Annotated in this window: 55 protein-coding genes and 1 riboswitch (1 of these 56 running past the window's edge); of the genes, 18 read left to right on the top strand and 37 right to left on the bottom strand. The window is 66.4% G+C overall.

Going from position 1 to position 57,094, the window contains the following annotated elements; all coding sequences use genetic code 11:
* Positions 1-736 carry the 3' portion of a CPBP family intramembrane glutamic endopeptidase gene (locus OK015_RS15485; RefSeq protein WP_442791114.1) on the top strand. 32 nt of this gene lie to the left of the window's left edge, so the window shows 736 of its 768 coding nt (coding positions 33-768); its start codon lies off the left edge, out of view; its stop codon occupies positions 734-736.
* Positions 737-742: 6 nt separating this feature from the next.
* Here the strand turns inward: OK015_RS15485 and OK015_RS15480 are convergent, their stop codons facing one another.
* From OK015_RS15480 to OK015_RS15455, 6 genes are all read right to left on the bottom strand, one after another.
* Entirely contained in the window at positions 743-1,771 is a 1,029-nt protein-coding gene (locus OK015_RS15480) for a zinc-binding alcohol dehydrogenase family protein (protein WP_268124142.1), read from the bottom strand.
* Positions 1,772-1,821: 50 nt separating this feature from the next.
* Entirely contained in the window at positions 1,822-2,100 is a 279-nt protein-coding gene (locus tag OK015_RS15475; protein WP_268124140.1) for a GlsB/YeaQ/YmgE family stress response membrane protein, read from the bottom strand.
* Between the two features lie 108 nt (positions 2,101-2,208).
* Complete coding sequence (locus OK015_RS15470) at positions 2,209-2,511, bottom strand: GlsB/YeaQ/YmgE family stress response membrane protein (protein ID WP_268124138.1); 303 nt, start codon at positions 2,509-2,511, stop codon at positions 2,209-2,211.
* Positions 2,512-2,529: 18 nt separating this feature from the next.
* Positions 2,530-3,543: an alanine and proline-rich secreted protein Apa gene (locus tag OK015_RS15465; RefSeq protein ID WP_268124136.1), complete on the bottom strand. Its 1,014-nt coding sequence runs from the start codon at positions 3,541-3,543 to the stop codon at positions 2,530-2,532.
* Positions 3,544-3,651: 108 nt separating this feature from the next.
* Positions 3,652-4,776 carry a sulfate/molybdate ABC transporter ATP-binding protein gene (locus OK015_RS15460; protein WP_268124134.1) on the bottom strand — a complete coding sequence of 375 codons (1,125 nt, stop codon included), beginning with the start codon at positions 4,774-4,776 and terminating at the stop codon, positions 3,652-3,654.
* A 7-nt stretch (positions 4,777-4,783) separates the two neighbouring features.
* A complete protein-coding gene (locus OK015_RS15455; protein WP_268132770.1) occupies positions 4,784-5,581 on the bottom strand; it encodes an ABC transporter permease in 798 nt (265 codons plus the stop codon).
* Between the two features lie 307 nt (positions 5,582-5,888).
* Between OK015_RS15455 and OK015_RS15450 the strand changes: the two genes are divergently transcribed.
* Positions 5,889-6,680 carry a class I SAM-dependent methyltransferase gene (locus OK015_RS15450; RefSeq protein ID WP_268124132.1) on the top strand — a complete coding sequence of 264 codons (792 nt, stop codon included), beginning with the start codon at positions 5,889-5,891 and terminating at the stop codon, positions 6,678-6,680.
* A gap of 24 nt (positions 6,681-6,704) precedes the next feature.
* On the opposite strand, the gene modA is transcribed toward OK015_RS15450, so the two are convergent.
* Positions 6,705-7,490, bottom strand: a complete 786-nt coding sequence (gene modA, locus OK015_RS15445) for a molybdate ABC transporter substrate-binding protein (protein ID WP_268124130.1) — start codon at positions 7,488-7,490, stop codon at positions 6,705-6,707.
* 183 nt (positions 7,491-7,673) lie between these two features.
* Here modA and OK015_RS15440 point away from each other — a divergent pair, with 183 nt between their 5' ends.
* Together OK015_RS15440 and OK015_RS15435 are read left to right on the top strand one after the other, a co-directional pair.
* Positions 7,674-8,351 (top strand): SDR family oxidoreductase, encoded by a 678-nt coding sequence (locus tag OK015_RS15440; RefSeq protein ID WP_268124128.1) that lies wholly within the window; start codon positions 7,674-7,676, stop codon positions 8,349-8,351.
* 348 nt (positions 8,352-8,699) lie between these two features.
* Entirely contained in the window at positions 8,700-10,088 is a 1,389-nt protein-coding gene (locus OK015_RS15435) for an NAD(P)/FAD-dependent oxidoreductase (RefSeq protein WP_268124126.1), read from the top strand.
* Here the strand turns inward: OK015_RS15435 and OK015_RS15430 are convergent.
* Genes OK015_RS15430 through OK015_RS15400 form a run of 7 tightly spaced genes read right to left on the bottom strand, consistent with a single transcriptional unit; the run spans position 10,085 to position 14,850 of the window.
* On the bottom strand, positions 10,085-10,732 hold the full coding sequence (locus OK015_RS15430; protein ID WP_268124124.1) for an urease accessory protein UreD: 648 nt from the start codon (positions 10,730-10,732) through the stop codon (positions 10,085-10,087). The two genes, OK015_RS15435 and OK015_RS15430, sit on opposite strands and share 4 nt — an antisense overlap.
* Positions 10,722-11,396: an urease accessory protein UreG gene (gene ureG / locus OK015_RS15425; protein ID WP_268124123.1), complete on the bottom strand. Its 675-nt coding sequence runs from the start codon at positions 11,394-11,396 to the stop codon at positions 10,722-10,724. The genes OK015_RS15430 and ureG overlap by 11 nt, the downstream gene beginning before the upstream one ends.
* A gap of 10 nt (positions 11,397-11,406) precedes the next feature.
* Complete coding sequence (locus tag OK015_RS15420; RefSeq protein ID WP_268124121.1) at positions 11,407-12,042, bottom strand: urease accessory protein UreF; 636 nt, start codon at positions 12,040-12,042, stop codon at positions 11,407-11,409.
* Positions 12,043-12,047: 5 nt separating this feature from the next.
* Positions 12,048-13,772, bottom strand: coding sequence for an urease subunit alpha (locus tag OK015_RS15415; protein WP_268124119.1), 1,725 nt, complete (start codon positions 13,770-13,772; stop codon positions 12,048-12,050).
* Complete coding sequence (locus tag OK015_RS15410) at positions 13,772-14,083, bottom strand: urease subunit beta (RefSeq protein ID WP_268124116.1); 312 nt, start codon at positions 14,081-14,083, stop codon at positions 13,772-13,774. Before OK015_RS15410 ends, OK015_RS15415 begins: the two co-directional genes overlap by 1 nt.
* A complete protein-coding gene (locus OK015_RS15405; protein WP_268124114.1) occupies positions 14,080-14,382 on the bottom strand; it encodes an urease subunit gamma in 303 nt (100 codons plus the stop codon). Before OK015_RS15405 ends, OK015_RS15410 begins: the two co-directional genes overlap by 4 nt.
* A gap of 48 nt (positions 14,383-14,430) precedes the next feature.
* Positions 14,431-14,850, bottom strand: coding sequence for a PaaI family thioesterase (locus tag OK015_RS15400; protein WP_268132768.1), 420 nt, complete (start codon positions 14,848-14,850; stop codon positions 14,431-14,433).
* Between the two features lie 342 nt (positions 14,851-15,192).
* On the opposite strand from OK015_RS15400, the gene OK015_RS15395 reads away from it, so the two are divergent.
* The 12 genes from OK015_RS15395 to OK015_RS15340 all read left to right on the top strand — a co-directional run bounded on the left by OK015_RS15395 (position 15,193) and on the right by OK015_RS15340 (position 29,481).
* The gene (locus OK015_RS15395) at positions 15,193-15,609 is read left to right on the top strand and encodes a BlaI/MecI/CopY family transcriptional regulator (RefSeq protein WP_268124112.1); all 417 of its coding nucleotides are present in this window, start codon (positions 15,193-15,195) and stop codon (positions 15,607-15,609) included.
* Positions 15,610-15,623: 14 nt separating this feature from the next.
* Positions 15,624-16,574, top strand: a complete 951-nt coding sequence (locus tag OK015_RS15390) for a M56 family metallopeptidase (RefSeq protein WP_268124110.1) — start codon at positions 15,624-15,626, stop codon at positions 16,572-16,574.
* Positions 16,575-16,673: 99 nt separating this feature from the next.
* Complete coding sequence (gene gndA, locus OK015_RS15385) at positions 16,674-18,140, top strand: NADP-dependent phosphogluconate dehydrogenase (RefSeq protein WP_268124108.1); 1,467 nt, start codon at positions 16,674-16,676, stop codon at positions 18,138-18,140.
* 53 nt (positions 18,141-18,193) lie between these two features.
* The gene (locus OK015_RS15380; protein WP_268124106.1) at positions 18,194-19,630 is read left to right on the top strand and encodes a GuaB1 family IMP dehydrogenase-related protein; all 1,437 of its coding nucleotides are present in this window, start codon (positions 18,194-18,196) and stop codon (positions 19,628-19,630) included.
* A gap of 228 nt (positions 19,631-19,858) precedes the next feature.
* Positions 19,859-21,229 (top strand): hemolysin family protein, encoded by a 1,371-nt coding sequence (locus OK015_RS15375; RefSeq protein WP_268124104.1) that lies wholly within the window; start codon positions 19,859-19,861, stop codon positions 21,227-21,229.
* Positions 21,226-22,266 carry a hemolysin family protein gene (locus OK015_RS15370; RefSeq protein WP_268124102.1) on the top strand — a complete coding sequence of 347 codons (1,041 nt, stop codon included), beginning with the start codon at positions 21,226-21,228 and terminating at the stop codon, positions 22,264-22,266. The genes OK015_RS15375 and OK015_RS15370 overlap by 4 nt, the downstream gene beginning before the upstream one ends.
* Before the next feature lie 294 nt (positions 22,267-22,560).
* Positions 22,561-24,747: a malate synthase G gene (locus OK015_RS15365; RefSeq protein WP_268124099.1), complete on the top strand. Its 2,187-nt coding sequence runs from the start codon at positions 22,561-22,563 to the stop codon at positions 24,745-24,747.
* Between the two features lie 99 nt (positions 24,748-24,846).
* Positions 24,847-26,994 (top strand): substrate-binding domain-containing protein, encoded by a 2,148-nt coding sequence (locus tag OK015_RS15360; RefSeq protein ID WP_268124097.1) that lies wholly within the window; start codon positions 24,847-24,849, stop codon positions 26,992-26,994.
* 96 nt (positions 26,995-27,090) lie between these two features.
* Positions 27,091-27,558 (top strand): MarR family winged helix-turn-helix transcriptional regulator, encoded by a 468-nt coding sequence (locus OK015_RS15355; protein WP_268124096.1) that lies wholly within the window; start codon positions 27,091-27,093, stop codon positions 27,556-27,558.
* Positions 27,559-27,645: 87 nt separating this feature from the next.
* Positions 27,646-27,783: a hypothetical protein gene (locus OK015_RS15350; RefSeq protein WP_268124094.1), complete on the top strand. Its 138-nt coding sequence runs from the start codon at positions 27,646-27,648 to the stop codon at positions 27,781-27,783.
* A gap of 122 nt (positions 27,784-27,905) precedes the next feature.
* On the top strand, positions 27,906-28,703 hold the full coding sequence (locus OK015_RS15345; RefSeq protein ID WP_268124092.1) for a helix-turn-helix transcriptional regulator: 798 nt from the start codon (positions 27,906-27,908) through the stop codon (positions 28,701-28,703).
* A gap of 64 nt (positions 28,704-28,767) precedes the next feature.
* Positions 28,768-29,481: an SDR family oxidoreductase gene (locus OK015_RS15340; RefSeq protein ID WP_268124090.1), complete on the top strand. Its 714-nt coding sequence runs from the start codon at positions 28,768-28,770 to the stop codon at positions 29,479-29,481.
* A gap of 58 nt (positions 29,482-29,539) precedes the next feature.
* On the opposite strand, the gene OK015_RS15335 is transcribed toward OK015_RS15340, so the two are convergent.
* The 13 genes from OK015_RS15335 to OK015_RS15275 all read right to left on the bottom strand — a co-directional run bounded on the left by OK015_RS15335 (position 29,540) and on the right by OK015_RS15275 (position 44,462).
* Positions 29,540-30,814, bottom strand: a complete 1,275-nt coding sequence (locus OK015_RS15335; RefSeq protein WP_268124088.1) for an HNH endonuclease — start codon at positions 30,812-30,814, stop codon at positions 29,540-29,542.
* A gap of 51 nt (positions 30,815-30,865) precedes the next feature.
* Complete coding sequence (gcvP, locus tag OK015_RS15330) at positions 30,866-33,691, bottom strand: aminomethyl-transferring glycine dehydrogenase (protein ID WP_268124086.1); 2,826 nt, start codon at positions 33,689-33,691, stop codon at positions 30,866-30,868.
* 154 nt (positions 33,692-33,845) lie between these two features.
* Positions 33,846-33,943: riboswitch (glycine riboswitch) on the bottom strand.
* 62 nt (positions 33,944-34,005) lie between these two features.
* On the bottom strand, positions 34,006-34,638 hold the full coding sequence (locus tag OK015_RS15325; RefSeq protein ID WP_268124084.1) for a MerR family transcriptional regulator: 633 nt from the start codon (positions 34,636-34,638) through the stop codon (positions 34,006-34,008).
* Between the two features lie 290 nt (positions 34,639-34,928).
* Positions 34,929-35,423: a bifunctional nuclease family protein gene (locus tag OK015_RS15320; protein ID WP_036469133.1), complete on the bottom strand. Its 495-nt coding sequence runs from the start codon at positions 35,421-35,423 to the stop codon at positions 34,929-34,931.
* 117 nt (positions 35,424-35,540) lie between these two features.
* The gene (ftsR, locus tag OK015_RS15315) at positions 35,541-36,287 is read right to left on the bottom strand and encodes a transcriptional regulator FtsR (protein ID WP_268124077.1); all 747 of its coding nucleotides are present in this window, start codon (positions 36,285-36,287) and stop codon (positions 35,541-35,543) included.
* Positions 36,287-36,760 carry a glycogen accumulation regulator GarA gene (gene garA / locus OK015_RS15310; RefSeq protein WP_442791304.1) on the bottom strand — a complete coding sequence of 158 codons (474 nt, stop codon included), beginning with the start codon at positions 36,758-36,760 and terminating at the stop codon, positions 36,287-36,289. Before garA ends, ftsR begins: the two co-directional genes overlap by 1 nt.
* 279 nt (positions 36,761-37,039) lie before the next feature.
* Positions 37,040-37,438 carry a glycine cleavage system protein GcvH gene (gcvH, locus tag OK015_RS15305; protein ID WP_268124073.1) on the bottom strand — a complete coding sequence of 133 codons (399 nt, stop codon included), beginning with the start codon at positions 37,436-37,438 and terminating at the stop codon, positions 37,040-37,042.
* A 35-nt stretch (positions 37,439-37,473) separates the two neighbouring features.
* Positions 37,474-38,349, bottom strand: a complete 876-nt coding sequence (locus tag OK015_RS15300) for a DUF881 domain-containing protein (RefSeq protein ID WP_268124071.1) — start codon at positions 38,347-38,349, stop codon at positions 37,474-37,476.
* Between the two features lie 94 nt (positions 38,350-38,443).
* A complete protein-coding gene (locus OK015_RS15295; RefSeq protein WP_036469126.1) occupies positions 38,444-38,776 on the bottom strand; it encodes a small basic family protein in 333 nt (110 codons plus the stop codon).
* A gap of 58 nt (positions 38,777-38,834) precedes the next feature.
* Entirely contained in the window at positions 38,835-39,758 is a 924-nt protein-coding gene (locus OK015_RS15290) for a DUF881 domain-containing protein (protein WP_268124064.1), read from the bottom strand.
* Positions 39,751-40,365, bottom strand: coding sequence for a CDP-alcohol phosphatidyltransferase family protein (locus OK015_RS15285; RefSeq protein ID WP_268124062.1), 615 nt, complete (start codon positions 40,363-40,365; stop codon positions 39,751-39,753). The genes OK015_RS15290 and OK015_RS15285 overlap by 8 nt, the downstream gene beginning before the upstream one ends.
* A gap of 64 nt (positions 40,366-40,429) precedes the next feature.
* A complete protein-coding gene (secA2, locus tag OK015_RS15280) occupies positions 40,430-42,784 on the bottom strand; it encodes an accessory Sec system translocase SecA2 (RefSeq protein WP_268124060.1) in 2,355 nt (784 codons plus the stop codon).
* Positions 42,785-42,818: 34 nt separating this feature from the next.
* Complete coding sequence (locus OK015_RS15275) at positions 42,819-44,462, bottom strand: acetolactate synthase (RefSeq protein WP_268124058.1); 1,644 nt, start codon at positions 44,460-44,462, stop codon at positions 42,819-42,821.
* A 93-nt stretch (positions 44,463-44,555) separates the two neighbouring features.
* Between OK015_RS15275 and OK015_RS15270 the strand changes: the two genes are divergently transcribed.
* Entirely contained in the window at positions 44,556-46,475 is a 1,920-nt protein-coding gene (locus tag OK015_RS15270; RefSeq protein ID WP_268124056.1) for an ABC transporter ATP-binding protein/permease, read from the top strand.
* A gap of 43 nt (positions 46,476-46,518) precedes the next feature.
* On the opposite strand, the gene OK015_RS15265 is transcribed toward OK015_RS15270, so the two are convergent.
* From OK015_RS15265 to OK015_RS15255, 3 genes are all read right to left on the bottom strand, one after another.
* A complete protein-coding gene (locus OK015_RS15265) occupies positions 46,519-47,991 on the bottom strand; it encodes an FAD-binding protein (RefSeq protein WP_268124054.1) in 1,473 nt (490 codons plus the stop codon).
* Between the two features lie 82 nt (positions 47,992-48,073).
* Complete coding sequence (locus OK015_RS15260; protein WP_268124052.1) at positions 48,074-48,580, bottom strand: VOC family protein; 507 nt, start codon at positions 48,578-48,580, stop codon at positions 48,074-48,076.
* 127 nt (positions 48,581-48,707) lie between these two features.
* Positions 48,708-49,391 carry a TetR/AcrR family transcriptional regulator gene (locus tag OK015_RS15255; protein WP_268124050.1) on the bottom strand — a complete coding sequence of 228 codons (684 nt, stop codon included), beginning with the start codon at positions 49,389-49,391 and terminating at the stop codon, positions 48,708-48,710.
* Between the two features lie 120 nt (positions 49,392-49,511).
* Here OK015_RS15255 and OK015_RS15250 point away from each other — a divergent pair, with 120 nt between their 5' ends.
* The gene (locus OK015_RS15250; RefSeq protein WP_268124048.1) at positions 49,512-49,967 is read left to right on the top strand and encodes a nitroreductase/quinone reductase family protein; all 456 of its coding nucleotides are present in this window, start codon (positions 49,512-49,514) and stop codon (positions 49,965-49,967) included.
* A 7-nt stretch (positions 49,968-49,974) separates the two neighbouring features.
* On the opposite strand, the gene OK015_RS15245 is transcribed toward OK015_RS15250, so the two are convergent.
* The 7 genes from OK015_RS15245 to OK015_RS15215 form a co-directional block, all read right to left on the bottom strand.
* A complete protein-coding gene (locus OK015_RS15245; RefSeq protein ID WP_268124046.1) occupies positions 49,975-50,652 on the bottom strand; it encodes an Rv1815 family serine proteinase in 678 nt (225 codons plus the stop codon).
* A 104-nt stretch (positions 50,653-50,756) separates the two neighbouring features.
* Complete coding sequence (locus tag OK015_RS15240) at positions 50,757-51,698, bottom strand: sterol desaturase family protein (RefSeq protein ID WP_268124044.1); 942 nt, start codon at positions 51,696-51,698, stop codon at positions 50,757-50,759.
* A gap of 94 nt (positions 51,699-51,792) precedes the next feature.
* Positions 51,793-52,503, bottom strand: coding sequence for an MgtC/SapB family protein (locus OK015_RS15235; protein ID WP_268124042.1), 711 nt, complete (start codon positions 52,501-52,503; stop codon positions 51,793-51,795).
* Positions 52,504-52,681: 178 nt separating this feature from the next.
* Positions 52,682-53,014: a DUF732 domain-containing protein gene (locus OK015_RS15230; protein ID WP_268124040.1), complete on the bottom strand. Its 333-nt coding sequence runs from the start codon at positions 53,012-53,014 to the stop codon at positions 52,682-52,684.
* A gap of 16 nt (positions 53,015-53,030) precedes the next feature.
* Positions 53,031-53,357: a DUF732 domain-containing protein gene (locus OK015_RS15225; RefSeq protein WP_268124038.1), complete on the bottom strand. Its 327-nt coding sequence runs from the start codon at positions 53,355-53,357 to the stop codon at positions 53,031-53,033.
* Positions 53,358-53,419: 62 nt separating this feature from the next.
* The gene (locus OK015_RS15220) at positions 53,420-54,811 is read right to left on the bottom strand and encodes a PPE family protein (RefSeq protein ID WP_268124036.1); all 1,392 of its coding nucleotides are present in this window, start codon (positions 54,809-54,811) and stop codon (positions 53,420-53,422) included.
* Between the two features lie 74 nt (positions 54,812-54,885).
* Positions 54,886-56,130 (bottom strand): PPE family protein, encoded by a 1,245-nt coding sequence (locus OK015_RS15215; protein ID WP_326498485.1) that lies wholly within the window; start codon positions 56,128-56,130, stop codon positions 54,886-54,888.
* Positions 56,131-57,094 lie beyond the last annotated feature (964 nt).

The following is a 57,094-nucleotide window of genomic DNA, read 5'->3' as shown; positions in this document are numbered from 1 at the left end:
CCTCCACCCGGTGGTCTCGCAGCTGTCGGCGCTGCACCGGCTGCGGCTGTACATGGATATCGCCCTGGTCGTCGCGGTGCTGGTGCTGACGAACCTGATCGCGCACTTCACCACGCCGTGGGCGAGCGTGGCGGCCGTCCCGGCCGCCGCCGTCGGGCTGGTGCTGTTGATGCGCTACACCGGGCTGGACTGGGGCGACCTGGGCCTGGGGCGCGAGCACTGGCGCTCCGGTGTGGGCTACGCCCTGGCTGCGGTGGCCGTCGTGGCGTCGGTGATCACGGTCGGCGTGCTATTGCCGATGACGCGGCCGATGTTCCTGAACAACCACTACGCGACGGTCTCCGGTGCGCTGATCGCCTCGATGGTCATCATCCCGCTGCAAACGGTGATCCCCGAGGAGCTGGCCTTCCGGGGTGTCCTGCACGGCACGCTGCATCGCGCGTGGGGATTTCGCGGCGTCGCACTCGTCGGCTCGTTGTTGTTCGGCCTGTGGCACGTCGCCACGTCGCTCGGTTTGACCAGCAACAACGTCGGTTTCACCCGGTTGTTCGGCGGCGGGTTCGTCGGGATGGCGGCCGGGGTGACATTGGCCGTGCTGGCGACGGGGAGCGCGGGGTTCGTCTTCAGCTGGCTGCGCCGGCGCAGCGGCAGCCTGATCGCGCCGATCGCGCTGCACTGGTCGTTGAACGGGCTGGGTGCGCTGGCCGCGGCCCTGGTCTGGCATCTGTCGGCCTGAGCCCGGCTACACCAACAGCACCGCGGCCCCGGAGATACGGCCGGCACTGAGATCGGCCAGCGCCTGATCAGCTCGCCCGAGCGGATATTCCGGCGTGGTCACCTCGATGCGGTGGCGTCCGGCGAAGTCGAGAAACTCGCGTGCATCGGCCCGGGTGTTCGACGTGACCGAGCGAATCTGGCGCTCCTGGAACAGGTGACGCTGATAGTTCAGGGCCGGGATATCCGACAGATGAATCCCGGCGATCGCCAAGGTGCCGCCGCGGTCGAGCGCCTCACACGCGGGCAGCACCAGGTCGCCGACCGGGGCGAACAGGATCGCGGCGTCCAGCGGCACCGGCGGCGGATCGGCGGCACCCTGAGCCGACGCGGCGCCGAGCGCCAACGCGAGCTCGCGCGCCTGTTCGCCGCGGGTCATCACGTGCACCTCGGCGCCTTGAGCCAACGCAACCTGCGCGGTGATGTGTGCGCTGCCGCCGAAGCCGTAGAGACCCAGCCGGCCACCCGGCGGTAGCTCGGCACGCAGCAGCGAGCGGTATCCGATGATGCCGGCGCACAACAGCGGCGCCAGCTCGCTGTCGCTGTAGCCGTCCGGCAGATGGTGCGCGAAAGCCGCTGGGACCGTCGCGAATTCAGCGTATCCACCGTCGGCATCCCAGCCGGTGTAGCGGGATTCCGGGCAGACGTTCTCGTCACCGCGACGGCAGTACTTGCACGCGCCGCAGGTGTGGCGCAGCCAGGCGATACCCACCCGGTCTCCTACGCCGAACCCGTCGCCGGCGTCGGCGCCCACTTCGACGACTTCGCCCACGACCTCGTGGCCCGGGGTGACCTGCGTGCGGTGCACCGGAAGGTCGCCCTCGGTCACGTGCAGGTCGGTGCGGCATACGCCGCAGGCGCGCACGGCCACCAGCAGCTCCGCGGGCGCGGGTCGCGGCACTTCGGTGGTGACCCGCTCGAGCGGGTCGGTGTCCACCGGACCGGGCTGACGCACCCGCCACGCGGTCATCGTCGTAGTGGTCGCCGTCGGGGCCATCACCCCATCATGCCGCTAGGCACTACCCTCCGGCATGAGCACAAAGGCCTCTACAAGGTCTTCGTGCGCGAGGTGGCGAATTTGTAGATCAGCAACAGCAGCACGGCGCCGACCAGCGCGCCCAGGAACGAGTGCTGAATCGGCGGATGAATGTCGAATTGGTGCGGCGGGAACACGATGCTGCCCAGGGTGCCGCCGACATACGCGCCGATGATGCCGAGCAGCGCGGTGGCGACCCAACCCATCGGCTGCTTGCCCGGCACCACAAGACGCGCAACCAGGCCGACGATGAGACCCAAGACGACTAGCCAGATGACGTGCAAAATCACGACCGGCTCCTTCGAGTATTAGCTGACAGAGGGGACGTGGGACGTATACCCGGCCCGGGGCAGCTCAACCTCATCAGCGATTCGCGACTTTCCTTGGTGTGGCGAGGCTTAGCGAGTCCTGCGCACCATGCCGACGATCCACAGCAGAATCGCCGAACCCAGCAGCGCGGCGAAGAAGGTGAACCATTTGCGGCCATGCTCCACGTCAAAGTGCAGCCACGCGAGAAGCATCCCTCCGATGAACCCACCGATCACGCCGACGACGATGTTCAGCAATATGCCGACACCGCCGCCTTTCACGATCTTGCCCGCTACCCAACCGGCAATTCCGCCAATGACGATGTAGGCGAGCCAGCTCACTGCCGTGGGCGGAGCGAAGGCCAGGTACTCGGTAGCTGCCACGACGTCCATGCGGGCACGCGTTACGAGTCAGGCGGGAAGCGTCGGCTGCGGCGTGGGGCTCGGAGTCGGAGTGACCTCACTCGCCGGTGCCTGACCCGGTGCCGGGGCGGGTGCGGGAGCCCCCGGAGCCGGCGGAGTCACCGGAGCCGGCGCACCCGGACCCGGCGCGCCAGGAGCGGACGGCGCGGTGAACGGCAGGATCGACTCGGCCAGCGCCTTGGCCCCGACCTTGTCTACCGGGTTGTTGCCGGTCCCCAGCCACACCACAAACCAGCGCTCGGGCGGGCCGGCGGTCGCTGCGTTGGGCGCGCTGACGACGCCGGTCCAGATCTGGCCGTTCGGCTTGCTCGGATCGCTGAACTTGACCTCGTAGAACGACGCGCTTCCGGTAATCCCGTTGGCGCCGGTGAGCGGGGTGGATTCCTGATTGATCCGGGTGCCCGGATACGGCATGAAGAACTCACCCATATCCGAGCCCAGCCGTACGGCGGCCTTGCCGTCGTTGGCTTCGGCACTGGCGTAGAGCTTTTGGTCCAGTCGTCCCATCACGATGCGGGTGTCGTTCGCAACCGGCGCCGGCTGATTGGGCGCCGGCGGCGGCCCGGTCATCTTGCTGAGCAGCGCCGAGCCGTAGTCGAGGTGCGAAGCGTCCGACTCCGCCCAGCCGGCGGGCAGCAGGTAGCTGAACCCACCGACGGGGTTGGTGATCCGAGCGATGTTCGGGTCGACCGGCGGCGGCGGTGGCGGTGCGTTCGGATCGACCGGAGCGGGCGGCGGGGGCGGGCCCGCGTTCGGGTCGCCCGGTGCCGGCTGCCCCGCGGGTGCCGGCGCACCAGGCGCGGGAGCCGCGGTCGTCGGCGCGGGTGCACCGGCCGGGGCCGGCGCGGTGGTCGTTGCCGGAACCGGAGTCGGGACCTCGGGATCGGCATTCGCGGGGGCCGGCAATGCGAAGGTGACGGCGCTGGCACTGGTCACCGTGGCGATCGCCAGCATCGCCCACAAACCTTTGCGACGTTGCGAGTTTGTGTCCACCTGATCCATGGCGACGAACCTACCGTGTTACCGCTGTGACGCAAGGGTGCCGTGCTGGCGACGCGAGGCGGTTTTCCCGATGTTGCCGGAGCGCAACCTGCGGCAAGTCTGCGCAGTTCACCGCTGGTTGGTGTGGTGCGGTGCGGCCGGATACAGCGCCACTTCGAGAGCTTTGACGGAAAACCACACCCGGTCTCCGGGGGTCAGCTGCAGCTCGGCGGCGGCGTCGACGGTGATCTCGGCGGCCAGGCCCGGGGCTCCGTCGGGCTGCTCCTGGCCGCGCACCACAACCGAGGGTCCGCGGATGTCCAGCTCCGAAACGTCGAGCTCGACGCAGTTGCGTGGACTGCCGTGCGGTGGCCCGCGGTAGACGGCCACTGCCGTTGGCGGGAACACCGCGATCGCGTTCTGCCCGGTGGTCAGCTCGGCGCCCAGCTGCTGGGCGGGGGTCCCGTACCAGTGGACGCCGGAGCGGGCGTGCAGTGCGCCGTCCGGTCCGATGGTTCCGCTGACCAGGTTGACCCCCGCGAGCCGGGCGCCGAAATGGCTGCGCGGCGCGGTGAGCACCTGGGGCACCGGCCCGACTTCGGAGATCTTCCCGGATTCCAGCACCAGCGCCCGGTCGGCCAGGGTGAACACATCCAGCAGGTCGTGGGTGATCAGGATGACCGCGCAGCCGCTGCGGGCGACCACGGTGCGCAACACCGCGCGGATGGCCGCGGCCGCCCCGACATCCAGGCCGGTCAGCGGCTCGTCGAGCAGCAACACATCGGGTTCGGCGGCCAACGCTCGCGCGATCGCGACCCGCTGAGCCTGACCGCCGGACAGCTGGCGGGGTTTGCGGTCGGCGAACTGCTCGGCATCCACCTCGCGCAGCCAGCGCAGCGCCGCCTGCTTCTCCGTGGCGCGGCCCGAACGGAACATGCCGCGACGGCTACGCGGTCCGAACGCCACGTTGGCGGCGACGCTCAGGTGCGGGAACAGCAACGGGTCCTGCAGCAGGAGCCCGACCCGACGATCGTGCGTCGCCACGTCCACCCCGGCCGCCGTGTCGGTCAACACCCGGTCGCCCAACCGCACTACCCCCTCGTCGGGGCGAACCAGCCCGGCGATGACGTGCAGGGCGGTCGACTTTCCCGCGCCGTTGGGTCCCAGCACCGCGAGCACCTCGCCGGGCGACACCGAGAACTCCACGTCGAGCTGGCGGTCGGCCACGACCGCACGAAGCTGCAACTCGCTCACTTCTCGCCTACCTCGCGTCTGTTCCGGTCAGCCGGCGAGCGCCCAGGCCGAGCACCACCAGTGCGGCCACCGCCACAAGCAGGATCGACAGTGCCACAGCGGCATTCGTGTCGTTCACCCGTTGCAGGTAGATCTCCAGGGGCAGGGTGCGGGTGACTCCCTGTCGCGAACCCGCGAACGTCAGCGTCGCGCCGAACTCCCCCAGCGAGCGGGCGAACGCCAGCACTCCCCCGGACATCAGGCCCGGCAGCAGCAGCGGCAGGGTGACCCGCCACCACACCGTGCTGGGGCGCGCCCCGAGCGTGGCCGCGACCACCTCGTAGTCGGATCCCGCGGTGCGGGCCGCGCCCTCGAGGGAGATCACCAGGAACGGCAACGAGACGAAGGTCTGTGCCAGCACGACGGCGGTCGTGCTGAAGGCGATGCTGATTCCGGCGGCTTCCAGGTACTGACCGATCAATCCGAGCCGGCCGAACGCGTAGAGCAAGGCAATGCCACCCACCACGGGCGGCAGCACGAGGGGCAGCAGGATCAGCGGCCGCAGCAGCCGGACCAGCCGCGCGGTGCTGCGCGCCAGGACCAGCGCCATCGGCACGCCCAGCAGCACGCACAGCACGGTGCTCGCGGCGGCGGTCTTCAGGCTCAGCAGTAGGGCGGTCTTGGACGACGAGCTGGTGACCAGCGACCAGAAATTCGGCCAATCAACCTTGATCGCGATCGCCAGCAACGGCAGCACGACAAAGAAGGCCCCCAGGGCGGCCGGGACAAACACCCAGCGGGGCAGGTTGCTACAACGTCTGGTAATACCTACACCTCTCACTGAGCGACGGCATCGACCCTGAATCCGCCGGGTGCGCGGGGCGCGGACCCGAACCCCTGAAGACGTTAGCCCGGAAAGGGAGAGCCGATGAAGCTTGCAGCTATCGCGGCGGACGCGGCTGTGACGATCTGGTGTGCACCGGCGGCGGTGGCGGTTTCCGGAGACGATCTAGTGGACCTATGCCGTTGCCGCCGACGGTGGACTATTCGCTTTGCGGCAGCAACGGGAGCCGACGCGGATCTACCTGAGTAAAACCAGCACATCAGCAAACATATGTTGGTAGAAGTGAGGCATGACGACGCCGGACTTCGCGCAGGCCGGGTTGTTCTTTGGGCACAACCTGCAGTCGCGGAGCGACGCGCCGACCACGCCAAACGCGCCGGGTGAGCTGGAGCGCTGGTTCGACGAACACACCGATGGCGACGGTGTCTGGAAGTGGCGGCACTACTTCGACATCTATGAGCGGCACTTCCGCAAGTTCGTCGGCCGTGAGGTCCACCTGCTGGAGATCGGGATCTACAGCGGCGGCAGCCTCGAGATGTGGCGCAAGTACTTCGGCGACGGCCTGCACCTCTATGGTGTCGATATCGCTCCTGAGGTCGTCACCTACGAATCCGACACGGTGAAGATTCTGGTCGGCGATCAGGGCGACCCGAACTTCTGGGTGCGAGCGCTGGCCGAGATCCCGAGGCTCGACATCGTGATCGATGACGGCGGCCACGAGCCGCACCAGCAGCGCGTCACCCTCGAGTCGCTGCTGCCGGTGCTCTCACCTGGCGGAGTGTTCCTCTGCGAGGACATCCATCACCCCCGCAACGAATTCTGGAACTACGTGAACGGACTGGAGCGCAACCTCCACCATTGGGAGGTCCAGGCGGTCGGACCGGGCCGCGAGGCGACGATCGGGCCGAGCAACTTCCAGCGGCTGATCTCCTCGGTCCACCAGTATCCGTACGTGGTCGTGCTGGAGCGCCGCGACGAGCCCCTCGCGACTCTGCAGTCGGAGCGCCGCGGGACCAACTGGCAGCCTTTCAACAGCGGTGCGCACGGTGTCGGCACCAACCGACCGCAGCGCGCCGAGTAGCCGCGGCCACTAAAAGCCCGGTGGTCAGGGTTTTGCGAAGCCCGACTGGGCCAGGATTTTCTGGCCCGCGTCGGACGTCACCAGGGTCACGAACTTCTGCGCCGTCGCCGCCTGCGGCGCCTTCTTCAAGACCCCGATCGGATAGACATTGACCGCACCGGCGGCCTCGGGAAAGTTGACCGTCGCGACTTTGTCTTTGGCACTCTTCGCGTCAGTGACGTAGACCAGCGCGGCGTCGGCCTGGCCGGTGGTGACCTTGTTGAGCACGTCGGTCACGCTGGGTTCCTCACTGACCGGGTTGAGGTGCACCCCGGTGCTGTTTTCGATGCGTTGGGTCGCCGCTCCGCATGGCACCGGCTGCTGGCAGATGACCACGCTAATGCCCGGTTTGGCCAGGTCGGCGAAGGAGCCGAGCTGCTTCGGATTACCCGGGGCGGTGACGATGACCAGCGTGTTGGCAGCGAAGTTCGTCGGGTCCCCCGCCAGCAACCCAGCTTTGACGACGGTGTCCATCTGTGCGGTGTCCGCCGACGCGAAGACGTCGGCGGACGCGCCCTGCGTCAGCTGCGTGGCGAGTTCGGAGGAACCCGCGAATTCGAATTCGACACCGCTCCCGGGATTGTCGGTTTTGAATTGCTGACTGAGCTGGGTGAAGGCGGGCTTGAGCGAGGCCGCGGCGAACACCACAATCGAGCCCGACGCCGGCGATGACTGCCCGGGCGACGACGACGGCGGCTTCGAACCACACGCCACCAAGCTCGCGACGAGCATCGTGGACACCAACCCGGCCAGAACCCCGATCCGACGCATGGTCAGACCCTAACTCGCGGGGGGTTAAGGGGTGACGACCAAAAAGTTATCGAAAATTGTCTGCGCGTCGCGGCGTCCTTAGTTTCCCCTTAGAGCTACTGTCCAGTAACATCGACGGAGATCGACGCCTTAACGCGCTGACATTTCAGGCGTCGGCAGTTCGACGTTGAACACGAGGAGGTCATGGCAGTGGAGGTGCTGGTCACTGGCGGCGACACGGATCTGGGACGGACAGTAGCCGAGGGCTTTCGCGATGACGGTCACAAGGTGACCCTCGTGGGTGCACGGCGCAGCGACCTGGAGGTCGCCGCCAAAGAGCTGGACGTCGACGCGATCGTCTGCGACACCACCGACCCCGCCAGCCTCGAAGAGGCCCGAGGGTTGTTCCCCCATCACCTGGACACGATCGTCAACGTGCCCGCCCCCGGCTGGGACGTCGGCGACCCCCGTACCTATTCGATGTCCGACGCCGCCAACGCGTGGCGCAACACCCTCGACGCGACCGTGCTCTCGGCGGTGCTGACGGTGCAAGCCGTCGGTGACCACCTGCGCTCGGGTGGTTCGATCATCAGCGTCGTGCCGGAGAACCCGCCGGCGGCCAGCGTCGACGCCGCGATCAAGGCGACGCTGTCGAGCTGGGTCTCCGGGCAGGCCGGCATTTTCGGCACGCGCGGGATCACGGTCAACGCCGTGGCGAGTGGGCGCAGCGCCCAGGCCGGCTACGAGGGGCTTTCGCGCACATCGCCTTCCGTCGCCGACGAGATCGCCCGGTTGGCGTTGTTCCTGACCACTCCGGCGGCCCGCCATATCACCGGCCAGACGCTGCACGTCAGCCACGGCGCGCTAGCGCGTTTCGCCTAGAGCTCCGTTTTGTGAGCCGCTCGCTTCGATAGAACGGGCGGCTGACACGCCCTCGAAGGCGCCCGACGCCGGCATCGACGGGGTGATCAATCAGCCCCGCCGCGCCTGGGTACACACCAGGTGTCGTCAGCACGACTCGCCGAGGCTTTGCGGCCCCTGCTCGGTATGTAACCGGGGTCGCATTCAAGCGTCGGACATGACGCGAATCACGTTGGCGTGACCAGGGGTAATGGGCTGGTGTGGTTGATTGCACAGGCTTACTACCTGGGTCTCGGGGCAGCGGGGTGACTACCGTTATAGCTAACTGAAACCGCGCGAATGAAGCCCCCATCAGGAGCATCCACAGTAATGAGCCCCCAGCAGGAAGTCACAGCTGAACCGAAGCGACGGCACCGAGTTGTCATCATCGGTTCGGGATTCGGCGGACTCAATGCGGCAAAGAAGCTCAAACGGGCCGACGTCGATATCAAGTTGATCGCCCGCACCACGCATCACTTGTTCCAGCCGTTGCTGTACCAAGTCGCCACCGGAATCATCTCCGAGGGCGAGATCGCCCCGCCGACCCGCGTTGTCCTGCGCAATCAGCGCAACGTCCAGGTGCTGCTCGGTAACGTCACCCACGTCGACCTGGCCAACCAGTATGTCGTGTCGGAGTTGCTCGGCCATAGCTACGAAACTCCCTACGACAGCTTGATCGTGGCCGCCGGTGCCGGTCAGTCCTACTTCGGCAACGACCACTTCGCGGAATTCGCACCCGGTATGAAGTCGATCGACGACGCGCTCGAGCTGCGGGGCCGCATCTTAAGCGCTTTCGAGCAGGCCGAGCGGTCGAATGACCCCGAGCGCCGCCGGAAGCTGCTGACCTTCACCGTCGTCGGGGCCGGTCCCACCGGCGTCGAAATGGCCGGGCAGATAGCCGAATTGGCCGAGTACACCTTGAAAGGCGCTTTCCGGCATATCGATTCGACGAAGGCTCGGGTGATCCTGCTCGACGCCGCCCCGGCGGTGTTGCCGCCGATGGGCGAAAAGCTTGGTGAGCGGGCCAGAGCGCGGTTGGAGAAGATGGGCGTCGAGATCCAGCTGGGTGCCATGGTCACCGACGTGGACCGCAACGGCATCACGGTCAAGGATTCCGACGGCACCATTCGGCGCATCGAATCCGCTTGCAAAGTCTGGTCCGCCGGCGTGCAGGCCAGCCGGTTGGGGCGCGACATCGCCGAGCAATCGGCCGCCGAACTCGACCGGGCCGGGCGGGTCAAAGTGCTACCCGACCTGTCTGTTCCCGGCTACCCGAACGTGTTCGTCGTCGGTGATATGGCCTCAGTCGAAGGCGTACCCGGAGTAGCGCAGGGCGCGATTCAGGGCGCTAAATACGTCGCCAACGCGATCAAGGCCGAACTCGACGGAGCTGACCCCACCCAGCGCGAGCCCTTCCAGTACTTCGACAAAGGCTCCATGGCAACGGTGTCGCGGTTTTCCGCGGTGGCCAAGATCGGCCCGCTGGAATTCAGCGGCTTTATCGCTTGGCTGATGTGGCTGGTGCTGCACCTGGTCTATCTGGTCGGGTTCAAGACCAAGGTCACCACGCTGCTCTCGTGGACCGTGACGTTCCTGAGCACACGGCGTGGCCAGCTGACCATCACCGACCAGCAGGCCTTTGCGCGAACACGTCTTGAACAGCTGGCGGAAATGGCCGCCGAGGCCCGAGAGTCGATTGCCACCCGGGCCGCGAGTTAGCCGGCCAGCCGATCGGCCTGCCACGTGCGCAGCATCCCGCCGTCCGCTAACGCTAGGACGGTGGATGTGCTGGGCATTGTGGCATCGGTGAATTCCGCTGTTGGATAGCATAATTCGCTGATGGCCGCCCGGGGGGCCGCGATGCTGTCATCGCCCACCGCCCCGGCGCCCAATTCCACCCGGTGTCGCAACAGCGGACGAGCGTGCCGGTCGGCCCACAGCGATCCCGACCAAAAGCCTTCGCGCTCGTTGCATCTGCCGATCTGCACGCGCTCGCGGAAGCGGACGCGACCGTCGTCGCGCAGGACCAGAGCCACCGTCGACACGTGCCGCGCATCGGCGGCCACGATAGTCGGCTCGAGATCGACATCGAGACGTCCGCCCACCTCGATGTGCCAATCGGCATGCGACGTCCGACTGTTCGCCCCGGGGAGGGCCACGGTGGCGGCCGCGCTACGCAGCCTCAGAACCGCACCGGCCTCCACAACGACCCGGATATTGACGCTGTCGCCGCCCAACGGCGTGGCGGCCGCCGACACCAGATGCACCGTGTCGGGAGCGGTGCAGCGGGCCGCGATACCGCCGCTGCACTTGATGCGCGGAAAGCGGGTGCTGGACGCGACCAGCAAAACGTCAGAGCGCATTGGCGGCCAGCTGCGCGTGCACCCATGCCAGCACCTCGGTCGCGGCCGGATCATTGGTCAGTGATTGCAGCACCGTGGGGCGGCCATCGCGAACCGCGTCGGCATCGCGGGACATCACCTCCAGGTCGGCGCCCACCAGCGGCGCCAGATCGATCTTGTTGATTACCAACAGATCCGAGTAGGTCACCCCGGGTCCGCCTTTGCGCGGAACCTTGTCGCCGCCGGCCACGTCGACGACGAAGATCTGGACGTCCACCAAGCCCGAAGAGAAGGTCGCGGTGAGGTTGTCGCCGCCGGACTCGACCAGGATCAGGTCCAGGGCATCGTGGGCGGCGATCAGGTCGTCGATCGCGTCGAGGTTCGCGGTGATGTCGTCGCGGATCGCGGTGTGCGGGCATCCGCCGGTCTGCACGGCCGTGATCCGGTCGTTCGGCAGCACCGCGTGTTTGCGTAAGAAGTCAGCGTCCTCGGTGGTGTAGATGTCGTTGGTCAACACCGCCACCGACAGCTCGTCGCGCAACTGCCGGCACAGCGCGGCGACCAGGGCGGTCTTTCCGGAACCGACCGGCCCGCCGACGCCGATGCGCAGCGGCTCCCCCGGCTGCCTGACGCGCTTCGGCCGCTCGACGTGCGGATGCGGATGGCTGTGGGAATGTGCTGGCATGGCATGCCTTTCAGGAGGCGAATAGGGGTCGCTCGCGCTGCGCGTGGTGCTGGGCCAAGGTATCGAGCAGCGGGTCCGACAAGTCGGCTAATCCGGCGGTCGCCTGCACGGCGGTGCGCTCGCACGCATCCGCCAGCCGGAACGTCAACGCCGCCACGTCGGCCGGGTCCAGCGCCAGCAGCCGCTGGGCCGCGCTCGCCGAGCCCGTCATCGTGGTGTAGACGATTGCCAGCGCGCTCTGCTCCGGATTCAGACCGCTCACGGCACCCACCCGTCCGGCCGCGACGGCAAGGTGTGGCTGTGCGCCGAGGTCGTCCCAGCAGACGGCCGGCCAGACCCGTCGTGCCAGCCTGGCCAACCCGCGGCCCTGGCTGCGTGACGCCTGCCGGGCCGCCGGCGCCGGTGTCCGGGCGTCGGTCTCCTGGTCGGCCTGCTCGAGGTCGAGCTCACCGCGGTGAACCGCCGCGGCGATCGACGCCGTAACCAACCCGTGGCAGCGAATTCTGCGGCGCAAGAAGGCTTCTAAGGTTTCCAGGTTGATCACCAGGCCGCTCGTGACGGCCTCTTCGGCCCCGCCGGAATGCACGTGAGCGCCGGCCGGCAGTCGCGAATCGGCCAGGGTGAGCAGCGTCGCCAGTGCAGACATATCCCTCAAAACAGGAAGTAGCGTTGCGCCATCGGCAGTTCGGCGGCCGGTTGCTCTTGCCAGACCTCGCCGTCCACGCGCACGGTGAAGGTGTCCGGGTCCACTTCGATGTCGGGCAGCGCGTCGTTGAGCGGCAACGCGGCCTTGCCCAGCCCCCTGGTATTGCGCACCGCGACGAATCGCCGGTTCACCGCGACCTTGTCGGCCAGGCCGGCCTCGATCGCCTGCGGCGCAACGAAATGCACCGACGTGGCCGCCGCGGCTGCCGGCGCGGCGCCGAACATCGGTCGCGGCAGCACCGGTTGAGGTGTCGGGATCGACGCATTCGCGTCACCCATCGCCGCCCACGCGATCATTCCCCCTTTGAGTACCGCGTGCGGCCGGACTCCGAAGAACCGGGGCTCCCACAGCACCAGATCGGCCAGCTTGCCCGCTTCCACCGAGCCGATCTCGCCGTCGAGCCCATGCGCCACGGCCGGGCAGATGGTGTATTTGGCGACGTAGCGCCGCACCCGCAAATTGTCGCACTCAGAGCTGTCGCCGGGCAGCGCTCCGCGACGGCGTTTCATCACGTGCGCGGTCTGCCAGGTGCGTAGCACCACTTCGCCGATGCGGCCCATCGCCTGCGAGTCGCTGCCGATCATCGAGATCGCGCCGAGATCGTGCAGCAGGTCTTCGGCCGCCATGGTCGACGGCCGAATCCGGCTCTCGGCGAAGGCCAAATCCTCGGGTACCTGAGGATTGAGATGATGGCAGACCATCAACATGTCCAGGTGCTCATCGAGGGTGTTCACCGTGTGCGGCCGAGTCGGGTTGGTCGAACTCGGCAGCACATTCGGGTGACCGGCAACCCGGATGATGTCGGGAGCGTGGCCGCCACCGGCCCCCTCGGTGTGATAGGTGTGGATCGAGCGCCCAGCGATCGCGGCCAGCGTGTCTTCGACGTAGCCCGTCTCGTTGAGGGTGTCGGTATGCAACGCCACCTGAACGCCGGCGGCGTCGGCGACGGTCAGGCAGGCATCGATGGCCGCCGGGGTGGACCCCCAGTCCTCGTGCAACTTGAAACCCGAAGCGCCGCCTCGCAATTGCTCCCAAAGCGCCTCGCCGTTGACGGTGTTCCCCTTGCCCAGCAGCGCGAAGTTCACCGGCCAGCCATCGAGCGCCTCGAGCATCCGGGCCAAGTGCCACGAGCCGGGCGTGACGGTGGTGGCCTTGCTGCCTTCGGCAGGACCGGTGCCGCCGCCGAGTATCGTCGTGATCCCGGACCCGAGCGCCTCGGACATGAGTTGCGGGCAGATCAGGTGCACGTGGCAGTCGACGGCGCCCGCGGTGACAATGCGGCCGTTGCCCGCGATGACTTCGGTGCCGGGTCCGACCACCAGGTCCGGATGCACTCCCGTCATGGTGTCGGGGTTGCCGGCCTTGCCGAGCGCGACGATTCGGCCATCGCGAATCCCTATGTCGGCCTTGACAATTCCCCAATGATCGATGACCACCGCACCGGTGATCACGGTGTCGGGCGCGCCCTCGGCGCGGGAAGCGCGCCCCTGACCCATCGACTCGCGCAGCACCTTGCCGCCGCCGAACACCGCCTCATCGCCGGCCAGTTCCGGTCCCCCGCTGCGGTCTTCGGTGATTTCCACCGTTAAATCGGTGTCCGCCAGCCTGATTCGATCGCCGGCGGTCGGGCCGTATAGCTGAGCGTATTCTTTCCGAGACAGGTATGCCATCAGATGTCCAGCCGTCCAGGCGGGTCCAGGCTCAAGCCATGCACTTCGCGGCGTCCGCGCAACGGCACCAATTGAACGTGTTGGGGCACCCCCGGTTCGAAGCGCACTGCGGTGGCCGCGGGTACATCCAGCCGGTAGCCGTGCGCCGCGGCGCGGTCGAACGACAGCGCCGAGTTGGCTTGCGGAAGGTGGACGTGGCTCCCCACCTGCACCGGGCGGTCACCGGTGTTCACGATCTGCATCTCGATCCGTTCCGCGCCCGCATTGATTTCGATATCCCCAATGCCGTAAAGGATTTCGCCCGGAATCATAGGATCGGGTGGTGGACGGTGACGAGCTTGGTGCCGTCTGGAAACGTCGCTTCGACCTGCACGTCGTCGAGCATCTCCGGTACTCCCTCCATCACGTCGTCGCGACCGAGCACCTCGCACCCGCTGGTCATCAGCTCCGTGACGGTGCGGCCGTCACGTGCGCCCTCCAGGATGTGGTCGGTGATGAGCGCGACGGCTTCGGGATGGTTGAGCCGCAAGCCCCTGGCTCGACGACGGCGAGCCAATTCGGCGGCGTAGGACAACAGCAATCGCTCCTGCTCATGTGGCGTCAGGCGCATGGTTGCCGATCCTGCCATGCGTCCTGGAAGACCGCTGTGTTTGCCTACTCAGCTGTCGCGGGGTTCGAGATTCTGCAGCCGCACCTGCCCGCGGGCGACGACGCGATCCTTGTCATCGCTGATGGTGACCAGCCACAACTGCTGACGCCGGCCGCGGTGAATCGGTTCGGTGGCGCCGTAGACCGTCCCCGAGCCGATCGAACGCAGGAAGTCTGTGTTGTTGTTCACGCCGACGACTTCGCCGCCGCCGCGGGTGGCGAGCCAGGTGTAGGCGGACACGCTGGCCATGCTCTCCACCATCGAGCAGTACACCCCGCCGTGCACGAGGCCCATCGGCTGCAGCAGTTTGGGCGTGACCTCGAGCTGGGCGCGGGCGCCGTCGGGGCTGAGCTGGGTGAATCGCAGGCCGAGCTCGGTATCGAATGGTCCGATGAAACCGGTGGCTGGGATCGCCGCGTCTGGGGACATTGACACGCTCTGTTGTCTACACCATCGGCACATCCGGTGATCACGGTTGGTCGCGAAGACGTGGGCAAAAGAACAGGCGAGCCCCGTGCACTGAGGCACGGGGCTCGCCGATCGAGTAGACCGGGGGTCACAGCAGCCCTCTGGACACTCCGGCGGTCTGTTGCGCTCGACCTCTTTGAGTATGGCAAGGCTGCCCTAACTTTGCAAGGGGTAGTCTGTAGCCATGCCGACCGGGCGCGGGACGAACCGATGGTCGGACACCGAATTAGGCCGGCTGTCTTTACGACCGCCGGTAGTAAGCCGGAGTAAGCTTGCTACGACGTTGATGGAGATGAACGAACTATGGCCAAGCTGACACGGCTGGGGGACCTGGAACGCGCGGTGATGGACCATCTGTGGTCGACACCCGAACCGCAAACGGTCCGCCAGGTGCACGAAGCCTTGTCGGCGCGGCGCGACCTCGCCTATACGACGGTGATGACCGTGCTGCAGCGGCTGGCCAAGAAGAATCTGGTCTCCCAGATCCGCGATGACCGGGCGCACCGGTACGCCCCCGTGCACGGCCGTGACGAGCTGGTCGCCGGGTTGATGGTGGATGCGCTGTCGCAGGCTGAGGATTCCGGGGGCAGACAGGCCGCGCTGGTGCACTTTGTCGAGCGTGTCGGTGCTGATGAGGCCGAGGCCTTGCGTCGCGCGCTAGCCGAACTGGAAGCAAATCAACGCAATACGCCATCAGCTGGCGCAAAGCCGGAGGACTGAGGGACACTGGTCATGTGTCCGCGATGGCCTTTACCCTCCTCGCGGTGCTGCTGATCGGTCCTGCGCCAGCCCTATTAGCGCGAGCGTCCTGGCCACTGCGCGCCCCGCGTGCGGCGATGGTGTTGTGGCAAGCCGTCGCCGTGGCCGCCGTGCTGTCGGCGTTCAGCGCCGGCATCGCCATTGCCACCCGCATACTCATGCCCGGCCCCGACGGCCGGCCGACGGCCAGCGTCGTCGGTGCGGCCGGCCGGCTCGGCTGGCCGCTGTGGACCGCCTATATCGCCGCGTTCGCGCTGACGGTGCTGGTTGGTGTGCGCTTGGTCGTTGCGGTTTTGCGCGTGGTGATCGCCAATCGGCGCCGGCGGGCGCATCACCGGATGGTCGTCGATCTCGTCGGGGTCGGCCACGACGCTGCCCTCGCCCAACCCTGTACCCGCACGCGTGACCTGCGCGTCCTGGAGGTGGCCGAACCGCTGGCCTACTGCCTGCCGGGTGTCCGTAGCCGCGTCGTCGTCAGCGAGGGAACGCTGAACCAGCTCAACAACGACGAAGTCGCGGCGATCCTGACCCACGAGCGGGCTCATCTGCGCGCCCGACACGACCTGGTTCTGGAAGCGTTCACCGCGGTGCACGCGGCTTTCCCGCGGCTGGTTCGCAGCTCCAATGCGCTGGGCGCGGTGCAGCTGCTGGTCGAACTGCTCGCGGACGACGCCGCGGTACGCGCGGCCGGGCGCACTCCCCTGGCCCGCGCGCTGGTCGCCTGCGCCTCCGGCCGAGCACCGTCCGGCGCGCTGGCCGCGGGCGGTCCCAGCACGGTGGTCCGGGTTCGCCGGCTGTCCGGACGTGGCAACAGCGTGATGCTTTCCGCGGCCGCCTATCTTGCCGCGGCGGCCGTTCTGGTGGTGCCTACCGTCGCGCTGGCAGTGCCATGGCTCACCGAGCTTCAGCGGCTGTTCAACCCGTAGCACGGCCACGGCGAATCCCTTTGGCGGACCCGAACTCCGCTGTGCCACAGTGTGACGGAAACCGTGTAGCAAAAGTTCTCCAACCCGAGAGGCGAAGACATGAGTGCCCAGGATTCCAACGATTCGAAGACTGGTACCGCGCAGATCGGCGTCACCGGGCTGGCCGTCATGGGTTCGAACCTCGCCCGCAACTTCGCCCACCACGGCTACACGGTCGCGCTGCACAACCGGTCGATCGCCAAGACCGACGCGTTGCTCAAAGAGCACGGCGACGAGGGCAAGTTCGTCCGCTCGGAGACGATCGAGGAATTCCTGGACGCGCTGGAGAAGCCGCGGCGGGTGATCATCATGGTCAAGGCCGGCGACCCCACCGACGCCGTCATCAACGAGCTCGCCGACGCCATGGAAGAAGGCGACATCATCATCGACGGCGGCAACGCGCTCTACACCGACACCATCCGCCGCGAGAAGGCGATTCGCGAGCGCGGCCTGCACTTCGTCGGCGCCGGCATCTCCGGCGGCGAGGAGGGCGCGCTGAACGGGCCGTCGATCATGCCGGGCGGACCGGCCGAGTCGTACAAATCGCTCGGCCCGCTGCTCGAGGAGATCTCCGCGCACGTCGACGGCGTGCCGTGTTGCACCCACATCGGCCCCGACGGCGCCGGCCACTTCGTCAAGATGGTGCACAACGGCATCGAGTACTCCGACATGCAGCTGATCGGCGAGGCCTACCAGCTGCTGCGCGACGGCCTCGGCAAGAGCGCACCCGAGATCGCGGACGTCTTCGCCGAATGGAATTCCGGCGACCTGGACAGCTTCCTCATCGAGATCACCGCGCAGGTCCTGCGTCAGACCGACGCCAAGACCGGCAAGCCACTCGTCGACCTCATCCTCGACGAGGCCGAGCAGAAGGGCACCGGCCGCTGGACGGTGAAGTCGGCGCTCGACCTCGGCGTGCCCGTGACCGGCATCGCCGAAGCGGTCTTCGCCCGCGCGCTGTCGGGATCGGTGGCCCAGCGCAAGGCCACCACGGGGCTGGCCTCGGGTGACCTCGGCGACAAGCCAACGGACGCCGCGCGGTTCATCGACGACGTCAGCAAGGCGTTGTACGCCTCCAAGATCATCGCCTATGCCCAGGGGTTCAACCAGATTCAGGCCGGCAGCGCCGAGTACGACTGGGGCATCACGCCCGGCGACATGGCCACCATCTGGCGCGGCGGCTGCATCATCAGGGCCAAATTCCTCAACCGGATCAAGGAGGCGTTCGACGAGACCCCCGACCTGCCGTCGCTCATCGTCGCGCCCTACTTCCGCACCGCCATCGAGGAATCCATCGACAGCTGGCGGCGCGTCGTGGTGAAGGCCACCGAACTCGGCATCCCGATCCCCGGCTTCGCCTCGGCGCTGTCGTACTACGACGCCCTGCGCACGGAGCGGCTGCCCGCGGCGCTGACCCAGGGCCTGCGCGACTTCTTCGGCGCCCACACCTACGGGCGCATCGACGACGACCCGGACAAACGCTTCCACACGCTGTGGAGCGGTGACCGCAGCGAAGTGCCCGCCTAGCTCGGTAAACCAGGGCGACCGGCTGCCCGAGCGAAGGGGGACAATCGAGGGCGATGAAATTCCTGCAGGGGCATCGGCCCGCATACGACCTGACCTATAACGACGTGTTCGTCGTTCCGAACCGGTCCGACATCGTCTCGCGGTTCGACGTCGATCTGTCCACCAGCGACGGCTCCGGCACCACGATTCCGGTGGTCGTCGCCAACATGACAGCGGTGGCCGGGCGGCGAATGGCCGAGACGGTCGCGCGGCGCGGCGGCATCGTGATCCTGCCGCAGGATCTGCCGATCACGGCGGTCCAGCAGACGGTGGAGTTCGTCAAAAGCCGAGACTTGGTGCTCGACACCCCGGTCACCTTGTCCCCCGACGATTCGGTGTCCGACGCGATCGCGCTGATCCACAAACGCGCGCACGGCGCCGCGGTGGTGCTCTTCGAGGGCCGCCCGATCGGCTTGGTCACCGAGGCGTCCTGCGACGGCGTGGACCGCTTCACCCGGGTTCGCGACGTGGCCGTGTCCGACTTCGTAAGCGCTCCACTGGGTACCGACCCACGCAAGATTTTTGACCTGCTCGATCACGCCCCGATCGAGGTCGCCGTCGTCACCGCCGCGGACGGCAAGCTTGCCGGGGTGCTCACCCGGACCGGAGCCGTGCGTGCGGGGCTCTACACGCCGGCCACCGACGCCGCGGGCCGGCTGCGGATCGGCGCGGCCGTCGGTATCAGCGGCGACGTGGGAGCCAAGGCCCGTTCGCTGGCCGAGGCCGGCGTCGACGTCCTCGTCATCGATACCGCGCACGGTCATCAACTTCGGATGCTGGACGCGATCAGATGCGTGGCGTCGCTGGAATTGGGTTTGCCGCTGGCGGCGGGCAACGTGGTTTCGGCGGAAGGCACACGGGACCTGCTGAGCGCCGGGGCGAACATCGTCAAGGTCGGTGTCGGGCCCGGCGCGATGTGCACGACCCGGATGATGACCGGCGTCGGTCGCCCGCAGTTCTCTGCTGTGCTCGAATGTTCAGATGCCGCAAGAAATCTCGGCGGACATGTGTGGGCCGACGGCGGGATCCGCCATCCCCGGGACGTTGCGCTGGCACTGGCCGCCGGGGCGTCGAACGTGATGATCGGGTCGTGGTTCGCCGGCACCTACGAGTCACCCGGCGACCTGATGCGAGACCGCGAGGACCGGCCGTACAAGGAGAGCTACGGCATGGCGTCCAAGCGGGCAGTGGTCGCCCGCACCGCCGCGGACAGCGCATTCGACCGCGCCCGCAAGGCGTTGTTCGAGGAAGGCATTTCCAAGTCTCGGATGGGGCTGGACCCCGACCGTGGCGGGGTCGAGGACCTGATCGACCACATTATGTCGGGCCTGCGTAGCACCTGCACCTACGTCGGTGCCTCGACCTTGGCGGAGTTGCACGAGCAAGCGCTCATCGGTGTGCAGTCGGCCGCGGGCTTCGCCGAGGGCCACCCGCTGCCGCTGGGCTGGTGACGCCTGCGGTCCAGGAGAAAGCACGGCGCGGCGGATCGGGCCAGATGTGTTCGCTACCATATGGATTTCTAGTCTTCTCGCCCGCGGCATCGTGCTGCGCGGCATCAAGCGAAAGGGATGACGTGCCGCAGGCACCCGTCGAGCCCGCCGGTTTCCGGGCGAAGCGGCTACCCATAGCTACCCCGGCTCGACCATCGTCTCCTGGGCCATCGCGATAACGCCCCCGCCATGAACGTCACCACCACCGTCGTCAGCGTCCTTGCCATCGCGGTGCTCATCTTCGGCAATGCGATATTCGTCGCGGCCGAGTTCTCGCTGACCGCGCTGGACCGCAGCACCGTCGAGGCCAACGCCCGCAAAGGCGGCCGGCGCGACCGCTACATCCAGCGCGCCCAAGACCGGCTGTCGTTCCAGCTGTCGGGTGCGCAGCTGGGCATTTCGATCACCACGCTGATCACCGGTTACCTGACCGAACCAATGGTGGCCGACCTGCCGCACCCGTGGTTGGACGCGCTCGGCGTGCCGGACCCGTGGGCCGACGGGGTGACCGCGTTCATGGTGATGGTGCTCGTGACGTCGGTGTCGATGGTGTTCGGCGAGTTGGTCCCGAAATATCTGGCCGTGGCGCGGCCGCTGTCGACCGGGCGCGCCGTCGTCGGCTTTCAGCTGATGTTCTCGCTGCTGCTCACCCCGGTCATCCGGCTGACGAACGGGGCGGCGAACTGGATCGTCCGGAAGATGGGCATCGAGCCGGCCGAAGAACTGCGGTCGGCGCGCTCACCGCAGGAGTTGCTGTCGCTGGTGCGCAGCTCCGCGCGCGCCGGCGCGTTAGATCCCGCGACGGCCGCGCTGGTCCGGCGATCGTTGCAGTTCGGCGCCCGGACCGCCGAGGAGCTGATGACGCCACGGTCGAAGATCGTGGCGCTGCAAACCGACGACACCGTCCGGGACCTGGTCGCCACGGCCGCCGAATCCGGCTTCTCCCGGTTCCCCATCGTCGATGGTGATCTCGACGAAACCGTCGGCATCGTGCACGTCAGGCAGGTGTTCAAGGTTCCGCGGGCAGAGCGCGCGAGCACGCTGCTGACCACGCTGGTGCAGTCCGTGCCCGTCGTGCCGTCGACCCTGGACGGTGACGCGGTGATGGCCGAGATCCGCGCCAACCCGCTGCAGACCGCGATGGTCGTCGACGAATACGGCGGCACCGCGGGGATCGTGACCGTCGAGGACCTGATCGAAGAGATCGTGGGCGACGTCCGCGACGAACACGACGACGCCACCCCGGATGTGGTGGCGGCGGGCAGCGGCTGGCAGGTTTCCGGCTTGCTGCGCATCGACGAGGTGGCCGCCGCCACCGGGTATCGAGCTCCCGAGGGACCCTACGAGACGATCGGCGGCCTGGTGTTGCGCGAGCTCGGCCACATCCCGGCGGTCGGTGAAACGGTCGAGCTGACCGCGCTCGACGGGGATGGGTTGTTGGACGAGGACGTGCGCTGGCAGGCCACGGTGGTTCGGATGGACGGCCGGCGGATCGATTTGCTGGAACTGACCGAACTGCGCAGTCGCAGCGAAGCACCCGTGGAGCAGGGTCAGCGATGAACGACACGCTCGGAGTGCTGCTGGCGATTCTGCTGATCGCCACGAACGCCTTTTTCGTCGGTGCGGAGTTCTCGCTGATCTCGGCCCGTCGCGACCGCCTCGAGGCGCTGGCCGAGCAGGGCAAGAAGAGAGCGGTCACCGTGATCCGGGCCGGCGAACAGCTCGCCTCCATGCTGGCCGGCTCGCAGTTGGGCGTCACCGTGGCCTCGCTGCTGCTCGGGCGGGTCGGCGAGTCGGCGGTCGCCGACCTGTTGCACTCGGCATTCGGCCTGACCAGCATGCCCCCGGCGCTGCTGCACACGCTGTCCTTCGTGATCGCGCTGGCAGTGGTGGTGACGCTGCACGTGCTGCTCGGCGAGATGGTGCCGAAGAACATCGCGCTGGCCGGCCCGGAGCGCACCGCGATGCTGCTGGTGCCCCCCTACCTGGCCTACGTGCGCGTGGCCCGACCGTTCATCGTCTTCTACAACAAGTGCGCCAACGCGATCCTGCGGATACTGCGCGTGGAACCCAAAGACGAGCTCGACATCACGGTCTCACCGGTCGAGCTGAGCGCGATGATCGCCGAATCGGTGTCCGAAGGCCTGCTGGACCCTGAGGAACACACTCGGCTGACCCGAGCGCTGCAGATCGGCAACCGGGTGGTCGGCGACGTGGCCGTCTCGCTCGCCGACGTCAGGGCGGTGCCGGTGGCGGCACAGGGTTCCGGGCCGACGATCGGGGCCGTCGAAAGCGCCTTGGCCGAGACCGGCTACTCCCGCTTCCCGGTCGCGGCCGTCGACGGGAGGTTCATCGGGTACCTGCACATCAAGGACATGCTGACGCTCGGCGACGATCCGCAGACGGTGATCGACCTCGCGTTGGTGCGCCCGCTGCCGCGGGTGACCATCACGTTGCCGCTGGCCGATGCCCTGTCGCGGATGCGGCGCACCAACAGCCACCTGGCACTCGTGACCGACGGCCGCGGCGTCGTCGCGATGGTGGCGATGGAGGACCTGATGGAGGATCTGGTCGGCAGCATGCGCGATGCACAGTGAAACCAGCCGCCGGGCGCCCGCCGAACAGGGCCCCGTCCAGCCCGTATGATTGAACGGCGCCGGTGCAAGCCGGAGCCGGGGCCAGGGTGCGGCCGCAGCCCACGCGTTGCCCGAAAACGCGGCCCGGGGCCCGCCGGGACGCCCACACCCAAGCCCGTGAAGCGCGTCGTGACCTGCTATTGCGGGCTGGACGAATACGATCGTTCGCGCGGTAGGCCGGTACGCTGATGGCGTAGCTAGTTGGGGCCAGTCGGGGGTCGAGTGGGACCAATGAAGCGATTATGGAGGAGAAAAATGACTGACCGCGTGTCGGCGGGGAACTTGCGCGTTGCCCGAGAGCTCTACGACTTCGTGAACAACGAGGCACTGCCCGGCACCGATATCGACCCGGACAGCTTCTGGGCGGGCGTCGACAAAGTCGTCGCCGATCTCACTCCGCAGAACCAGAGTTTGCTGAACACGCGCGACGAGCTGCAGGCCCAAATCGACAAGTGGCACCGCCACCGCGTCATCGAGCCGCTCGACGCCGAGGCCTACCGTCAGTTCCTCACCGACATCGGATATCTGCTTCCCGAACCCGACGACTTCACGATCAGCACGTCGGGCGTGGACGACGAGATCACGACGACCGCCGGCCCGCAGCTGGTGGTGCCGGTGCTCAATGCGCGGTTCGCGCTGAACGCGGCCAATGCACGCTGGGGCTCCCTGTACGACGCGCTGTACGGCACGGACGTCATTCCGGAGTCCGATGGCGCGGATAAGGGCAGCAGCTACAACACGATTCGCGGCGACAAGGTGATCGCCTACGCGCGCAAGTTTCTCGACCAGGCGGCGCCGCTGGCGTCGGGCTCATGGGCGGACGTGACGGGCTTGAGCATCGAGGACGGGAAGCTGCAGATCGCGGTCGGTGCGGAGTCCACCGAGTTGGCCAGCCCGGAGAAGTTCGCGGGGTACAGCGGCGAGCTCGGGTCCCCGAACTGGTCGGTGTTGCTGATCAACCACGGGCTGCACCTCGAGATCCTGATCGACCCGGAGTCGCCGATCGGCAAGACCGACGCGGCCGGGATCAAGGACGTGATCCTGGAGTCCGCGATTACCACGATTATGGACTTCGAGGACTCGGTGGCCGCCGTCGACGCGGACGACAAGGTGCTGGGCTACCGCAACTGGCTGGGCCTCAACAGGGGCGACCTGGTGGAAGAGGTCAGTAAAGACGGCAAGACCTTCACCCGCGCGCTCAACGAGGACCGCACCTACCACACACCCGACGGTGGCGAGCTGACCGTGCCCGGGCGAAGCCTGCTCTTCGTCCGCAATGTCGGGCACCTGATGACCAACGACGCGATCATCGACGCCGAGGGCAACGAGGTGTTCGAAGGTATCCAGGACGCCCTGTTCACCGGGCTGACCGCCATCCATGGGCTGAAGGCCGGTGATGCCAACGGCCCACTGACCAACAGCCGCACCGGTTCCATCTACATCGTGAAGCCGAAGATGCACGGCCCCGCCGAGGTCGCGTTCACCTGCGAGTTGTTCAGCCGAGTCGAGGACGTGCTGGGGTTGCCGCAGGGCACCATGAAGGTCGGCATCATGGATGAGGAGCGCCGCACCACGCTCAACCTGAAGGCCTGTATCAAGGCCGCCGCGGATCGCGTCGTGTTCATCAACACCGGCTTCCTGGACCGCACCGGCGACGAAATCCACACCTCGATGGAGGCGGGTCCGATGATCCGCAAGGGTGCGATGAAGAGCACCACGTGGATCAAGGCCTACGAGGACGCCAATGTCGACATCGGCCTTGCCGCCGGTTTCTCCGGCAAGGCCCAGATCGGCAAGGGCATGTGGGCGATGACCGAGCTGATGGCCGACATGGTCGAGCAGAAGATCGGCCAGCCGAAGGCCGGCGCCACCACCGCATGGGTCCCGTCCCCGACGGCGGCCACCCTGCACGCGATGCACTACCACGAGGTGGATGTCTTCGCCGTGCAGAAGGAGCTCGCGGGCAAGAAGCGCACGACCGTCGACGAGTTGCTCACCATCCCGCTGGCCAAGGAACTGGCCTGGGCCCCCGAGGAGATCCGCGAGGAGGTTGACAACAACTGCCAGTCCATCCTGGGTTACGTGGTGCGGTGGATCGACGCCGGCGTCGGCTGCTCGAAGGTGCCCGACATCCACAATGTCGCCCTGATGGAGGACCGGGCGACGCTGCGGATCTCTAGTCAATTGCTGGCGAACTGGCTGCGACACGGCATCATCACCAGCGAGGATGTCCGCGCCAGCCTGGAGCGGATGGCCCCGATGGTCGATCAGCAGAACGCCGGCGACGCGTCGTACCACGCGATGGCGCCCAACTTCGACGACAGCATCGCGTTCTTGGCCGCCCAGGAGCTGATCCTGTCCGGCGCGCAGCAGCCCAGCGGCTACACGGAGCCGATCCTGCATCGGCGACGGCGCGAACTCAAGGCTCGCGCCGGTGCCTAATTCGGGCGCAACCTGCGGCAATGCTTCTCATGACTAGACTCGGCGCCGATTTCACCACCGGACAGATGACGCATCGACGGAAAGGCGGCGCGCGCCGATATGGGTAGGCACAGCATGCCCGGGAAGTCGGCCGACGAGCCTTCAGACGAGTCCGCGACGACCAAGTTCACCGCCCGCGACCTCGTTTCTCGCTATCAGGAGCAACGGGACAGGCGGGATCCGCGCGACGCCGACGACGATGTCGTCTACGGCCACGACCCGGCCGAAGACGACGACACCGACGCGGAGAGCGGCGATGAGCATGGTGTCGACCCGAACTTCGCCGACGAGGATGCGAACCAGGCGGACGACGGCTACGCCGAAGAGGACTTCCCCGCCGCGGGTGAAGGTCGCTACGCCGCGGACGCGCGCTTCCTGGAAGACGAGGAATACCCCGAATTTCCGGCTCGGCCGGAAAGCTCCGGGCCGGATCCAAAGCCGGGCTTCCTCGAATCCGGCCACCGAGTACTCGGCGATTGGCGGGGCGGTCACCGCAGCGCCGGCGGACGACGGGGAGTCAGCATCGGCGTGATCGTGGCCCTGGTCGCGGTCATCGTGGTGGTCGGCACCGTCATCCTGTGGAGTTTCTTCGGTGACGCGTTGTCACATCGTTCGCACACCGCCGCCGCACGCTGTGTCGGAGGCAAGGAAACCGTCGCCGTGGTTGTCGATCCATCGATCGCCGACTCGGTTCAGCAGTTCGCGGAAAGCTACAACTCCTCGGCCGGCCCGGTCGGCGACCACTGCATGGTGGTGGATGTCAAACCGGCCGGCTCCGACGCCGTCATCGCCGGCTTCATCGGCAAGTGGCCGGCGGAGCTGGGATCCCAGCCGGCGTTGTGGATCCCCGGCAGCTCGGTGTCTGCCGCGCGGCTGACCGCGGCGGCGGGCCAGAAAACGATCAGTGACAGTCGCTCGCTGGTGACGTCTCCGGTGTTGCTCGCCGTTCGGCCCGAATTGCAGCAGGCCCTGTCCAACCAGAACTGGGGCGCACTGCCAGGCCTGCAGACCAATCCGAATGCCTTGGCGGCATTGAAGTTACCGGCGTGGGGATCGCTGCGACTGGCGTTGCCGACGAGCGGCAACAGCGACGCCTCCTATCTGGCGGGTGAGGCGGTCGCGGCCGCATCGGCACCTCCCGGTGCACCGGCCACCCAAGGCACCGCCGGGCTGCGCTCATTGACGACCGCCCAACCCAAACTGGCCGACAATTCGCTGACCGAGGCAATGAACGCGCTGCTGAAGCCCGGGGATGCGGCAACCGCCCCGGTGCACGCGGTGGTCACCACCGAGCAGCAGGTCTTCACGCGCGGACAGTCGCTGTCGGACGCCAAGAACACGTTGGCCTCCTGGCTACCGCAGGGCCCGGCGCCGGTCGCCGACTACCCCACGGTGCTGCTCAGCGGCTCATGGCTGTCAAAGGAACAGGCCTCAGCGGCAAGCGAGTTCGTCCACTTCATGCGCAAGCCCGAACAACAGTCGAAACTGGCCAAAGCCGGTTTTCGGGTCAACGGCGTGAACCCGCCGAGCAGCCCGGTGACGGGCTTCGCGACGCTGCCCGCCACGCTGTCGGTGGGTGACGACGCCACGCGTGCCACCCTGGCGGATGCCATGGCCGCGCCGTCCAGCGGACTGGCCGCGACGATCATGCTGGACCAGTCGATGCCCGGCGATGAGGGTGGAAAAACCCGGTTGGCCAACGTGATTGCGGCGCTGCAAGACCGGATCAAGGCATTGCCGCCGACCGCGATCTTGGGGTTGTGGACTTTCGACGGCCACGAGGGCCGTTCGGAGGTCGCGACCGGCCCACTGGCCGACCCGGTCAACGGGCAGCCCCGCCCCGCCGCCCTGGCAGCCGCGCTGGACAAGCAATATTCGTCCGGCGGCGGCGCGGTGTCGTTCACCACGCTCCGCATGCTCTACCAAGATATGCAGACCAATTACCGCGCTGGGCAAGCGAACTCGATCCTGCTGATCACGGCGGGGCCGCATACGGACCAATCCCTCGATGGGCCGGGTTTGCAGAATTTCATCCGCACGAGCGCCGACCCGGCCAAACCGATCGCGGTCAACGTCATCGACTTTGCTGCTGATCCGGACCGGGCCACGTGGGAAGCGGTCGCCCAGCTCAGCGGCGGCAGCTACCAGAACCTGGCGACATCGGCCTCCCCCGACCTTGCCAACGCGGTCAGCACATTTTTGAGCTGAAGCAGCGCGTCTGCCAGCCACTCCACAGCGCGATGCATCAAGCTGGCTGATGCGACGCGGCTCGCGGGCCCGTTGGTCTGAGTGCGGAGGACGGCAATGAGCGGTGGTCGAGGCAACGATCTGGGGGTGCTGGCCGGTCGCCTACTCGTCGCGGTGCAAGGCGAACTCTTCCGCCGGCTGCGCGACGAAGGATTCGACGACATCGCCCCCCGCCATGGGGCGGTGCTGGCGCACCTGCGTCCCGAAGGTGTCCGGGCGACTGACCTGGCGCGGCAATCCGGCCACGTGAAGCAGGTGATCGGCGTGTTCATCGACGACCTCGAGGCCCTGGGCTACGTGGAACGCACGCCGGACCCCGCCGACCGCCGAGCCAAGCTCGTCGTACCCACTGCTCGTGGGCGCCGGCAGATGGAGGCTGCCGACTCGATCATGGCCGACATCATGGACAGGCACGCCCGCAATCTTGGTGCCGCGAACTTCCGCCGTTTTCTGACCGACTTCCGGACCGTCGTCGATCACCAGCGCGCCGCGACGGCAAGCGATGCCGCGGACACACCTCCATAGCGAGGTGCGGCCGCACCGTAACTCATGGCGATAGTCAGGAATAGTTACTAATAATCTCGGCGTTATGTCAATTGCAATGCTCGGGGTGTGAGCATCGGAACACAGGGAGACGACATGCGCCGAACCAGATTCACTCGCGACTCCACGGCGGTGCTGCTGATCGATCATCGAGTGGGGCTGATCGCCGCGCCGAAGGGCCAAGCGGCAACGGCCTCGGCCCGATGAGCGAGTCCACAGCCACCGAACGCCGATTCGAGCTCATCGGCGGTGGCGGCGGGTCGGACGGCCGGTTTGCACCTCAAGAGCCAGCGGGCATTCGGCCAGGTTCTCGATCCAGAGGCGGGCGCGTGTCGAACTCCTCAGCGTTGGCGCGATTTCTGCGTGCCCGTCGCGAAGAACTGCAACCCAGCGACGTGGGACTGCCCGGTGGCGGTCGCCGACGGGTCGCCGGACTGCGGCGCGAGGAGGTTGCGGCACTGGCCGGCGTCAGCGTCGACTACTACCTGCGTATCGAGCAGGGTCGCGAACGAAGTCCCTCTGACCAGGTCTTGGACGGTATCGCGCGGGCTTTGAAGCTCGACGACGACGACGTTGCCTACTTGCGGGACCTGGTGCGGCGGCCGCGATCTGGGCAACGATCCTCGAAAGAGCTTGAGCCGGAAATTTATTCGCTGGTCAATAGTTGGCCGCTGACGCCGGTGCACGTTCATGACTGCTCACTGAACTTGGTGGTGGCCAATCCCATTGCGCGCGCTGTTTTTCCGCACATCGAACCTGGAGACAACACGCTGCTATCGCTATTTCTGAACCCAGAGATGCCAAAGTTCTATAGGAACTGGGACAAACTGACGATGCGGGCCGTGTGCTGGCTTCGGGTGTATGCGGTGCGCAATCCGGATCCGGGTTTGACCGCGGTGATCGAGGAACTCCTCAAACGAAGCGAGCGCTTTCGGATGCTGTGGTCCCGTCACGACGTCACGCACGACAACAGTGGCACGAAGAAACTGATGCATCCCCGGGTCGGACCGTTGACGCTGCATTTCCAACATATGACCCTCGAGGGTAGTGGTCATGTGCTCGTTCCCTTTTGGGCGCAACCGGGATCGTCGTCCGAACGCGCCCTGCGGCAGCTTTCCGGCGGGTAACCGCGGGGCCGTGGGGGGTGCGCTACATAGCCGGAGGCACTTGACTATCGGATGAGGAGATGACGTGACGAAGCGGACGGCGCTGGTGACCGGCGCCAATGGAGGTATCGGGACGGCTGTTTGCGAGCAGTTGCGCGCGGCCGGGGTCGCGGTGCGCACGATGGATGTGACCGGTCCGGCCGACGTGGTCGTGGACTTGACCGCCGATTCGATTCCGGCAGAAGCGACACGAGACGTCGACATCTGCGTGTCCGTGGCGGGTGTCGTCGGCACCTTCGCACCAGCGCATTCGATGTCGGCGAAGAAGTGGTCACGCGATATCGACGTGAATCTCACCGGATCGTTTCGCGTCATCCAGGCTTGCCTGGCGGGAATGCGAGAACGACGCTTCGGCCGCATTATCGCGATCTCCAGCATGGCGGCTCAACTCGGGTCGCCGGGCAAGGTTGCCTACGCAGCGTCGAAAGCCGGCCTGTACGGGATGATACGAACGATCGCGATCGAGAACTGCTCGCTGGGTATCACCGCCAACTGCGTCCTGCCCGGCATGATCGCCAGCCCACCGGTATTGGCACTGCCCGACGCCGATCAAGAGCGCATCAGGGCCGCGGTGCCCAGCGGACGCTTCGGCCGTCCGGGAGAAGTCGCCGATCTGGTTGCCTTCCTCGCGCGCGATGCCTCCGGCTACATCACGGCGCAAGAGATCGGCATTGACGGTGGGCTGCAGCTGAACTCGCTCTATGTCGGCCCCACCCGGACTGGAGACGCCAATGGGTAGCGGCCGTGTGGTGACCGTGCGGCTATCGGATTATCACACCAGGTCCCGCATCGAAACCCTAGGCGGCATGCTTAGCGAGAGCGATACCGACTCGCACTTCGATTGCGCTGACTGTGACGGCGGGTGCCCGCGGCGGGGCCCCCGACCGGTAGGTGTGGCCCGTTGGTGTGGCAAATTCGGCTGCGTGGGTGTGGGTTTCGCCGATGCTGGTGATGACGCGCCACCCAACGGCCTCCTTGGTGTAGTTGCACTGCTCGCACAAGCCGAGACCGTTGGCCGCGGTGGTAGGTCCGCCTGCGGTCCACGGTTGCGCATGGTCGCGGTGTCGGATCGGCGCATCACAATAGGGTGTGCGACAACGTTGATCCCGCAACTCGATGAAGGTGGCCAAACCGCGCGGGAACAGGCGCACACGCGACTCCATCGCCACCATCGCCCCGGAATGGGGATGGGCGTAGAGCCTTCGCAGCGTCGCCCGCGACCGCCGGTCGGTGACGGCACGAGACACCATGGCACGGGCCACCGACGCCGGAATGGGGCCGTAGCCGCGGATATCGGCCGGTGCGCTGTCACCGCCCAGAAGTGTTTCATCCGAAAGAACCAGGTTGACCGCTATCGGAGTGGGGACCGCCGCGTCGCGCCCGGTCACCCGCTCGACGAGGGTGTCCGCCATCGTCTGTCCGCGTGACCGTCCGTCGCAACGAACGTCGGCCTCGCGCCGCAGTGCCGCGTACACCGAAACTCCCTGGGCTACGGGCAACAACGCGGTCAAATAGGTCATGGTGTCGGGCGCAGGCCGGATAGTCACCGTGCGTCCGTTCTCGGCCTTGGCCGCTCGTTCGACAACGGCTTGGGGGTCCAGGCGGTAGGCGACCGCCTTGGCGGCGCCGGCCACTCGCGCATCGCCCATTCCGTTGAGGCTGGCCGGGTTCGCGCACAACTCGGCATCCAACGTGCGACGGTCCTCGACGTCCAAGCACGCACTCTCGCGCACGATCAAGGTGGCCCGCCACTCCGACAGTGCACCGCATTCCAGCGCCGCGAGAGTATGCGGCATCTCGTGCACAAGGGCTTTAGCGAAGCCAAGATGCCGCCCGCCCCGGGCGGGCGAGTCCCGTCGTGCCAGTGCCACCTCGCTGGCCACACCGCGCCCGCGCTGAGCTGCGGGGACGCCGGCAGCTGCTTCGTCGGCTCGACGCGCCGCGTCCAAGGCGGCCGCCGCTCGAGCCTGGCCGGCCGCCGCCGCGGACTTGATCCGCTCCAGCTCAGCGATGTGCTCGATCAACGCCGATTCATCGGCCGCCGGATCGATTTCAACCAATCGCTCGAACATAGGTTCGATACTACAGCGCTCCACTGACATGGAGCCGCACATTTGACACCCCTATGCGTAAGACTCCACGGGTGGGCACGAGCACATGAGATTGCGGTCCCCGTAGGCGCCGTCGATACGACGCACGGGCGGCCACACCTTGGGCCGGAAGGCCTTGCCGAGCGGATAGGCGGCCTGCTCCCGCGTGTACGGGTGATCCCAGTCGTCAACCAACAGGCACTCGGCCGTATGCGGTGCCCCGCGCAGCGGATTGTCGTCGGCGGACCACTCCCCTGCGCCCACGCGATCGATCTCCCCGCGGATGGCGATCATGGCGTCGCAGAAAGCGTCGATCTCGTTGAGATTCTCGCTCTCGGTGGGCTCTACCATCAGCGTGCCGGCAACCGGGAAGCTCATGGTCGGCGCGTGGAACCCGTAGTCCGCCAACCGTTTTGCAACGTCGTCGACGGTCACGCCGGTCGATTTGGTGATACCGCGCAGGTCCAGGATGCATTCGTGCGCAACCATGCCGTTCTCGCCGGTGTACAACACGGGAAAGTACTCGTCGAGGCGGCGGGCGATGTAGTTGGCCGAAGCGATCGCGGTCAGCGACGCCGCCCGCAGCCCGTCGGCGCCCATCATCCTGATGTAGGCCCAGCTGATCGGCAGGATCGAGGCCGATCCGTAGGGCGCCGACGACACCGGGCGCCCCTCGGGCAGCTCGGGAGCATACGGATGACCCGGCAGGAACGGCGCCAGATGCGAGCGCGCCGCGACCGGCCCCACTCCGGGGCCACCGCCACCGTGCGGGATGCAGAACGTCTTGTGCAGGTTCAGATGGCTCACGTCGCCGCCGAACTCGCCCGGCCGGGCCAGACCCACCAGGGCGTTGAGATTGGCGCCGTCGACGTAGACCTGACCGCCGGCGTCGTGCACGGCCGCGCAGATCTCGGCGATGTCGTGTTCATACACCCCGTGCGTGGACGGGTAGGTGATCATCAGCGTCGACAGCCGATCGGCATGCTGACCGATCTTGGCACGCAGATCGTCGAGATTGACATCACCGTTGTCGTGACAGCCGACCACGACCACCCGCATTCCGGCCAGGGCGGCCGATGCCGCGTTGGTGCCGTGCGCGCTGGACGGAATCAGGCAGACGTCGCGGTGCGGCTCGCCGCGGCTGGCGTGATAGTCATGGATCGCCAGCAGGCCGGCGTACTCGCCTTGCGATCCGGCGTTCGGTTGTAGCGACACCGCGTCATAGCCGGTGATGTGCACCAGCCAGGTCTCCAGATCGCTGATCAGGCGGCGCAGCCCCGGGGTGTCAGTCGCCGGAGCGAACGGGTGCAGCCGGGAGAACTCCGGCCAGGTGATCGACTCCATCTCGGCGGCGGCGTTGAGCTTCATCGTGCATGAGCCGAGCGGAATCATGCTGCGGTCCAAGGCAATATCCTTGTCCGCCAGGGCACGCAGGTAGCGCATCATCGCCGTCTCGGTGTGATACTGCGTGAAGGCGGGGTGGGTGAGGAATTCCGATGTGCGCGTGGCGATATCGGTGCTGGAAGGCTCGGCTGCAGACACCCCGAAGGCGTCCAGCACCATGGCGACATGGAAGTCGGTGGTGACCTCGTCGCAGGCCACCGACACATGGTCGGCGTCGACGCGCCAGAGGTTCAGCCCCCTGGCCTTGGCCTTGGCCAGCACTTCGTCCGCACGCCCCGGCACTCGCGCGAGCACCGTGTCGAAGTACGTATCGTGCACCAGCGCCTCGCCCAGCGCGGCGGCGATGGACTGGGCGCGGCCATGTACCCGACGGGCGATGGCGGTCAGTCCGTCGGGACCGTGGTAGCTCGCGTACATCGCTGCCATCACCGCCAGCAGTACCTGCGCGGTACAGATGTTGCTGGTCGCCTTGTCGCGGCGGATGTGCTGCTCGCGGGTCTGCAACGCCAGCCGGTAGGCGGGTGAGCCGTCGGTGTCGACCGAGACGCCGACCAGCCGGCCCGGCAGCTGACGGGCGTGCGCGGCGTGTACCGCCAGGTACCCCGCATGTGGACCGCCGAAGCCCATTGGCACACCGAATCTTTGGGTGCTGCCGAACGCGACGTCGGCATCGATATCGCCGGGCGGAGTGACCAACGTGCACGCCAGCAGGTCGGCACCGATCGCGACGAGTGCGCCCCGCTGGTGGACCTCGGCGATCAGCGCGGACCAATCCGTGATCCGGCCGCTGGCTCCGGGCAGTTGCGCGATAACCCCGAAGAAGTCGCCGTCCGGCAGGCCGTCACGCAGATCGGCGGTGACGATCTCGATGCCCAACGGTTGTGCGCGAGTGGCGAGTACGGCAGCGGTCTGCGCGAACACGTCGGTGTCGACCGCCAGCCGGTTGCCCTTACCCCGTGCCGCCCGGTGCATGAGCGTCATCGCCTCGGCCGCCGCGGTGCCTTCGTCGAGCATCGACGCGTTGGCGATCTCGAGCCCGGTCAGATCGGTGACCATCGTCTGGAAGTTCAGCAGCGCTTCCAGCCGGCCCTGGCTGATCTCGGGCTGATACGGCGTGTAGGCGGTGTACCAGGCGGGGTTTTCCATGATGTTGCGCACCAACACCGGTGGAGTGAGGGTGTCGTAGTAGCCCTGTCCGATCATCGACACCGCCACCGTGTTGCTGTTGGCCAGCGTGCGTAGTTCGGAGAGCGCCTCGGCCTCGGTGGCGGCCGCCGGCAGTGCGCTCAGGCCCGGTGCGAAACCGCTGTCGGTGAGTTCGTCGAGGATGTCCGCCGGGACGGCTTTGGATGCCAGCTGGTCGAGCGAGGCGACACCGATCACTTCGAGCATGGCTGCGACGGATTGGTTGTCCGGGCCGATATGCCTGGCGGCGAAGGTTGATTGGTCCAGCATGGGCACTCCTGACATCGACAGAGGGACTCTCGGCCCTCTCCCTCTGTCCCTACCCAGTGATGGGCGCCTGAGAGATTCGGCGCATAGTCCCCCCAAGCGCCTTTCCCCATCGGCGGGTGCCACTTGACGCGGCACCGCTTTCCAGAGGCATCTTCACCTTCGCGCGGTCCGGTTGCCTGAGAGGTTGACGGAGAGGTGCTGCTCCTTCGGCGTCCATGGCTGGCGGCCACAGAACTCTCCCGCGCGGGCGTGATGCAACGGTTAGTTTACCCGTGAGTAGAACCGCGGTGAACGAATTGACGAAACCGGCACGTCTAGCCGATCTTGCGGTCGCGATGCTTGCGCCGGGAGGCCAGTTCGTCCTCCGGCGCCGCGATCGACTCGCCGCCATCGGCGCGCTCACCTGGGAAGTCCGCGATAACGCCGGTCAGCTCCCGCATGGCGCCCGACACGGCGATGCCGAACACGCCCTGGCCGCCCTGCAGCAGGTCAACGACCTCTTCGGCCGACGTGCACTCGTAGACGGTGGTGCCGTCCGAGAACAAGGTGATGTTGGCCAGATCCTCGACGCCGCGCTGGCGCAGATGGTCGACCGCGACGCGGATGTTGTGCAGCGAGATACCGGTGTCCAGCAGCCGCTTGACGATTTTGAGAACGAGGATGTCCTTGAAGGAGTACAACCGCTGGCTGCCGGATCCGGCCGCACTGCGAATCGACGGGACTACCAACGACGTGCGCGCCCAGTAGTCCAGCTGCCGGTAAGTGATTCCGGCGATCTGGCAGGCACTCGGCCCGCGGTAGCCGACCAGCTCGTCAGGCACCGAATCGTCGGGAAACAGCCCGGGTTGCACCGGTCCGCTGGCGACGGTGACGCTCGGTTCACCGTTGGTCGCCGCGTCCGCCTGGTCAGCCAGGTCCAGCTGTTCTTGACGTGGCCGGTCGCTCACAGTGGTTCCTCTCGCCGATCGCGCTCTTGTCACTAGCTGCGTCCACTGGCTGCCTGCACAGCCACTTTTGGCTCAGGACCGAGTGTTAGAGAGCTTACGCTGTTCGATCGCTGCCGTGCCTTAACTTGTCCTCAAAGTATGGCCGCCATAACGGCGAGGGGCGTGCTATCCATCAGGCGTGTCGACATCACAGTGTCAGATGAGACGGATCCGTGATGTCGGTGTCCACCCTAACGTCCGCGTCCGCAACCACGCTGACCCGCCAGTCTCGTGACGCGCAAGCGCCCGGCTCAGGTGGCCTTGAAGTCGTCGGGTGACACGCTGTCGAGAAACTCCTTAAATTTCTCCACCTCGTCCTCCCGAACGGCGGTGTTGGACTCCTCGTCGCTCTCGTCGGGGATCAACAGACCCGCCTGGGCGAGAACGGCTTCCTCGACGTAGATCGGGACCCCGACGCGCAACGCGATCGCCACCGAGTCCGAAGGGCGTGCCGACACGGTGATGTTGCGGTCGAAGACGAGGTCGGCGTAGAAAGTGCCTTCCTGCAGATCGACGATCCGGACCTCTTTGAGTGAATGCCCAAGCGCTGCAATGAGATCCCGAATCAGATCATGAGTCAGCGGGCGGGGTGGCTCGACGCCTTGTTGTTCGAGCGCGATGGCGGCTGCTTCGGACTGTCCAATCCAAATCGGCAGGTAGCGGTCACCGTTGGCTTCACGCAACAACAGCACCGGCTGGTTCTGCGGCTGCTCGACGCGAATGCCGACAACACGTACTTCACCCATTTGTGTCTGCCCTCCGCACATGCCGCCGTGTCCGACTTTCACTCGGCGCGACGACCCGGTGGAGCACCGTTCCTCTCCGTGCCGTCCAACGCCAAGCTGTTGAGGGAAGTCTAGTCCTCAGCGTCGCAGAACGTCGCGAACGGCGGACTTGATCAGCGACGTGTGCAAAGTAATTGCGAGTGCGGCAACCTCGCGCGCCAGTTCATCGGCGCGGTCGCGCGCACCGGCCTTGTCGGCCTTGACTAATGGCCCGGCGATTTGGGCGATCAGATCGGATTGCCGGTCGGCAGCCGAGCGGAAGGCACGCAGATGCCGTGGCTCGACGCCGTAGTCGGACAGCGCTCGCGCACACTGCAGGATCACGACGGTGTGCTCGTCGAAGAATCCGCCCGGGCCGGTGGTGATCACCCCGGCTTTGAGCAGCGCGGTCAGCAGGTCCTCGTCCACTCCCGACCGTTCCAGCAGGTCTTCTCGACTCAACCGGACGCGGGTGGGTGCCACCGCGGCCGCGTCGGATCCGGTGTCGGGGGCGACGTCGCCGTCGGTCACCGAGACCAATCGCGGTACGCCGTAAGGCGATCCGAACGGCGGGAGTTCGCCGTCGGGTTGGGCATCCAGCTGGGCCCGGATGACCTTCAGCGGTAGGTAGTGATCGCGCTGCGCGGTGAGAATGAAGCGCAGTCGCGCGCAGTCGTAGGCGGTGAATCTGCGGTATCCCGACGCGGCACGCCGCGGCGTCACCAGTCCTTCAGCTTCCAAGAAGCGAATCTTGGAAATCGTGACATCGGGGAAATCCGGCCTCAACAGGTCTAAGACCGCCCCAATCGACATCCCGGCCAGGGCCGAGCTATCGGGTGCGCTCACTAGCCTCCAGATCCTCCGTCGTCGTCACCTTTGGGTCCGGTCAGGAACACCAAGCGGAACTTGCCGATCTGCACTTCGTCACCGTTCGCCAACACCGCCGAATCCACCGGCTCGCGATTGACGTAGGTCCCGTTGAGGCTACCCACATCAACCACGTGGAATTCGTTGTTTTCCAACCTGAATTCGGCGTGGCGGCGGCTCACCGTGACGTCATCGAGGAAGATGTCGCTGTCGGGATGCCGGCCGGCGGAGGTGGTGGCCTGGTCGAGCAGGAAGCGCGATCCGGCGTTGGGCCCGCGTTTGACGACCAGCAACGCCGAGCCCGCCGGAAGTCCTTCAACTCCGGACACCGTGCTCTCGCCGCCCGATTGCGGGGGCGCGTCCAGTTCGTTGAGGAAGTCGGCGCGAAAGACCGACGTCGTCTCCGCGGTGACTTCGTCAGAAGTCTGGTCTTCCTGTCGTCCTGAGTCCATGTCCGTCACCCGCTGCTCCTCACTGGCCGCTGTGGCGTTGTCTGACCGGGCCGTTCGGCCGGCTTCCCACTAGGTTTCCGCAACCCTGTACTGCCGATTGCATGCCTTCTAACACTGTTGTGTCGACCGTACCGCGCGGTGGTTCCGAATGCGCTAACCACCGGCAGGATCGAAAGCCGATCATTCGGCCGACCCCCTCCCCCGGCGCGCCCCTAACCGCGGGCCCGTGATGGCCCACTTTGCGGCCGCGCGCACGGCTGGCAGGGACATTAGCAACCGTCACTCGGTCAGTGTGCCGCGGTAGGCCTCGGCATCAAGCAGCCCGGAAATCGCGGACTCCAACTCCGAGCCGTCCGAGACCTGGATATCCACCAGCCAACCGGCACCGTACGGATCGGAGTTGACCAGTTGCGGGCTGCCTTCCAGATCGCCGTTGACGGCAGTCACGGTGCCGGACAGCGGCGCGTACAGGTCCGACACGGATTTCGTCGATTCCACTTCACCGAAGGATTCGCCCGCGCGCACCTCGGCGCCTACGTCGGGCAGCTGGACGAAAACGACGTCGCCCAGTGCCGATTGCGCGAAGTCGGTGATCCCGACCCGCACAGTGTCGTCACCGCTTTGGCGAACCCATTCATGTTCGGCGGTGTAGTGCAGGTCGGACGGGATATCGCTCACGGTAATCCTGTTCTGGTCTTCCAATAGGGACGTGCTCACTTGACGGGCTGAGCGTATTGGTGCGGTTTTGGTTGTCGCAAGGTGGTCACGTCGAGGCGGTCGCTCTGCTGCACGGACATCTTTCCGCCGACCCGCTTGATGCTGTCTTCCGCACCGCCGGGAATGTTCATCGCGGCGGCCATCGTGGGCGGATCGCCAATCGCCACAATCGAATACGGCGGCGTTAGCGCCTTGCTGTCGATGGTCAGCGAACCGGGGGTACCGACCACCCAGGTGTCGACGCCCACCCGTACGGACTGGTGCCCGCCGTTGACCTCGATCGCCTCGGCTCCGGCGGCCCGCAGCTCGTTGATCACGTCGAGCATCACCTCGGGTGACACCCCCGGGCCCGCGTCGTCGATGGTGACGGTGACGCCGGGCCCGGTAGCGCCCACCGCGCCGACCAGGATGGACAACGCGGCCAGCCGGGCCTGCGCGCTTTCGATCGCGGCCTGGTCGGTATTGCCGGACGCCTGCAGCGAATTCAGGGTGTTCTGCAGCTCGTTGACTTCGCCGTTCAGCGTGCCCTCGCGTTGCCGCAGCGAATCCAGCAGCACCAGCAGGTCTGCGGGACGCGCCGTGTCCAGGGAATCACCGGACCGCGTCTGGCGCACCTGGGTGACGATGGCGACGCCCAGGAGCAGACAGAGCAGGACCGCCAAGGTTCCGAACACAAGCCGGGACCGACCGCTGCGCAGCATCCCGGACAACCCGGTCCGGCCTACGGGGCCGATCTCGGGGCGCGGACTGTGTGCCGGCAATTCGTGACGGCCACGCTGCTCGGCATCGGCGGCGTCAGTGTCGGCGTCGTCGGGCCGGGTTGGCGCGTCACGACTTTCGTCGCCCACGGCGCCGGGCTGATCCTGGCTCACGTTGACCTCATCTCGGTCACAGCGCCGCTTCTCTCCCCGCAAGCGGGAGGTGCCCCCACATCGCTTTTCCTCTCTGCATCGTCACCGGCGCCCGTCACGCCCCGAAGAGCCGGCGCCGCAGCGCGGCGGCGTTGCCGAAGATCCGGATACCCAACACGACGATGATGGCCGTGGACAATTGCGTGCCGACACCCAACTGGTCGCCGACGTAGACGATCAGCGCCGCCACAAAGACGTTGAAGACGAACGAAATCACGAAGACCTTGGGGTCGAAGATTCGCTCGAGGTAGGCGCGCAGACCGCCGAAGACAGCGTCGAGCGCGGCGACCACCGCGATGGGCAGATACGGCTGAACGACCTCGGGCACGGCGGGATGGAAAACCAAGCCCAGCACGATGCCGACCACCAGCGCCGCGATACCGATCATGCGCGGATTCCCGTCCGCATCTCACCCATGGGGAGCTGTCGTGCGAGGACTTTTCTCACTAGGGCCCAATCTGTTTGGCGAACTTGACTTCCCGGACCGATCCGGCCGGCAGCGAGAGACCGTCGGAGACGTTCACCGTGATGCCGACACCGTAGGAGACCTCAAGCAGCCTAAGACGCTGCAAACCGGGGCTGTTCTCGAAGACGTCCCGCATCGCGTGCGGCGGCCCGATCGCGAGAATCGTATACGGGCTACTGGTGGGATTGTTGTCGACCAGGATCGCTCCTCCGGCCTGACGGATGGTCACATTGGGGCCGATCCGCACTCCGCCGACCGAAATCGCCTCGGCACCGCTGGCCCACAACGAGTTGACCACGAGCTGCAGATCGCGGTCGAGGATGATTTGCCGGCTCCCGTTCACCCGTTGCTTGGACACGTCGGAAAGATTCGGGCTCGCACCGGGATCTGTCACATTCACCGTCAGGCCGGGGCCGATGATCGCGGTGCTGGCCGCGGCCAGGCTGAGCCCGTCCAGGCGGGTCAGCAGCCGCTGGCCCTCCGCGTCGTCCGCCAGCGCGAGCCGCTGAACGTCATCGACTTGGCGCGACAGCGTGCTGCGCCGCTGAGCCAATTTCGTGGCGGCGTCTTCCGTCGACCGCACACTTCGCGCCAGCAGCTGTTGCGCCGTGTGCACACCGGGTTCCACCGAACGGGCTTGCGCGACCGCGGCGGCGAAGACCGTAGCGACCAGCATCGCCGCCAGGGCTTGCCAGAGCCAGCCGAATACGCGCGTGCGCCCATTCGGCGGGGTGGCCTCGGTGGCGCGGCGTTCGGCCGCCGCCGCGTAACCGGGATCCAGATGCTCGGACAGCAGCGCGCGCAGCAGCGACGGCACCGGGATCAGCGTCGGCCGCGCGGCGGCGTGCGCGCTACGGCCAGCGTTGGGGTCGTAGCCGCCGAGCAGGCGATCCCCTTCAGCCATGCTCACCCGCCCTGGGCGCCGCATGCTGCGTGACCTTAGGCATCCGGCGCATCACCAGGACCATCTGCACCGCATACAGGGCGAATGACCACAGGTAGGCGTACATACCCCAGATCAAAAAGCCCCAACCGCAGGCCCCGATCACCCGGCTCCACAACGCGTCCCATGTTCCCAGCAAAACGAGGGGAAAGCCGGACATCAAGGCGAACGTCGCGGCCTTACCGATGTAGGTCACCGGCAATGCCGACAACCCGCGGCTCCGTAGCAGCGGCAGCGTGGCGGCCAGCGCCACGTCGCGGGCGATCAGCGTGATCACGAACCACCACGGCACAATTCCGCTCAACGCCAGCACCAGGGGCACGGTCACCATGTAGAGGCGATCGACCGCAGGATCCAGCAGCACACCCAACCGCGACGACTGGTTCAGCGTGCGGGCAATCTTGCCGTCGGCCCAGTCGGAGGCACCGCTGAACATCAGGATCGCCACGGCCCAGCCGTTGGCGTGCGCGAACATCAGAACGTAGATGAATACCGGGATGAGCAGCAGGCGGATAGCGCTCAACAAGTTGGGCACTGTCAACACCCGGTCTGGCGGATCCGGCTCCATGAGCCGTGACATTAGCCCGGCGACGATCCGGTCCGCACTGCGGGACGAGCCGCGCGATTCGCTGCTAGCGGAATACTCCCGGCAGGCTCAACGTGGACAACGTGTCGTCGGACAGCGGGTTGTCGTTGACCATGTATGTCCACGTCGACGTCGGTCGTGCCAGCTTGGACAGGTCCAGGCCCGGCTCGCCCCCGCAAGCGGGAGGTGCCCCCACTTCGAGGACGTTCGCCGTTTCGAACGTCTGCTGAGCCGCCTCGATCGCGTCCGCGGCCAGCGACGCGAACGCGTCCACGGCCATCCGGTGGAATTCGTCCAGCGGGTTCTGCCGGCCCAGCGCGCGCAGGTGGATGCTCTCGCGGATGTCGGCCAAATAGGCCAGGTGATCGGCCCAGCCACGGTCGAGGTGAAACAGCATGATCTGCCGGCAGATCGTCTCGAGCCGTTCTTCGGAGATTCCCTCCGTCTCGGCCAGCTCCTCGTAGCGCTTGGGCGCCAGCTCGGCGAGCTCTTCGCGTGCAGTCGCGGTGCGCAGCAACGTGTTTCGGCGGTCGACGATGATGGCGCGCTGCTGGGCGATCAGCTGGTTGTAGCGCCAGGTGTTCGCATGCACATCCAGCAGCCGGCCTTCGGCGACGCGCTGCGCGTGATCGAGCAACCCGTTGGTCTTCGGGCTGAGGATCTTGCCGTTCTCGTCGGTCTGCTCCGGCAACTTGTTGCGGTCGAGGTTGGCCGCGACGACGTCGTCCTCCCAGCTCGAGAAGAACACCGACGAGCCCGGGTCGCCCTGACGTCCGGCCCGTCCGCGCAACTGATTGTCCAGACGCTCGGTGTGATGGCGGCCGGTACCCACCACGTGCAGCCCGCCCAATTCCGCGACCCTGTCGTGGTCGGCCTCGTCGGACCCGCCCAGGCGGATATCGGTGCCGCGCCCGGCCATTTGGGTGGACACCGTGACCACGCCGTACTTGCCGGCCTCGGCGATCACCTGGGCTTCCTCGGCGTCATTCTTGGCGTTGAGCACGACCGCCGCCACGCCGCGGCGCACCAGCCGCTCGTGCAGCTCCTCGGATTCGGCCACGTCGCGGGTGCCGACCAACACCGGTTGTCCGGTCGCGTGCACGTTGGCGATGTGCTCGACGATCGCGTCGTTCTTGGCCGCGGCGGTGACGTACACGCGGTCGGACTCGTCCTCGCGAATGTTGGGCTCGTTCGGCGGAATCGGTGACACGCCAAGCTTGTAGAACTGGCGCAGCTGCTCACCGGCGGCCAGCGCGGTGCCGGTCATTCCGCACACGGTCGTGTACCGGTTGATCAGCGCTTGCACCGTGATGGTGTCGAGCACCTCCCCCGTTTCGGTGGTCTCGATGCCTTCCTTCGCCTCGACGGCGGCCTGCAGGCCGTCCGGCCAGCGCTGCAGTTGCGCGATGCGGCCACGCGACGAGTTGATCAGGTGCACGGCGTCGTCGCGGACGATGTAATGGACGTCGCGGTGCAACAGCACGTGCGCGTGCAGCGCGACGTTCACCTCGGTGAGCGTGGTGGCGACGTGCTCCTCGGAATAGAGGTCGATGCCGCCGAGTGCTTTCTCGACCTTGCGGGCACCGGCATCGGTCAGGTGCACGTTGCGGCTGTCGGAGTCGGTGTCGTAGTCGGTGTCCGCGGCGAGCTCGCCGACGAGTTTGATGATCTCCAGCCGCGGTGTCTCCCGGTGCGTGGTGCCGGCCAGCACCAGCGGCACCAGCGCCTCGTCGACCAGCACGGAGTCGGCCTCATCGATAAGTGCCACATCGGGATTCGGCGATACCAGGTCGTGGACGTCGGTCACGAGCTGATCCCGCAAGACGTCGAAGCCGATTTCGTTGACCGAGGCGTAGGTGACGTCGCAGTCGTAGGCGGCGCGCCGCTCCTCGCTGGTCGACTCCCCCGTGATCCAGCCGACCGTCAACCCCATGGCCTCCAGCAGCGGACCCATCCATTCCGCGTCGCGGCGGGCCAGGTAGTCGTTGATCGTGACCACGTGCACGTGCCGGCCGGCGATGGCGTATCCGGCGGCCGCGATCGCACCCGCCAGTGTCTTGCCCTCACCGGTCGCCATCTCGATCACGTCGCCGTCGAGCATGCGCAGCGCGCCTAACAACTGAACGTCGAACGGCCGCAACCCCGTTGACCGCTCGGCGGCTTCCCGGGCGATCGCCAGGAATTGTGAGATGTCCTCGGATTCCGCGAGGGCGTCGAGGTTGAGCAACCCGGCCGCCTTGCGCAGTTGCTCGTCCTTCAGGGCGGCGGCCTTCTGGTCGAATTCGGACGAGTCGTCGACTTGCGAGAGGGAGCGGGTGCGGTTCTTTTCCGTACTTGCGCCGAGCAGTCGCCAAAATCTGCTGCTCAGGCGGCCCGGTTGGCTGCGGGTGGTCTTTGACACAGGTCAACGGTACGCGGTGAGCAGCGCGGACCCTTTAGGCCAGGTTCGATCGGCGGGGATAGGCGATGCTCGGATCGGTGAGCACGTTGACGACCGCGGGCAGGCCGCTGGCGAACGCGCGCTCCAGCGCGGGCCGCAGCTCGACGGGCGCCGACACCAGCTCGCCGTGGCCACCAAGCGCGCGGACGACCTCGTCGTAGCGAGTGCCCGGACGCAGCTCCGCCACCACCGAATAGCCGTAGATCGCCTCCATCGGATGCTTTTCCAGCGCCCAGATTCCGTTATTACCGATCACCGAGACGACCGGCACTTGGTGGCGCACCAGGGTGTCCCATTCCATGCCGCTGAAGCCGAACGCGCCGTCGCCTTGCAGCAGGACGACCTGCCGGTCCGGGTGGGCCAGTTTCGCCGCCAGCGCGTAGCCGGGACCGGAGCCAAGACAGCCGAACGGGCCACTGTCCAGCCAGCACCCCGGCTGGTAGCTGTCGATCACCCGGCCCGCGTAGGAACCGAAATCGCCGGCGTCGATGACCACGATCGCGTCGCGGTCCAGCATCGGCGCCAGTTCGGCGTACACCCGCATCGGGTGCAACGGGATTCGGTCGTCACCCAGATCGGCTGTTTCCTGGGCGCGGGCGGCGGTCTCGGTCGCGCGCAACGCGTCGACCCAGTCCCGATGATCGGCGCCGCTCGGCCCGGTCAGCGCCGAAAGAATGGCCGTCAGGTCGCCGTAGAGACCCGCGGCGATCGGCCGTGGATGTTCCCGGGCGGGTTCGACCCGATCCGCCACGACGAGCTGGGTTTGCGGCCCGAACACCTTGCCGAAGCCGAGCCGAAAATCCATCGGCACCCCGACGACAAGCGCCACATCCGCCTCGCCCAGCGCCTTTGCCCGCGCCCGGGAGAACGCCAACGGGTGATCGGCAGGCACGACACCGCGGGCCATGCCGTTCATCAGCACCGGGATCCGTCGCCCCTCGGCGAGCCGCAGCAGCGCCGCCTCGGCATGTCCCCACCAGACGTTGGTGCCCGCCATGATCACCGGACGCTGCGCACCCGCCAGCAGGCTGGTGGCGCGATCCAGAGCTTCGCCATCGGGAGCCGGCGCCGGGCGCAGCGCGCCGAGCGCGCCGGGACGCCCGTCGTCCTCGGAGACGGCGAACACGTGATCCATCGGAAAGTCGACGAATCCCACGCCCGAGGGCGCGCCGACCGCGGCTCGCAATGCCTCGTCGACAAGCCGGCCGGCGTCCTCGGCGGATGCGGCGGTGGCCGCGAACCGAGCCAGTGGAGCCACGAACGGCACGTGGTCGATCTCCTGCAGCGAACCCATGCCCCAGCGTTGCGCGGGCGCCCGCCCTCCGAGCACCACCAGCGGTGACTGGTTTTGCTGCGCAGCCGCCATCGCGCTCATTCCGTTGGTGACCCCGGGTCCCGCGGTCAGCGCGGCCACGCCCGGCACCCTGGTCACCTTCGACCAGCCCTCGGCGGCGAACGCCGCCGTCTGCTCGTGGCGGGTGTCGATGAGCCGAATGCCCTCGTCGCGGCAGCCGTCGTAGATGGAGAACAGGTGGCCGCCCGACAAGGTGAAGACGGTGTCGACACCGCTGGCCCGCAGGCGCCGGGCGACGAGTCGGCCGGCATGGACGATCTGGCTGGACGGAGCGTCGATGCTCATCCTGGCAGCCTATCCGCCGTTCTCGGGTACCTTCGCGGGGAAGCATTCGCCACGAGGCTGTTCAGAAGCCTCGATAGCAAGGAGACGTCGAACTTGGGTCCCACGCTATTCAAGCCATCCATCGACTGGTCGTCGGCACTTGTGGAATCGCTGCAGTGGGTCGCCATCGCCTGGGCGGTCGGTGCGGTTTGTCTGATCGTCGTGCTGACCGCATTCAGGTATTTCACGCCCTGGGGCCGGCAGTTCTGGCGGATCACCCGCGGGTATTTCGTCGGGCCGGCCAGCGTCAAGGTGTGGCTGCTGCTTGGGGTGCTGCTGCTGTCGGTGCTCCTTGCCGTGCGGCTGACCGTGCTGCTCAGTTACCAGGGCAACGATCTGTACACGTCGGTGCAGATCGCGGTACAGGGGACGGCCGCGGGCGACGACACCGTCAAACAGTCTGGAATTCACGGCTTTTACATGTCGCTGCTGATTTTCAGCGTGCTGGCCACGCTCTACGTCATTCGATTCATGCTCGACATCTACATCACCCAGCGGTTCATGATCGCGTGGCGCATGTGGCTGACCGCACACCTGACCGACGACTGGCTGGACGGCAAGGCCTATTACCGGGATCTGTTCATCGACAACACCATTGACAACCCCGACCAGCGTATCCAGCAGGACATCGACATCTTCACCGCCAACGCGGGTGGAACCCCGAACAACCCGTCCAACGGGACGGGCGGCACGCTGCTGTTCGGGGCCGTCAACGCGGTGGCTTCGGTGATCTCGTTCGCCGCCATCCTGTGGAACCTGTCCGGGGACCTGACCCTGTTCGGTGTCACGCTGCCGCGGGCCATGTTCTGGACGGTGCTGGTCTATGTGGTGATCGCGACCGTCGTCGCGATTTGGCTTGGGCGTCCGCTGATTTGGCTTAGCTTCAACAACGAGAAGCTCAACGCCGCCTTCCGCTATGCCCTGGTGCGGCTGCGCGACGCCGCGGAGGCGGTCGGCTTCTACCGCGGCGAGCGGGTCGAGCGGGCGCAACTGTGGCGGCGCTTCACGCCGATCATCGACAACTACCGCAAGTTCGTCCGCCGAACCATCATCTTCAACGGCTGGAACTGGTCGGTGTCGCAAGCGATTGTCCCGCTGCCGTGGATCATCCAGGCGCCGCGGTTGTTCTCGGGCAAAATCAACTTCGGCGATGTCGGCCAGACGGCAACGGCGTTCGGCAATATTCATGACTCGCTGTCGTTCTTCCGGAACAACTACGACGCGTTCGCCTCGTTCCGGGCGGCCATCATCCGGTTGCACGGATTGGTCGACGCCAACGCCCAGGGCCGTGCGCTGCCCTCGGTGCTGGTCAAGCCGAGCCAAGACAAGGCGGTCGAGTTGGCCGGTATCGAGGTGCGCACGCCGGCCGGCGATCAGCTGATCGACGCGCTCGACATCGAACTGGACAGCGGCGACACGCTGGTGATCACCGGGCGTTCGGGTGCCGGCAAGACCACGCTGCTGCGCAGCCTGGCCGAATTGTGGCCGTACGCGTCCGGGACGCTTTGCCGCCCGGACGGCGACAACGCGACGATGTTCCTGTCCCAGCTGCCGTATGTGCCGCTGGGCAGTCTGCGCGGCGTGGTCTGCTACCCGAATTCGACGGACGCCATCTCCGACGGCGAGTTGCATGACGTGCTGACCAAGGTGGCTCTGGCCCCGCTGATCCCACGGATCGACGAAGAGCAGGACTGGGCCAAGGTGCTCTCTCCGGGTGAGCAGCAGCGCGTCGCCTTCGCCCGGGTGCTGCTCACCAAACCGCGGGCGGTCTTCCTTGACGAATCCACCTCCGCGCTCGACGAGGGACTGGAATTCGCGCTCTACCAGCTGCTGCGCAGCGAACTACCGGAGTGCGTCGTGGTCAGCGTCAGCCATCGCCACACCGTCGAGCAGCATCACAAACAAGAGCTGCAATTGCTCGGCGGCGGCCAATGGCGGCTCGGACCGGTTGCCCCGGAGCCCGCGAAGGTCTAACGCTGCTGGGCCGCGTGCGTTCCGGCGCTGTGCGCCTACGCGCCTACGCGCCCCCGGCCCCCTGGGCCGCGTGCGTTCCGGCGCGGCGGCCGAAGAACGAGCCCTCGCCCAGCTGCGTCCCGCTGGCGTAGCCTTTGCCGTCCTGGGCGATATTGGACGCGCACGCCCCGACCGCGTACAGACCGGACACCACGGTGCCGTCTTCGCGCAGCACCTGACCATCCAGGGACGTGGCCAGCCCGCCGACGGTGAATCCGGCGTACATCGCCTTGCCCAGCGACATGTCGAACGCACCCCATGGGCCTTTGTCTTGCGCCGCAAGGAATTCCGGCTGCTTGTGGAAGTCGGGGTCCTCGCCGCGCGCGGCGTAGGTGTTGTAGCGGTCCAGCGTCGCGACCAGGTTGCCCTCCGGAATACCAAGTGCGGCTTCCATTTCGGGGACGGTTTCCCAGCCGTCAATGAGTGGCACCAGCGGCATCGTCGGGTGCTGCAGGTGCGCCTCGTCGACGATCAAGAATGCCGCGCTGTCCGGCTGATCCATGATGAACCCGGACGTGCGGGAGTGATAGCAGTCCTCGGTGACGAACCGCTGCCCCAGCTTGTTCACGATGATCCCGGTCAGCAGGATCGACGGCGGGTACGGCGGAGCGGTGATGAAGATCTGATCCATATGCTGGGTGGCGCCCCCGGCCGATACCCCCATCCGGATGCCGAGGCCGTCGTCGTAGGTATTACCGAGCACGAACGGCTTCTCGGCCAGTTTCGGGGTGTACTTGGCTACCATCTCCGGGTTCATCACGAATCCCCCGGCGGCAATGATCACCGACTTTGCTTTGATCGCACCGGTTTCGGTGAACTGCTTCCACATCACGCCGGTCACTTGAGTTTCTGGGCCGGAATCATCCACGATCAGTTCGGTGGCGCCGGTCTCGTAACGGATTTGCACGCCCAGGCTGGCGGCCCGCTTGAGCAGCAGGTCGATCACCATGCTGGCGCCGCCGGTGTCGCCGGGCACCGGCACCTTATGGCCGCGCGGCGCCGGCACCGCCTTCTCCAGGAATGGCCACACCTTTTCGTTGCCGGTGAACATCAATCCCTCGGTGTTGGGCTGAATCACCGCTTTGCCCGGGAAGTAGCTGCGCTCGAATTGGAAGCCCAGATCTTCGAGCCAATCGAAATGCTCGACGCTGCCCTCGCAGTAGGCACGAATCTTGTCGTGATCCGGCTGGCGAGACACCGCGACCAGATACTTGTACATCTCCTCGGGCGAGTCGTCGTGGCCGGTGGCCTGCTGGACCGCGGTGCCGCCGCCCAGGTAGAAGTGGCCGCCGGCAAGCGACGTCGTTCCGCCCGCCACGGCGGCGCGCTCGAGGACCAGCACCCGCGCGCCGGCAGCGGCCGCACTCACCGCCGCGCAGCCACCGCCGATCCCGAAACCGATCACGAGCACGTCGACGTCGTCCGACCAGGACGTCACTGTGTCTGCGTTGACCGTTGCTGGTATTTCGGTGCTCATTGGCGCCACTCCTCCTCGTCGCTACGTCCCGCTCGCCGCGGCGCGGCTGGGGGTGCCCCCACTGCGTCGTCGCAGGCGCGGCTCACCCTTGCTCCTGTTTGATGTAGTCGTAAAACGCCCTCATCTTCGGCGAGATGTACGCGTATTCCACAAACGGCACTCCCGCCTGCGGCGCCGACACATAGGCGAACTGACCGCCTAAGCCGCCCGGCATCACGCCCTGCTGCACCACGGTGGCGCCGCGGTTGGCGGCGTCGGCCAGCGTGGCTTCGAATTGTTCGGGGCTGTCGGCCTCCATGCAGATGTGGTGCAAACCCGGGGCTGAGTCACGCAGGAATTCACTATAGATGTTCTCCCCACTGACCGGTTCGATCAGCTCCAGCTGCATATCGCCGAGATAGCTCAGTGAGATGCTGGCGACGAAATCCGCGGGGTTGCCACGGTAGCTGCAGATGTCCGGAGCAAAGTGCACGTCGGGTATGCGCACCCACTTCCGGACGCCTAATAGGCCGGTGAGAGCCATTTCGGTGGCATCCAGACTCTGGGTAACCCACGCGATCTGTGTCGGTGACTGAACGGGAAGCGTCATTGTCTGGCAGGATAACCCAGGCTGTCGGCCCCAGAAAGGCCCAGCAAGTCTTTGCCATAATCCGGCGCCCGGTGTCCCGAATCTTCGGGTGAACACGTTCTAATTCGGGCGCCGCCGACTCGGCGGATCAGTGCTGAGCCAACATGTCCACCAGCAGCCCAAGCTGGGTGTTGAAGACCGCCTCCGGATCGGTCAGGGTGTCGGCGCCGTACTGTCCGAACACCTCGAGGTTGATGGCGCCCAGCACCCCCGCCCAGAACAAAAAGCACTTCGCGATGACAGCGTCGTCGCCGGGAAAGCTGAATTCTTGCCGAATCCGGTCGAAGTCGGACGACAGCGGTTGTGGGACAACGGTATTGGTCAGCCTGATGTCGCCAGTGGTGATCCCCGCGGCGATGGCATCGAAGATGGCTCCGACCACACGGGTGCCGACTCCGACGGTGCGCTCGGCAGGAGCGTGATAGCCGGGAACCGGGCTGCCGTACAGCAGGGCCCACTGCGCGGGATGATCGACGGCCCACCTTCGCGCTGCCCGAGCGATGGCGACGACGTCGTCACTCCACAGTTCGTCGGCGGTGTCGCGGGCCCGGTCGACCGCGTTGGCCAGATCGGTGTAGGCGTCGATCAGCAGCAGGGTGAGCAATTCGTCGCGGCTGGACACATACCGGTACACGGCCGAGGAGACCATGCCGAGGTCGCGTGCGATCGCACGCAGCGACAACCCGGCCGCGCCGCGATCGACCAGGTGGCGACGGCCCAGCTCGACGATGCGTGTCTCGATCTGTTCCCGCGATTCCTGGCGTTTGCCCACGTGATCAGTCTGGCATAACCGAGATCACCGCTCTTGCTTTTCGGTAGGTGTTGTGGCACTGTCACCACGATAGAGAGCACTGCTCTCACGATTACCGAAGCCCGGCCGAGAGGATCCACCATGTCCACGCGTTACGAAGAACCCAACCGGGCCGTCCGGGCCGGTAACGCCGTCATTCGCTGGCTCGCCGAGTCGGGGGTCAGCATCGCCGGGACCCGGGCGCTGCGGGTCCGCGGGCGCAAGACGGGAAAGCCGCGTGCGGTGGTGATCAACCTGCTGACGATCGACGGCGTCGACTATCTCGTCTCACCGCGAGGAAACACCCAGTGGGCGCGCAACGTCCGGGCGGCGGGCGTCGTGGAACTGGGACCCCGCTGGCGTCGGCGGCAGGTCCAGGCCACGGAGGTCGCCGACGCGGCCAAACCCGAGTTGTTGAAGCGCTACCTCGACAGGTGGTACTGGCAGGTCAAAGGCTATGTCGCCGGGTTGACACCGGAGTCCACCGACGAGCAATTCCGTGCCGGCGCCCCGTCGATACCGGTGTTTGTGCTCGGCGTGGCGGGCGGCTCGCAGTGACGCGGGGCTAGCCGCCGTTGGCCTGCCCCGCCATGTCCTGGTGGACCTCCTCGGAGGTGGTTCGCCACGACACGGCCGCGGGAAAGTCGCCCCACATGCTGTTGAAGATCCCGACGATTTGTCCGGGACCGCCGCCGGCCAGGTACACCGGTCCGCCCGAGTCGCCCGGGTGGCTCTGGACGCCGTGGGACATGGTGAACCAGCCGTTGTTCACTGCCTCGACGGTCCCGCAGGTTTCCCCGGTGGATACGCCGAAGTGGCAGACCGCCTGCCCGGGGGTAAGCGCCACGTTCGGGCTCGACACCAGCGGACGTCCGCCCGGCAGGATGTTGTTGGTCGGGATATCGGCGTCCAGTGCGATCACTTCGTAGTCGCTGATCGCCTGGTCGATTGCCACCGTCGAGCCGCTGGGCGTGTCGTCGCGGAAGGTCGCGAGATGGCCGATGGGGTTGCGGTTCTTGTCGGTGACGGTAGTGCCGGTGCTGCGACAGTGTCCCGCGGTGTAAGCGATTTTCTGGGACTGGTCGACGTAGCCGAGCGTGCACAGCCGGTTGTCCTGCAGGATCTCCATGCCCGGGAAGACCACCACCGGGTCGGCGTGGGCCGTCGCGGCCGGCAGACCAGGGGTAAAGGCCAGGGCGGCAACCGCTGCGGCCACTACGCGAAGTGCGATGCGATACACCACGGACGAACTCCGTTCCGTCGAGGTCGGCGCGCCTACCGACCACAAACTGAGATTACGTCGTTACTGTTTCGACATCGACCTATTCGCGCTAGCCGGGGCCAGCGTTACATCGACGTCGCCAGCCGAACGGAGTCGTCGGGTTGACCAGCCGGGCGTGGAGTCCAGCCCGGCGGTCCGAAAACGTAGCCCAGCCGGTCCCGAAGCCGGCTGGCCGACCGCCAGTCGCGCGCAATCGCGACGTATTCGCGAGTCTGCAGTTTCCAGATGTTGAAGGTGTCCACTTGCTTGGTGAGGCCGTAGTGCGGACGGAACAGCTCCGACTGGAAACTGCCGAACAAGCGGTCCCAAACGATGAAGATGCCGCCGTAGTTCTTGTCGAGATACACCTGGTCCATGCCGTGGTGCACTCGATGGTGTGACGGCGTGTTGAAGACGAATTCGATCGGTCGCGGCAGCTTGTCGATCCGCTCGGTGTGCACCCAGTACTGGTAGATCAAGTTCAGCGAGAAGGCGAAGAACACCATCCACGGCGGAATCCCCAACAGCGGCAACGGGATCCACATCAAGATCTCGCCACTGTTGTTCCACTTCTGGCGCAGCGCGGTCGCGAAGTTGAAGTATTGGCTCGAGTGATGCGCCTGGTGGGTGGCCCAGACCAACCGTACCCGGTGGGCGATGCGGTGGTAGGCGTAGTACAGCAGGTCGACGCCGACGATCGCGATGACCCAGGTGTACCACTGGTCTACCCGCAGGTGCCACGGCGCCAGGTAGGCATAAATCGCCGCATACCCGAGCAGCGCCAGGGTCTTCCAGCCTGCGGTAGTGGCGATCGACACCAGCCCCATCGACATGCTCGCCCAAGAATCACGGGTCAGATAGGCGCCCGACGCCGGTCGGGGATCGACGGTGGCGATCTCAAGCCGTTCCAGCTTGCGTGCCGCAGTCCATTCGAGAATCAGCAACAGCAGGAAAAACGGAATGGCGAACAGCACCGGGTCCCGCATTTGCGGGGGTAGTACGGCTAAAAACCCAGTGACGGCACCCACACAGACAGGTTACGGCCTGGGGTTGACCGGCGACCGTACCGACCTGCTGGCCGCGGCCGCACCGGAGTTACCGTCCCGGTCGTAGCCGGTCTCGTCAGTCGGACTGAGCTTCGTCGCCGGCATACCACTGCACCGCGCGAACTCCGGGTTGCAGCGACAGCTCGGCCACCAATCGCTCCAACTTGGCGGGTGTATGGCCATCCACGAGAAGGTGTGCCGTCAAGGTGATCTCGTCGTCGGCGGCCTGCCCGGTGTGGATGCCGCGCAGCGTGAGATCGTTGCTGCGGGCGTGCTGGACCAATTGGGCGCGGGCGTACTTCGCGGATTTCGGGCGACAGATTGCCTGCACCAGAAAAGGTTGCCGACCTTCGTCTTCTTCGGTGTCGTTGTCGTGGTCGATCACCCGCCCCAGCGGGCGGCCCACCAAGTGGATGGTGAGGACGGTAAGGGTGGCGATCAAAGTGAACACGAGGTGCCCGGAGGCGGCCAGCACGCCGATGGCCGCGGAGCACCACAGGGTGGCGGCGGTGTTGAGGCCCCGGACGTTGACGCCCTCGCGCAGGATCACCCCGCCGCCGAGGAATCCGATGCCCGACACCACATAGGACGCAACTCTGGTGGGGCTGCTGTCCTGGGTGGCAACCGCATACAGCACGAACAACGTCGCACCCGCGGCGACCAGTGCATTCGTGCGCAGACCGGCCCGGCGCGCTCGCCATTGCCGCTCCATGCCGATCAGTGCGCCGCAGCCCACCCCGACGGCCAGCCGGAGCGCGAAATCGGCGACGCTCAACGTCTGCGTCATACCCGCACTCCTTCCCCCGACGACGCGGCCGCGCAGTCCCCCCGACCGGACGCGATGGGCACTGACCAGCCCCGGCCAGGTAACCACGCCCAGATGAACGCCAGCTAAATCCCGGCCAATCCGGTTCCCCGGCAGTCATTCCCGTGACACCTTCGCGCTGCCGGGTGGCCGGCCGTCGCTACCGTGCTGAGGCGGGCTTGCCGGCGAGTTGCTGCGGACAGTAATACTTCGCCGAGATCCCCACGAACAGGGTTGCGTGATCCGTGGTCATGCCGGGGTTGTTGCGCTGCAGGTCGTGCACCAGCTCCGAGCCGGATTTGCCCGCTCCGATCAAGCCGCACACCGCCTTTCCGAATGCGACGGCCTGAGCCGGGTCGGTGTAGGTGATGCCCGCGCCGCGCACCGTCGCGAGGAAGCCGGTGTCGTCGGAACTGCCGTCCGGATCGCCGTGAGCGGGCGCCGCCAGGCCGATCATCGCGGACACACCGAGTAGCGCTAGCAGCGGTCGCATTGGAATCGACTCTCGATCAAGCCTTCGAAAGTTGGTGTGGGCAGTAGAATTTCGCGGAGATCAAGGCGAAGTTGGATGCCATCTCCATGTCCATTCCGGGGTTGCGGCTTTTCACGTCGTGGAGTAGTTCCAAGTTGTCTTCGCCGTTGTTCAGGCAGGTGCACACCGCTCGTCCTGCCGAGACGGCAGCACCCTCGCTGGAAAAGCTGAACCCGGCTTGGCGCAGTGCGGCAAGGAAGCCCGCGTCGTCGCCGTCCGGTTCCGGAATGGGGTCGGCGTACGCCGGTGCCGCAAAGCCGATCAAGGCGGCGACGCCAAGTGCCGTCAGTAGTTTTTTCATCACCGATCACCCTCTCATTGCGAGGAAGCCTTTACTTGTTCGTTCGTGACCAAAGGCCTTGGCCCCTATCCTAATTGCGCTTCTCCGGACGGGATGACCTTGGACTTGCCCTTTTTCAGGTGCACCGCGTGGATGCCGGGTTTCTTGGCCAGTTGCTCGAGCAACGCATCGAGACCCTCTTGATCGACGTTGTGGTGCTGCACGGTTTCGGGTTTCTCCGATATCTGTGCGACAAGACGTTTCAGCTGTTCGGGCGAGTTCTTGTCCTTGAGGTCTTTGATCGGGGTCATCCGATTGCGGATGCCGGCACGGACCACGGTGGGTCCTCCGGCACCCATGGCGCTGCCCAGCATCCCCGCCATCCCCATCGAACTGAACAGGCTTCCCTCGCCGAGCGCCGCCGCGGGAATGGCCTCGGGCCCGGCGGCCGTCAAGGCGGCAGCCACCGTCCTGATCGCCGGGGTCGCCGAGGCCCAGCTGGGCGGGACCGTCAACGATCCGACCAGGGTTCCGCGCGCGAAACCGGCCGTCGGGCTGATCGCGTCGAACAGCGTGCCGCGGGAAAAGCCCAACGCGCCCAGACCGGCGCCCAGCGCGTCCTTCGGGAGCGCACCATAGGCCACCGGTGGTGCGAACTTGAGCCACTGCGACACCGGAAAGTTGATCAGCAACCCGATGTCGTTGTACTGCGTGGTCAGGCCCAGCGGAACCTTCAAAGCGTTGTAAAAACTCGTGTAAAAGTTCGCCCCGCCCGGCACGGTGTTCAGCAGGTTGGTCCAGAAGTTCTGGTAGTCGGTGGCCAACTGGGCGAGCCACCCCAGCGCCCCGGGGGGTGTGGTGGCCGCGGCCGCCGCGGTCGTTGCCGCCGATCCGGCCGTGGTGCTAGACGACGTGGAGAGCGCGGCCGCCTGCATCTCCGGGCCCGCCTCGTTGGTGGTCCTCGGGGCTGGGCTGAACTCCGTCAACTTGTTCGAGGCAGTAGCCGAGGAAGCGAAGTAGGTGTCCATCGCCTCGCCGTCCTGGGCCCACATTTCGCCGTACTGGGCTTCGGTGGCCGCGATCTCCCCGGTGTTCTGACCGAAAAGGTTGGTCGCCATCAACTGCGCGAGCAGTTCGCGGTTGGCGGCGATCAACGGCGGCGGCACGTGCGCGGCGAACGCCGCCTCATACGCGGCGGCCGCCTCGGTCGCTTGCACCGCGGTTTGGGCGGCCTGGGCCGCGGTCTGCTGCATCCACGCCACGTAAGGCGCGGCCGCGGCCGCCATGGCAAGCGACGACGGACCGACCCATGGCCCGGTCGTCAGATTCGAAACCACCGACGAATACGAGGTAGCGATGGACTGCAATTCGGCGGCCAGGTTCTCCCAAGCCGTCGCCGCTGTCACCAACGACTCCGCTCCCGGACCGGCATACATGCGGCCCGAGTTGAACTCCGGTGGAAAGGCTCCGTAAAACATGTCGTTACCCCTTTACCTGGTGGCCGACGCCGGGCTGGACGGTGCTGGATTGCTGGGCGTGGTATTCATCGCGGTCAGTCCTCCAGAGCCGGGATCACGATGATCGTGGCGGCCGCGGGGTCGGCTTCGGCGACCAGACCACCCAGCGCGGCCGCCGTCGCGGCATTGCCGCTCACTGAGTAGGTCGAGGTGGCGGCCACAGCGCGTCCCGCCAGGCTGGACAACGCCATCTGGCTGAACACACCCTCCTCCCCGACCATCGCGGCCGGGGCGCCCGCCAAGTTGGCGGGCAACGATTGCGCGAGCATTCTGATATTCGGCGCCGCCTCTGTCCAACCCTGCGGCACCGACATGCTTCCCACCAAGGAGGCCTTACCCATCGACCCGGTAACCGGCGATCCACCGACCGCGGAGCTCAGCATCGGATGCACGCCGACGGCGGCCCTGGTCAACGGCTCCAACTGACCCGAAATGAATTTCGGTCCAGCCAGATACGCCTGCGCGGCCTGCCCGTTCTGGGCCCACGCGTAGGTCTGTCCGAACGACAGGAACGGACCACCCGGGATCGTCGACCACGACTGGGGCGAGAACACCCCGGTAATGGCTGACCAAATGGTGTTCCAGTTCGTCACGGCGGGCGGCACCGTCAACCCCGCCGACGGATCAGCCGCCGCGGTCACTGTCGTCGAAAGGGCTTGCACCGCATTCGACGACAGCTGTGTGGCGGTGCTGGCACCCGATGTGGTGCCCGACTGAGCGACAGCGGCCGCTTGCCGCTGCGAGCTCGAGCCGTTCGTTGTTTGCGGCGGCTCGGTGAACGGCGGCAGCTGCGACGCGGTCGCCGACGACCCGGCATACGCATACATCGCGGCGGCGTCCTGCGCCCACATCTCCACGTACTGGGCTTCGGTCGCCGCGATCGCCGGCGTGTTTTGGCCCAGGAGATTGGTCGCAACCAGCGTCGCGAGCAGCGAACGGTTGGCCGCGATGACCGGCGGCGGCACCGTGGCCGCGAACGCCGCCTCATAGGCACCCGCAGCAAGCTTGGCCTGCGCGGCCACCTGCTCGGCCTGCGCCCCTGTCGCGCTCATCCACTGCACATACGGCGCAGCCGCGGAAGCCATCGAAATCGACGACGGACCGGTCCACAACCCGACGGACAGGCCCTGGATCGTCGAGCCGTACAAGGCCGCCGTCGAGAGCAGTTCCGCGGCTAACTCGTCCCAGGCTGCCGCAGCGGCCAGCATCGGCCCCGATCCCGCACCCACATACATCCGACCGGAGTTGATCTCCGGTGGTAACGCCCCGAAGTCCAACATTTCTTACCTCCGCTCCCTCATTTGGCCGCCATGGTAGGCGCGGTTTCACAGTGCTCGCCGCAAACGCGCCGCAGCTCTAAGGAAATCCATCGAATCCGGGTTGTATTACACGTGTTTAATGACAACAGGCTCGTCCACTCCCCGCTGAGAATTTCTCAGGATCTCCGTGTGCTCCTGGTGCAAATTCGCAGCTTCAATATAGCGATCATCATGGGCACAAAGTATGCGCGACGCGTTCCCGCCGGGTAATCGTGCTGTAAAAAAGAACTGTCATTGCATGGGGTCCTGGTGTGAGGACATCGGTTCGCTACAGCTAACTCCCGCTGGGACAAAATAACAGGGCAAGCTGGACAAATCCAGTAACCAGCGACGGACCGCCAGGAGGCCAACACTGATTACAGTTCGCGAGTACACCTATCTTCGCACCGGCCCTCAATCGTGTTAACAGGTATAGAGAACTATTGTTTACCGAGTCGATGGCGACTATCTAACCCTCCCATCTTATGGCGCTCTAGAAATTCTCTTGTGGGCACACGAAATAACCGCAATAGCGCAATTACGCAACTAATTTGCGGGCGGTCTCAGACTTGTACTGGTTATGAGCCCAACGGCGATCGACGGCGCGACGGTGTTCGAATTGTCAACGGAAACAATTGCCGGGCTGGTATATTGCCCGGAAATTCCGAATTCGCTGCGCGATGAACACCTGGCGTGTCGATGCCCTAACGCCGCCCAAAAGTCCCCTGCGGCAAGCGCATCACTGGTGCCGGACTGCTGCCCGGCCTAAGCGAGACGGTCTGCGCACGACTCAGCGCGACAAGGCGCGTACACAGTGCCGAATTGAAGTCAATGGTTCATATCAAGCTCCCCTAAATTTCACCTAACGTAAACATGTGGAACTGCTATGAGGCTTGCCGGCTTCTGAGGGTTTGCTGTGAGGGCGGGGGCCAAGTTAGGGCGATCG

It is taken from the genome of Mycobacterium sp. Aquia_216 (genome assembly GCF_026723865.1).
Lineage (GTDB): Bacteria > Actinomycetota > Actinomycetes > Mycobacteriales > Mycobacteriaceae > Mycobacterium.
This window is presented reverse-complemented; position numbering and strand designations above follow the sequence as displayed.

What these genes read in the sequence shown, in the direction of transcription:
- garA (WP_442791304.1), bottom strand. Translation starts at nt 36,760, where the DNA reads ATGGACTCAGGACGACAGGAAGACCAGACTTCTGACGAAGTCACCGCG.
- OK015_RS15435 (WP_268124126.1), top strand. Translation starts at nt 8,700, where the DNA reads ATGAGCCCCCAGCAGGAAGTCACAGCTGAACCGAAGCGACGGCACCGA.
- OK015_RS15275 (WP_268124058.1), bottom strand. Translation starts at nt 44,462, where the DNA reads ATGAGCATCGACGCTCCGTCCAGCCAGATCGTCCATGCCGGCCGACTC.
- gcvP (WP_268124086.1), bottom strand. Translation starts at nt 33,691, where the DNA reads ATGCTGGACCAATCAACCTTCGCCGCCAGGCATATCGGCCCGGACAAC.
- OK015_RS15290 (WP_268124064.1), bottom strand. Translation starts at nt 39,758, where the DNA reads ATGGCTGAAGGGGATCGCCTGCTCGGCGGCTACGACCCCAACGCTGGC.
- OK015_RS15285 (WP_268124062.1), bottom strand. Translation starts at nt 40,365, where the DNA reads ATGGAGCCGGATCCGCCAGACCGGGTGTTGACAGTGCCCAACTTGTTG.
- OK015_RS15450 (WP_268124132.1), top strand. Translation starts at nt 5,889, where the DNA reads ATGACGACGCCGGACTTCGCGCAGGCCGGGTTGTTCTTTGGGCACAAC.
- OK015_RS15395 (WP_268124112.1), top strand. Translation starts at nt 15,193, where the DNA reads ATGGCCAAGCTGACACGGCTGGGGGACCTGGAACGCGCGGTGATGGAC.
- OK015_RS15400 (WP_268132768.1), bottom strand. Translation starts at nt 14,850, where the DNA reads ATGTCCCCAGACGCGGCGATCCCAGCCACCGGTTTCATCGGACCATTC.
- OK015_RS15415 (WP_268124119.1), bottom strand. Translation starts at nt 13,772, where the DNA reads ATGGCATACCTGTCTCGGAAAGAATACGCTCAGCTATACGGCCCGACC.
- OK015_RS15440 (WP_268124128.1), top strand. Translation starts at nt 7,674, where the DNA reads ATGGCAGTGGAGGTGCTGGTCACTGGCGGCGACACGGATCTGGGACGG.
- OK015_RS15365 (WP_268124099.1), top strand. Translation starts at nt 22,561, where the DNA reads ATGACTGACCGCGTGTCGGCGGGGAACTTGCGCGTTGCCCGAGAGCTC.
- OK015_RS15260 (WP_268124052.1), bottom strand. Translation starts at nt 48,580, where the DNA reads ATGACGCTTCCCGTTCAGTCACCGACACAGATCGCGTGGGTTACCCAG.
- OK015_RS15230 (WP_268124040.1), bottom strand. Translation starts at nt 53,014, where the DNA reads ATGCGACCGCTGCTAGCGCTACTCGGTGTGTCCGCGATGATCGGCCTG.
- OK015_RS15480 (WP_268124142.1), bottom strand. Translation starts at nt 1,771, where the DNA reads ATGGCCCCGACGGCGACCACTACGACGATGACCGCGTGGCGGGTGCGT.
- OK015_RS15355 (WP_268124096.1), top strand. Translation starts at nt 27,091, where the DNA reads ATGAGCGGTGGTCGAGGCAACGATCTGGGGGTGCTGGCCGGTCGCCTA.
- OK015_RS15380 (WP_268124106.1), top strand. Translation starts at nt 18,194, where the DNA reads ATGAAATTCCTGCAGGGGCATCGGCCCGCATACGACCTGACCTATAAC.
- OK015_RS15430 (WP_268124124.1), bottom strand. Translation starts at nt 10,732, where the DNA reads ATGCGCTCTGACGTTTTGCTGGTCGCGTCCAGCACCCGCTTTCCGCGC.
- ureG (WP_268124123.1), bottom strand. Translation starts at nt 11,396, where the DNA reads ATGCCAGCACATTCCCACAGCCATCCGCATCCGCACGTCGAGCGGCCG.
- OK015_RS15265 (WP_268124054.1), bottom strand. Translation starts at nt 47,991, where the DNA reads ATGAGCACCGAAATACCAGCAACGGTCAACGCAGACACAGTGACGTCC.
- OK015_RS15235 (WP_268124042.1), bottom strand. Translation starts at nt 52,503, where the DNA reads ATGACGCAGACGTTGAGCGTCGCCGATTTCGCGCTCCGGCTGGCCGTC.
- OK015_RS15250 (WP_268124048.1), top strand. Translation starts at nt 49,512, where the DNA reads ATGTCCACGCGTTACGAAGAACCCAACCGGGCCGTCCGGGCCGGTAAC.
- modA (WP_268124130.1), bottom strand. Translation starts at nt 7,490, where the DNA reads ATGCGTCGGATCGGGGTTCTGGCCGGGTTGGTGTCCACGATGCTCGTC.
- OK015_RS15320 (WP_036469133.1), bottom strand. Translation starts at nt 35,423, where the DNA reads ATGGGTGAAGTACGTGTTGTCGGCATTCGCGTCGAGCAGCCGCAGAAC.
- OK015_RS15470 (WP_268124138.1), bottom strand. Translation starts at nt 2,511, where the DNA reads ATGGACGTCGTGGCAGCTACCGAGTACCTGGCCTTCGCTCCGCCCACG.
- OK015_RS15375 (WP_268124104.1), top strand. Translation starts at nt 19,859, where the DNA reads ATGAACGTCACCACCACCGTCGTCAGCGTCCTTGCCATCGCGGTGCTC.
- OK015_RS15335 (WP_268124088.1), bottom strand. Translation starts at nt 30,814, where the DNA reads ATGTTCGAGCGATTGGTTGAAATCGATCCGGCGGCCGATGAATCGGCG.
- OK015_RS15295 (WP_036469126.1), bottom strand. Translation starts at nt 38,776, where the DNA reads ATGATCGGTATCGCGGCGCTGGTGGTCGGCATCGTGCTGGGCTTGGTT.
- OK015_RS15370 (WP_268124102.1), top strand. Translation starts at nt 21,226, where the DNA reads ATGAACGACACGCTCGGAGTGCTGCTGGCGATTCTGCTGATCGCCACG.
- gndA (WP_268124108.1), top strand. Translation starts at nt 16,674, where the DNA reads ATGAGTGCCCAGGATTCCAACGATTCGAAGACTGGTACCGCGCAGATC.
- OK015_RS15420 (WP_268124121.1), bottom strand. Translation starts at nt 12,042, where the DNA reads ATGTCTGCACTGGCGACGCTGCTCACCCTGGCCGATTCGCGACTGCCG.
- OK015_RS15215 (WP_326498485.1), bottom strand. Translation starts at nt 56,130, where the DNA reads ATGTTGGACTTCGGGGCGTTACCACCGGAGATCAACTCCGGTCGGATG.
- OK015_RS15465 (WP_268124136.1), bottom strand. Translation starts at nt 3,543, where the DNA reads ATGGATCAGGTGGACACAAACTCGCAACGTCGCAAAGGTTTGTGGGCG.
- OK015_RS15360 (WP_268124097.1), top strand. Translation starts at nt 24,847, where the DNA reads ATGGGTAGGCACAGCATGCCCGGGAAGTCGGCCGACGAGCCTTCAGAC.
- OK015_RS15220 (WP_268124036.1), bottom strand. Translation starts at nt 54,811, where the DNA reads ATGTTTTACGGAGCCTTTCCACCGGAGTTCAACTCGGGCCGCATGTAT.
- OK015_RS15410 (WP_268124116.1), bottom strand. Translation starts at nt 14,083, where the DNA reads ATGATTCCGGGCGAAATCCTTTACGGCATTGGGGATATCGAAATCAAT.
- OK015_RS15405 (WP_268124114.1), bottom strand. Translation starts at nt 14,382, where the DNA reads ATGCGCCTGACGCCACATGAGCAGGAGCGATTGCTGTTGTCCTACGCC.